Below are 57,671 nucleotides of genomic sequence, written 5' to 3'. Positions count from 1 at the left end.
GAACTGGCTCGCCAGTACTCAGCGGGAAATTTGCAGGCCACCCTGGAAACCCGTCGTCACGATGAGGTGGGACAGTTGATTGTGGCAATCAACGGCATTGGCGACGGGCTGGAACGCATTGTCTCTCAGGTCCGGGAAGCGGCGCAGGAGATCAGCGGGGGCACCGATAACATCGCGCAAAGCAGTGAAAACATCAGTGAACAAATTTCCCGTCAGGCCAGCAGCGTTGAACAGACTTCGGCGGCGATGGAACAGCTGAGTGCAACGGTGGCGCAGAATGCCGCCAATGTTGCTCAAGCCATGTCTCTGGTCGCAGAAGCAGCCACGGCTGTGGAAAAAGGCGGCGAAACCGTCTCCCGTTCGGTGGTGACGATGACCGATATCAAAAACGCTTCGCAGAGCATTGCGTATATTACTCAGGTTATTGAATCCATTGCCTTTCAGACCAACATTCTGGCACTCAACGCTGCGGTGGAAGCCGCACGGGCGGGCGAGCACGGTAAAGGATTTGCGGTGGTGGCAGCAGAAGTCCGCTCGCTGGCACAGCGTAGTGCCCAGGCGGCAAAAGAGATTGATGGCCTGATTGAAAACTCACTGAGTAAAGTGGTGCTGGGGCATGATCTTTCCGGGCAGACCCGCCAGGAGATGGACAATATTGTTGGCCGCATCGAACAGGTGAAAGTGTTGATGAGTGAGATCAACATTGCGTCGAAAGAGCAGTCTGCGGGCATCGGCCAGGTCAATCAGGCAATGACTCAGATTGGTCAGGCCACCCATCAGAGCAGTGAACTGATTACGCAGTCCGAACATACCGCGCAGGAGCTGAGTCGTAAGGGGCAACATCTGGGCCAGCTGGTACGGATTTTTAGCGTAAAAGCGTAACAATCTGCCGGGATAGCGTAGACTTCAGCTATCCCATCACATTGAGACATCAGAATGCAGCGGTTACTCCTTTTACTGGCAATGCTGCTGATGAGCGGCTGTAGCCTGTTCACCGTCACATCTCAGTCACCGCCTGCCGCGACGGCGAAAGCGCAGGAGATCAATCGTGCACAAAGCCTCAATTTACGGCGGACAGGCACCATCAGCGTCAGCGTTCGGGGTTCTCCGGATGATGCGCTGCGGGCCATTGCCGATAAAGCGACGGCGGCGGGTGCGAGTTGGTATCAGGTGCAACTGGTCAGCGAAACCATCATGCCGGGCTACTGGTATTCAACGGCCATTCTTTACGCCCCTGCCGTGGTCAGTAGAAGCACGCACCACCAGAGCCTGACAGAGGACCGTCCATACCGACCTGATACCGGCGAAAGATAAGGTGAGGAGATTATTTAACCTGCCTGTATTTAAATGCATAGCGTTCAATAACATTGATCCCGGAGTCTAATAACAGAGCAAACAGGGTGAGTAACACTGTCCCGGCCAGAATCGTGTTGATATCAAAACTGCCTTCAGCCTGGAGAATTAAATATCCGATACCGCGGTAAGAGCCTAAATACTCCCCAACAACGGCACCGACAAAAGCCAGCCCGATAGCCATATGCAAACTTGAAAATACCCATGATGTAGCCGAGGGGAGGTAAATGGTCATCAACTGTTGACGCCTGTTCGCGCCCAGCATGCGGGCATTATCCAGTAGCACAGGGTTAACGTCACGGACACCGCGCCATACATTAAAAAAGACCACAAAAAACACCAGGGTGACAGAGAACGCCACTTTTGACCAGATACCCAGGCCAAACCACATAGCGAAGATGGGGGCGAGAATGACGCGCGGCAACGAGTTTAATGCTTTGATATAAGGAGAGAAAATGCCTGATAACAGCGGATTAACTCCCAGAAAAAGTCCCGCCGCCATTCCCATCAATGTGCCAATAATAAATGACAGCAGGGTTTCGCTGAGGGTGATAATCAGATGCGGATAAATTTGCGCCGGAAAATGTAATGAATAAAGAACCTGGTCTCCCCAGGCAATCTCCAGAACCCCATCACCTTCTGTAAACCATTGCCAGAGAGTCATCATCACCCGCTGAGGATCGCCAAAGAAAAACGCCAGTTGTGGATCCCGGGATGCGATCTCCCAGATGGCAAGCACACAGAAAAATACTGATAACCTGCCCAGCACAAGTGAGGTCGGTTTTATTGCGGAATTTTTATTGCTCATGTTGGGATAGATTATGTTGGTAACTTTTCAGCACTTCATCACGAAGCACGCTCCAGATATTTTTATGCAATGCAACAAACTCCGGATGAGTACGAATTTCCGTTACATCACGAGGGCGAGGCAAAGGAACTGAAAATTCACTTATTGCGCGAGTGCCCGGTCCGGCCGAAAGGACAATAACCCGATCGGCCAGAGCAATGGCTTCATCAAGATCGTGCGTGATAAAAAGTACCGCACTGCGTTTTTTTTCCCAGAGGGCCAGCAGTTCATTTTCCATTAACTGGCGAGTCTGAATATCCAGTGCAGAAAAGGGCTCATCCATCAGGATAATCTCAGGATTGAGGATCAGGGTTTGCGCCAGCGCCACACGTTTACGCATACCTCCGGATAGTTGCGCAGGATAGTAATCAGCAACCGCACTCAATCCCACACGCGTTAACCAGCATCTGCCCAGCGAATCAGATTCATTTGCCGGCATGCCACGGTAACCTAATCCCAGCACCACATTCTGCAAAACCGTCAGCCAGGGCAGTAACACTTCATCCTGAAACATATACCCTGCGTGCGAATTAATACCCTTCAAGGGTTTATCAAATACCGTTATCTGACCAGAAGAAGGGGCGAGCAAACCGGCACAAAGCTTCAACAGCGTGGATTTGCCACACCCTGTTGGCCCAACCACAGAGACAAACTCACCTGCTGCAATCTTCAGGTGAGTTTCTGCCAGTATCATTCTTTCTGCCGGTGAGCGAGGCTGACCATAACTGTATGAAACGGCATGTAATTGAAGTGCCGTCCCACTGCGATGATCATTTTCGTTCATTGCACTGTGCTCCACTCACGTAACGATTAGTCCATGTCCGTGACAGATCGATATGCTCAGCCTGAACAGAGGGATCGAAGCCAGAAAGTGCATGCAATGCTGTTTTAGTTGCTACCGGAGAGAACAGACCATCCCGCGAAATAGCAGGACGTATATGGGTAAACGCCATTTTATACAGCTCCGCATCCCCAAGAAGATAACTTTCAGGCACCGTTGCCGCCACCTCGTCAGGCGAAGCGGTATTCAGCCAGCATAAGGCTTTCAACATCGCGGATGTTAATGCCTGAATCGTTGCCGGATTATTCTTCAGAAATGACTCTCTGGCGTAGAGCGAACCGGCGGGCACTGGCCCACCAAAAATGGCCTCTGTGCCTGCTATTGTCCGGGTATCAGCGATAAGAGTAATGTCATGACTTTTCTCCAGCAGAGAGATAACGGGTTCGGTATTGGCGATGGCATCGATACGTCCGGAACGTAAAGCATCTACAGCACCCGCACTGGTGCCAACACCAATAAAGGAAACATCAGCTGGTTTCAGCCCCGCCTGAGCAAGAACCAGATTTGCCACCATATTAGTGGAGGATCCCGGGGCGCTAATCCCGATTTTCTTTCCTTTCAGATCGCTAATCTGACGGTAATTCGGCATGGTTTTCCGCGATACCGCCACCACAATTTGCGGTGCCTGGCCGGTCATGATAAACGCGGTGATGTATTGATTTTTACTTTGTAAGGTAATGGTGTGTTCATAAGCACCACTTACCACATCAGCACTTCCGCCAATCAGTGCCTGTAGCGCTTTCCCACCGCCAGCAAAGTCTGCAATATCAACCTGTAAACCCGCCTCTTTGAAATAACCTTTCCGCTCAGCAATCGTCAGCGGCAGGTTGTATAAAACGCTTTTTCCACCGACGGCAATAGTGAGCCGTGGCTTTTCCAGCGGCACAGGAGAAGATACGGCCTGAAGACTGAGCAGCAATAAACCCGCCAGAATCCCCTTCAGCATAAATTTCATAGCTGTTTCCCTTATCTGCTAATGACACGACATAATTCAGCTAAGTAATTTATTGGTTAACCATCTGGTAATCAATAAGAATTGCTTCTGATAATTTACTGTTGACGCGCTCAGTCATGGCGAGGCCACCGATTTTCACTTACGGATTATTTCGACTTTGCAACCAGCTATCTTATTGAATAGTTGATATTTAACTGTGAGCCACACTATGAATGCCGGCAATATTTACCGGCAGGCGGCATGGAGGGAATAGTGTCTGTTTCTGTTAATAATTTCCGATATCAATTAAAGACCGGCCAGCTGACAGCCGCCGGTCCGTCGTCTCAGGCTTTGCGCTGGCGTACTGCCTCGAACAGGCAGATACCGGTAGCAACGGAGACATTCAGCGAGGAGACACTCCCCGCCATCGGAATGCTGATCAGCTCATCGCAGTGTTCACGCGTCAGACGCCGCATCCCCTCACCTTCCGCCCCCATCACCAGTGCCATCGGGCCGGTCATTTTGCTTTGATAAACATCGTGATCGGCCTCGCCCGCTGTACCGACTATCCAGATATTCGCTTTCTGCAACAGCCGCATGGTGCGGGCCAGATTAGTGACGCGGATCAACGGTACATGCTCGGCTGCGCCGCTGGCCACTTTCTTCGCCGTGGCATTTAACTGGGCTGAGCGGTCGCGCGGCACAATAACAGCATGAACGCCTGCCGCATCGGCGCTGCGCAGGCAGGCACCGAGGTTATGTGGGTCGGTGATGCCATCCAGAATCAGCAGGAACGGGGTGTCCAGACTCGCCAGCAGGTCAGGAAGATCGTTCTCCTGATACTGGCGTCCGGCCTTCACCTTCGCAACGATACCCTGATGTACACCGCCTTCCACCTGATTATCCAGCCACTGGCGGCTGGCCAGTTGGATAACAATGCCCTGGGCTTCCAGCGCCTTTATCAACGGCTGCAAACGTCGGTCGTCACGGCCTTTAAGAATAAACACTTCCTGGAAACGCTGTGGATCGCTGTCAAGCAGCGCCTGCACGGCATGAAGTCCAAAAACAATTTCACTCATTAATCACTACTCACCCAATAATTTTGATGCATCAGGCGGAATAAGTTACGCCCCAGACACGTTCTCCAGCCCCGGCGGGCGCGTAATCACTGCTCTTCAGAACGCACCTGAGATCAGGCCGTTGTGTCAGACTTTTTAGCTGCGCGCTTTGAGCGCGTCGCGGCGGCGATTTTACGGCTTTTGTCCGACGGTTTTTTGGCTTTTTTCTCTTTTTTCGCGCCGTTACTCTGCTGTTCTTTAGCGGAACGAAAGGCACTGTCCGGCTCAAAGTTGGCTTTTTTACTCTGGTTGCGGCGACGTTTACCCTGATACTGCCCGCTATCCTTTTTGGCCCGTTCGCGCTCGGTCTTACCTTCTCCACGAGGCTTCCGGGAGCTTGATATCAATGCGAAATCGATTTTGCGTTCATCCATGTGCACCGCATCGACCCGCACTTCTACTGTGTCGCCAAGTCGGTATGTTCTGCCACCCGACTCGCCAATCAGCCGCTGCCCCACCGCATCAAAGCGATAGTAGTCATTATCAAGGGTGGACACATGCACCAGACCATCAATAAACAGATCGGTCAGACGAACAAAGAAGCCAAACCCGGTTACGCTGGAGATGACCCCGGTGAAGGTTTCTCCTACCTGGTCCTGCATAAAATCACACTTCAGCCAGTCAGCCACATCGCGGGTGGCCTCATCAGCCCGGCGTTCGGTCATTGAGCAGTGCTGACCAAATTGCAACATCTGCTGTAAATCATAATGAACGCCGCCGGTTGGCGTGGTATTCCCTTCAAAAGCGCCTTTCTCTTTGGCCAGCAGATACTTGATTGCCCGATGCAACAGCAGGTCAGGATAGCGGCGGATAGGCGAGGTAAAGTGCGCGTAGGAAGCCAGCGCCAGACCAAAGTGCCCACGGTTTTCCGGATCGTACACCGCCTGTTTCATTGACCGCAGCAGCATGGTTTGCAGCATTTCAGCGTCAGGACGGCTGGCGATCTGCGTCAGCAGTTCAGCATAATCCAACGGATGGGGTTTGTTTCCCCCTCCCAACGTCAGCCCCAGTTCATTCAGCACCGAACGGAAACTGCGGATGTTTTCTTCACTGGGGCGGTCATGATCGCGGAACAATGCAGGTTCATTATTCTTCTCAACGTAGCGGGCTGAGGCGATGTTAGCCAGGATCATGCACTCTTCGATCAGCTTGTGCGCATCATTGCGGGAAACCTGCTCGACACGTTCGATTCGGCGGTCAGCGTTAAAGATAAATTTGGCTTCGTCGGTTTCAAACGAAATGCCGCCGCGCTGCTCACGGGCTTTTTCCAGCACCAGGTACATGCGGTGTAGCTCTTCCAGGTCTTTCACCAGTGGCTGATACTGCTTACGCAGCGGTTGATCGCCCTGAAGAATGCTCCAGACTTTGTTATAGGTCAGACGCGCCCAGGAGTTCATCACCGCTTCGTAATGCTTGTACCCCGTCAACTTACCGGTGGCGGAGATGGTCATCTCACAGACCATGCACAAACGATCAACCTGTGGGTTGAGTGAACACAAGCCGTTGGACAATACTTCAGGCAGCATCGGCACTACCTGTGACGGGAAATAAACCGAGGTTCCCCGGTTCACCGCCTCATCGTCCAGTGGCGTGCCGGGACGAACATAGTAGCTGACATCAGCGATAGCCACCCAAAGACGCCAGCCACCCCCACGTTTTCTTTCACAGAATACGGCATCATCAAAATCACGGGCATCTTCGCCATCAATGGTCACCAGCGGCAGATCGCGCAGATCGACCCGCCCGGCTTTGGCTTTTTCCGGTACTTCTTCTTTCAGACCGGCAATCTGATTTTGCAACTCTTCCGGCCAGGCGTGAGGAATATCATGGGTGCGCAACGCCATTTCGACGGCCATCCCGGTGCCCATATTGTCACCCAGCACTTCCACCACTTTACCGACCGCTTTGCTGCGGCGGGTTGGCCGCTGCATCAGCTCCACCACCACCACAAACCCCATCCGGGCACCTTTCAGCTCCTCCTGGGGGATCAAAATATCAAAGCTCAGGCGGCTGTCATCGGGCACCACAAAACCGACGCCCGCTTCGGTAAAGTAACGTCCGACAATCTGGTTGTTACGCGGTTCAAGCACACGCACCACGCGCGCTTCGCGGCGACCTTTACGATCGGCACCCATTGCCTGCGCAAGGATCACGTCACCGTGCATACACATTTTCATCTGCTCGGCGGAGAGGTACAGATCGTCTTTGCTGCCCTCAATACGCAAAAAGCCGAAACCATCGCGATGGCCGATAACTTTGCCACGTAAAAGGTCCAGACGTTCAGGCAGGGCATAGCACTGGCGGCGGGTAAATACCAGCTGTCCGTCACGTTCCATAGCCCGCAGGCGTCGACGCAGCGCTTCAGTCTGCTCTTCACCGGAAATGGACAGCTCAATGGCCAGATCTTCACGGCTGGCCGGTTTTTCGCGTTTATCTAAATGAGCGAGGATAAATTCGCGACTGGGAATGGGATTTTCATATTTTTCTGCTTCCCGTTCCTGAAAAGGATCTTTTGACATAGCGGTTCCTCCGTTGTCATCGATAGCGGATTGAAGGCGCTTCAATCTGCAATAATTGGTAAAGCGGATAATTTTCAGCCACCAAATCGGCCAGCGTGTAATTATCCAGAACGGCGAGAAAACTCTGCACCGCTTCCTGCAAAGCCTTCTTCAGACGACAGGCGGACGTTATATGGCAAAAATCACTGTGGCAGTGGATCAGTTGCAGAGGTTCCAGATTACGTACCACCTGACCGATGACAATTTCACTGGCAGGTTTGCCCAACCGGATCCCCCCCTTTTTTCCCCGCACCGTCGCCACATAACCTGTCCGACTAAGCTGATTAATAATTTTGACCATATGATGACGTGACACGCCATAAGCAGCCGTCACCTCGGTAATGCTGGTCATTTTACCATCGGGGAGAGCAGCGAGAAAAATCAACGCACGCAGACCATAATCAGTGAAACTTGTTAGCTGCACAGTTACCTCAAAAGGCCGATCGTCAACAGGTCGGACACGGTCATAATCCGCTCAAAAATGAGTATGTTATAAATGATGATAAACCAGCCTGCTGATTCGAGGTCATTTTATTTAAGCAAGGGGCAAGAAAGTGAGTCTGGGCAGGAACATCTTCAGAAGATAAGGCCGGAAAATATCCGGCCTCAGAGAACGCATCAGGCATCAAAGGGATCACGCAGGATCATCGTTTCACTGCGGTCCGGGCCGGTGGAGATAATATCCACGGGCACGCCGGTAACTTCCTCAACACGTTTGATATAATCAAGCGCGGCCTGCGGCAGACCGTCACGGGTTTTCACACCGAAGGTGTTTTCACTCCAGCCGGGCAGGGTTTCGTACACCGGCTCAATACCTTCCCAGCCTTCTGCTGCCAGCGGAGTAGTCGTGACTTCGCGACCATCCGGCATGCGGTAGGCTACGCAAATTTTCACTTCTTTCAGGCCATCCAGCACGTCCAGCTTGGTCATACAGAAACCAGAAAGGGAGTTAATCTGCACAGCGCGACGCACGGCTACTGCATCCAGCCAGCCTGTACGGCGACGGCGGCCCGTGGTGGCCCCAAACTCATTCCCCTTCGCACAGAGAAATTCTCCGGTTTCATCAAACAGCTCTGTGGGGAACGGACCCGCACCGACGCGAGTGGAATAGGCTTTCACAATGCCCAGCACGTAGTCAACATAGCGAGGACCAATGCCAGAACCCGTTGCCACACCACCTGCGGTAGTATTAGATGAAGTCACGTAAGGATAGGTGCCGTGATCAATATCCAGCAGCGTACCTTGTGCGCCTTCAAACATGATCAGGTCGCCGTTTTTACGGGCATTGTCCAGCAGTTCAGAAACGTCAACCACCATGCCGGTCAGGATATCAGCAACCGCCATCATATCCGCCAGCACTTTGTCGTAATCAACCGCTTCTTCTTTGTAGTAATGAACTAACTGGAAGTTATGGTATTCCATCACTTCTTTCAGCTTGGCGGCGAAATTGTCTTTATTAAACAGATCGCCAACGCGCAGGCCACGACGAGCGACTTTATCTTCATAAGCCGGTCCAATACCACGCCCCGTGGTGCCAATCGCTTTAGCACCCCTGGCTTTTTCACGTGCCACATCCAGCGCCACGTGATATTCCAGAATCAGCGGGCAGGCCTCAGAGATAAACAGACGCTCGCGTACAGGGAAACCACGATCTTCCAGGCCTTTCATCTCTTTCATTAACGCGGCAGGAGAAAGCACCACACCGTTGCCGATGATGCTGGTGACGTTTTCACGCAGAATGCCAGAGGGAATTAAGTGGAGGACGGTTTTCTCACCGTTGATGACTAGCGTATGGCCAGCGTTATGGCCACCCTGATAGCGTACTACATACTTCGCACGTTCCGTCAGGAGGTCAACTATCTTACCTTTACCTTCGTCACCCCATTGGGTGCCCAGTACGACAACGTTCTTACCCATTTGTCAAAATCACCGATTGCTTAAAAATGGATTCTACCATCGTAAAAAACGTCTTTCAGCTGTTTTAGCATACGATTGCGTACTTTTTTACCGGTCGTCGGCCACACAATTATCTGCTCAGCTACCACCGTGACGCACGCTAACCATGTAGTAGATGACAGCACCTGCTACCACCAGTCCACCCCCAAAGCGACGCAGAAGCGCATCCGGTAACTGCGCCATTGAGAGAATCATTCGCCGCCAGATCCGTGGAGATAACAGCGGCCCAAGGCCTTCCAAAACCAGCACCAGGGCCAGCGCCATCAGAATAGTTGTGTTCATTGTGCATTCAGGGTCTGGTAAAAAGAGCCGTAGTATGCCACGGCTTTTCAGCGTTCTGCCGGAAAAATGAAAGAATTATTCACCCGCTGACTGCTTTAATATCGCACCGTTGTCCTGTACTGGCAGATCGCCGGGGCATCGCTTACCCGCCGGATGTCAGACCCTCCACAAGCGACAACAGTCAGTGCCGCGATTAAAAAGTATTGCCGGATGGCTTAAAAGCGCACTTCTGCCTTCATCCACCAGGAGCTGGCGCTACTGGCTGTCGGACTGTTGCGGCCCAAAGCGGAATAAAAACGTGATGACGGAGCAAACCAGCCAGCGATGGCCTCCAACCTGACCTGCGGATGTGGCCGCCAGCCCAACACCAGATCCAGTGCCGATCCCAGTTTTTTGGTCGTCATGCGGTCATATTTTGCGTCCAGGTCGGTGGTATTGCTGACCAACGCCGCAAGGCTGTGCTGTCGGTAATAGTGGTAGATCAGATCGGCAGAGAGATCTTTTGCCAGATTGACGCCTGCGCCGGCCGTCAGAATGTGGATATTGGTGAGTTCCGGATCGAGCGTTTCGCCGTAGATTTTATATTTAACCAGGCCGCCCTGTGTCGCCTCGTTTCCCTGTAAGCCGGTCTGACGATAACGTCTGCTGCTGTCATCACCGCCGCCACTTCCCCATGCATAGCCCAGCGTCAGGCGGGGTTGCAGAGGAAGGGTTTCCAGCCTGAAGGTCGCGCCCGCATCCACTGCATAACCGCGCAAATCCTGCTGCTCCTGTTGTCCCCTGACTGTGCCGACCTCCAGCCAGTGATTGAAAGGGCCACGCGGCGGTGACCAGGATCGCAGACCCGCATTAAGCTGGCGCTGATTTTTGGCCGAAGACCTGTCGTGCTGCCAGACCAGATAGCCCCCCACTCGCCAGCCATCGCTGATTTCATAACGGGAAAGCAGAGTCATAAGATTGGTGCTGTCGCCCCGCGTACTGCTGTCGAGAAGATTACGCTGCCAGTAGTTGACACGACCGAGGCCCACTTCAGTTTCCAACGCATCGCCGATGCGGGCATACAGACCATCTATATTTTCATCAAACAGCCACTCCCGTTCATCGCGCAGCAGCCAGCGTCCCAGCCGTACCCGGCCACCCGGCACCAGCGACTTATCCAGTTGCAGCCATGCCTGATTGAAGTTGAGGGTGTCCGTCGTGGTGGTACTACTGCCAGTCTGGCGTTTTTTCTTTTGGATAAACTCGATCTCACTAAAAAAAGAGAGCGGCCGATCCCGAAAACCAATTACATTCAGACGCAGGGTTGGCTCAACTTCAATTTTGTTGGTTTTCTTGTCGCCATAGCGAAGTTTGCTGTTGCGCAGTTGTCTTGCCTCAAAAATGGCGCGCAGATGAGCGCTGACAGATGTCGCCTCATCCTTTGCCGCACGTTCATGCCGTCGGACATAGCCAGAGGACGTCTCGCTGACTGCACCAGCCTCCGGCAGCAGCAGTAAAAGGGAGAGTGGAAAAAGCGCACCGTACTTTTTCATTTTCATTTTACCTGCTCCCTGTCGCGCAATAACCGACGAAGCTTCTCCTCGCACAGTGTCAGCAATCGTCCTGTGCTGTTCAGCCTTTCTGGAAACAGCAGGCTGATGGCAATAAGGCGGGCCAGCGCCAGAGTGGTGTGGACAGCAATATTTTGCCCCTCAGGTCGGCCGGAAACCTCCTGCCAGCCAGAGATAAATGCCTGCTGGTGCTGTAGCAGCGCATTTTCATCGCCGGTTTCACGCAGCGCCTGCTCCTGCACATGGGCAAGATAATTGCCGACATCCAGAGCCAACGGCCCGTATGTTGAAAGGTCAAAATCGATAACGACAATCTGGTCTGTGGGGCGATCGGCCAGCAGCAGTTGAGCCGGATAAAAATCACGATGAATAAAACCCTCTGCTGACGGAATCATTAACTGTGCCAGCTGTTCACATCCCCTTGCGACGGCAAGGATCCTGTCTGCCCACTCCGGCCGCTGTTCAGCCGTTGTCCTGAGCCGCTGGCACAGCACCCGAAGCTCATCGTCCATCGTCCAGCGCGTTGCCGATACAGCCTGAAGGGCAGCGCGGCTTTGCTGTATCGTCGCCAGCGCTTTACCACTGAGGTAACCCAGATGTCCCATATCCGGACCACCAGATGAGAGCAGCTCCGTCATCCGCTGACCGGCAATTTTCTGCTGTAACCAAAGCGAGAAATCAGCCATCACCGCCCGAGGTTGCGGTACGGCAACGGTCGCCGTGTGATCAAAGCCGTCGAGCCATAGTGCCTGCTGCACCCGGAATCCATGAGGCTGATAGCCCTTGTGGCGATATTTAGCCACCACCGAAAAGGCGTGTTCAGCTGCGGGATCGTACCAGTGATACTCCAGCACGGCCCGGCGACCAGGCTTATAAGATAAGGCTTCAACAGCCAGCAGCGTTGCCCCGGCGGATAAGCCAAGTGCATTCTGTAGCACACCGGCCATCTTCGCCCTGTCCAGCAGTGGCTGCACAGGTTGATCAACCGACAGCATCAGCTGCTGTGCCCGGCGTATCAGGGCAACGATTTGACCATGCCAGCCCGCCGAACGTTTACGAAACGGCTCAACCGCAAGTTGCAACAAAGCCAGGGCAACGTGGTCATTCAGATGCGGGGATATCACGCCCTGCTGCTGACGGTATCCCTGATGAAAAGCCGCCAGGATCTGGCGAACCCCCTCCGGGCTGAGCGTCTGTTCAATGACCTGAAGTTCCAGCCGGGCCTGAAAAGAGGCCAGATCGGCCGCTGGATTGCCCGGACGGGAGCGATCCCAGTCGATCAACTGTAACCGCCCATCCGTTTTGCGCCGGACAATCTGGTCCACAGAAAAATCGCCATGGATGATCACCGGATGAAAAGTATCATCCCTCATCCGCTCGCTGAGCGTACTCAACAGCGATGAGAGCAGCGCTTCCTGGTGCGGGGCAACCATGCGCAACGTATTGAGTACCCGCCAGACGTCGCCGATATCATCATGCACCCTCGTTTTACTGCTGTGCGATTGCTCACGCAGATGCAGATCAGCCAGCTGTTGCCCAATCGCAAAAGCTGCCCCTTCGGGTAAGTGCCCCCCCTGCTCAGGACACAATGTTTCACCTTCAATCCATTCGGTGATTAACAGGCGATAGTCACAGGGTGCCGACAGCAGCCTGATTTCACCCGTGGCATTGCCCAGCTTATTTCCTTCCAGCATCGCTTCATATCGGCTGGCGCTGGCAAAACGTAGCACAGCGCGAGGCTGCCCATCGCTGCTCAGCAGGGCCAACAGCCGTCGTTCAGGTTTGTAGCGTAATATTTTTAGCGTAATGTCTGCGCTGGCGGAAAGCCCTGGCAACCAGCGATGAAACAGCGCATCACGTCGGGATGAATCACTCAGTAGCCAGAGATGCGGCAGGCCGCGATCGTGCTGAGGGTAAGTCAGGATAATCGCGAATTCAGCCAGTGCCACCGGTGCCTGCGGGTGCTGGCCAGTAACCAGCGCCTGCCGTTTTGGATGCTGCCAGGAAACGCGAAAGCGCTCAGCCGTCAGCGCCTTGGCAAACAGGTAGTTGCCGCTCCCGTCAGCAAATTGCAGACGCAGACAGGCAACGCAACTGTTGGCTGGCTTATAACGCAGATATTCTGTTGTCAGTACCTCAAGCGTGGCGAACTGCGGCAGCTCACGCAGTTTCTCCAGCAGCAGATGCCTGTCGAGTAACGCGGCCAGCCCCGGTAATGTCTTATCGCGGCTGACAATCTCAGCGTCCCTGTCCTGTAACATTGATTCTTTCCTTAATTAAATGGCTATCTGCCGAAGTGCATCGGACTGTTGCAAAGCCCACAGCTCGGCATAGCGCCCACCACTTGCCAGCAGCTGCGCATGTGCTCCCAGTTCCATGACCTGACCTTCATCAATCACCATAATGCGCTGAGCACGGGCAGCAAATGCGAGATTATGGGTAACGATCAGCGTTGTCCGGTCAACCATCAGTTGGCTGAGCGCGGCGATAAGATGATGCTCGCTTTCACTGTCCAGCCCGGTGGCCGGCTCATCAAACAGCAGAACAGGCGCAGATCGGATGGCTGCGCGGGCCAGAGAAATACGTTGACGTTGCCCACCGGACAGCAAGTTTCCCCGCTCACTCAGAATCGTATCGTAGCCGTCTGGCTGCCTGAGGATAAATTCGTGCGCCCTCGCCAGCCTGGCGGCGGCGTAAATCTGTTCGTCCGTAACGGCTTCAGTGGTCGCCAGCGCGATGTTTTCACGGATGCTTAGCCCAAACAGCAAATTGTCCTGCGGAACATAGCTGATGCTTTGCCGGACGCTTTTTATCGTGCAGTGACGCAGATCCTTACCATCGATGGTTATGCGTCCTTCCTGGGGATCATACAGCCGCAGCAGCAGACTGAGCAGCGTAGACTTTCCCGTGCCGGAAGGCCCAACGATGGCAAGCGACTCGCCTGAACGCAGATAAAAACTGATCTGGTGCAGGGTATTCTGTCCGGAACGGCTGGCGGACGGGTAGCCAAAACTGACCCTCTCAAAGCAGATGTTGCCCTCCACGCGCTGAAGCGCTGTGGCATCCTCTCTGTCAATTATTTCAGGCTTCTCTTCCAGCAGCGCGACCACACGTTCACCGGCAGCCAGCGCTTTTGACAGCCGCCCGGCGTACCGGGCGTATTCACGTACCGGCCGGAAGGAGTTTTTCAGATAGGAGACAGAGATCAGCAGATCGCCAGCCGACATCCCCCCTTTGAGAACGTTGGTTGCGCCGTAAAACAGCACAATGGCGGTGGCAACAGCAATAATCAGATCGACCTTACGCTCAAGACCGGCCAGCAGGCGGCGGGACCTTACGTTTTGCTGCATGCTTTTACCATCATCACTGGCAAAGCTTCTGGCGGCAACGGCTTCCAGCGAAAGCGCCTGCACCACGCCGATGGCACCGAGAAACTCTGCCGTACTGGCAGCCAGCGCGCCCTCACGTTTGCGCTGATCGCGACTGACCTTGTGAACTTTACCGCTGGTTTGTCGGGTGATCCAGATAATCAGTGGCATCAGCAACAGCGACAACAGCGTCATTTGCAGGTTGATGTACAGCATCATGGCGAACATCCCAATCAGGATCAGCATGTTCGCCAACAGCGGCACCAGCGCCGTAATGATTGCCTCGCGAAGCATACCGATGTCATTCACCAGCCGGGTAGTAAGGTCGCCGGTCTTTGCCTGTTGATGAAAGGTCAGTGAGAGTCGTTGCAAATGGTTGAACAGTTCCTGCCGCACGCCACTAATCACCCGACTTCCGGCGACCGCCAGACCGATGGTGCTGAGATAGCTCAATCCTGCCTTGACTGCGGCAATGACCACCACACAGGCGGCACAAAGCAGCAGAAGGTTCTCAAGGCTCATCTCGGGCAGCAACGCATCCAGCTTACTTTCAATTCGGCTGCCATGCTGATTGAGAAGATCGTCAATAATAAATGCTAATGGCCACGGCTCCAGCAGACGCATCCCTGTCGAGAGCAACAGCGCAATGAGTGCCTGAATAATTAAGCCGCGTTGCTGACGAAGCCACGGCGAAAAACGGCGGGCCACCCGCAACCAGGGATGGGATTTCATCATGCCTTCCTGCCCGTGTTCAGCCCGACCAGTCGTAAAATCTCATCGACCACCGCCAGCCAACTGTGGCAATGAAGCACATGTTGGCTGGCCGCCTCGCCCAGCCGTTTACGCCAGGCGGGATCGTCCACCAGCTGCTGCAATGTTCTGGCCAGTTCAGCCGGTTTATCCGGTGCAACCAGTAACCCGGTTTCGTCGTGGCTTATCACTTCGGCAAGATGCCCCACGCGCGAGGCCACAACCGGTAGCCCGGATGCCATATACTCGTATATCTTCAACGGTGAGAAGTAGAACCCCGCCAGCTCGGGATAAGGTGCAACGGCAATATCCATCAGGGCAAGCCATTGCGGCACACCGGCAGGTTCCACACGGCCCGTGAAGATAACGTCGGCCAGCAGGCGAGTGTCTGCAACCTGTTCACTCAGCCGCGCTTTTTCCGGCCCATCACCCACAATCAGCAGCCGGGTATGGGGACGCTGCGAATGGAGCTGTGCAAACGCCGCTATCAGCGTATCCACCCCATGCCAGGGTTTCAGCGTGCCCAGAAAGCCAATCACCACCGCGTCCTGCGGGACGCTGCTCAGCGACTGGCGAACCGCAGGGGTAAAGCGCTGAGAATCAACACCATTCGCGATCACATGGATGTTTTCTGCTGAAGGAAAAAAGTCATTCAGGTACGCTTTTACCCCGGGTGATACCGCGATAATCACTGCTGCGCTTACCATTAACCGGCGTAATACCTGACTGGCTTTCTCTTCGGCGACCATCTGACGGTAGTTGCGCTGCTCTTCAATTAATGGGGCATTCACTTCCAGAACCGTCTTCCAGCCCTGACGGCTGGCATACTCCAGCGCGGCATAACTCCACAGGGAATAACGCTCATAAACCAGATCGAATGGCCCCCGCTGTTGCAGTGCCTCAGCCAGCTGCTGGTTGCTTTCCAACGCGACTCTGGCGCGAAGCTGCGCATCCTTTCCGGGAATAGCTGGCAGTGAACAGAGCTGGACAGAGCGCAGGTCAGGTGGCGGATTGCCACCAAACCGGCTGGCAAACAGAACCACGCTGGCCCCTTTTTTTACCAGCGCACGCAGTACTTCCTGAACGTGAACCGAGGCCCCTTTACAACCAAACACCGGAATACCGGCATCGGCACAGACGTATGCTATGCGCATAGTAAATTCCTTTTTAACCGTGGCTGGCGGACGCTTGTGGCTCCTGAGCAAACAGGGCCCTTAATTCGGCGGTATTACGGTCCACGTCATACTCCCTGACAATTTTTTCCCTTGCCTGACGTGAAAGTTTTTCCCTGATATCCGCGTCCAGCAACAGGCAGGTTATCGCCTGCGCCAGCTCATCAATATTATCCGGCGCTACGCACAACCCCGTTTGCCGATCGCAGACCAGTTCAGGGATACCGGCCACGCGAGTGGAGATAACCGGCGTGCCCAGCGCCATCGCCTCGACCAGAATGGTCGGCAAACCATCGCGGTCGCCATCCTCACTCACGATACAGGGAGCAACGACCACGGCGGCACCTTGTATCGCCTCCGCCACCCGATCACGCGAAATCGCGCCGGTCAGGCTAACCTGCGACTCCAGCCCGGCACGCGCAATGCTATCAGCCAGCGGTTCGCGCAATGGCCCGTCACCGATTAGCGTGCAGTGAAACGCGATACCCCTTGTTTTCATCAGTCGCAGCGCATCGACCAGTAATAAAAAACCTTTTTTAGCCACCAGGCGGCCAGCTGCAACGATTTCTGGCGGACGCTGGTAAGGCGATCGCCACGGAAATTGCGCCAGTGCCAGACCATTGTAAATACGTCGGATTTTTTGCCGGGCAGCGCCGTGCTGCTCACACAGCCAGCGCAGATTGTAGTCAGAGACGGTAACCACGTGGCGGGCATCACGCAGCTTAAGCGCCAGTTGGATATCCTGCGGATAGTGGAAGTAAATGTCTTTTGCATGCGCGGTCAGAGTCCAGCTTATGCCGCTGAATTTTGCCGCCAGCCGGGCAACCGTCGCAGCCTGAGTGGCAAAATGCGCATGCAGATGGGTGATTTTTCTTTGCTGTATCAACAGTGCTAACTCAATGCCCTGCGCCAGTTCGTGCACGTCGTGGTTTTTTTCATCTCTCAGCTTTTCAGTAAAACCCGTCAGGCTGGTCAGCGCATCGCTGAGCAACAGCCAGAAAGCGTCCACATTGCGCTGTTTATCCCGCAGGCGAATCAGCGGGGAGCATACTTTGCCAATATCCGCCTGAAACCAGGTTTCCATTACCGGTCCAAGAGCAAAAATATCCACCTGCATCCCTGCCCGTTCATGAGCCAGAATTTCGTTAACCACAAAAGTCTCCGAAAAACGGGGATAACGCTTTAAAACATATCCCACCCGCAACGGCGTTACCTTCATGACACACGCTCCTTGGTTGTTACTCTGTCCGCAAGGATGCTACGCACGCTTTCGCCGATATAATCCAGCCCGCCAAAATCGAGGAGTTCACGCGGATCGGCAAAGTGATGCTGCCGTGCCAGCCAGCGGCTCAATAGACCGACCGTCAGTTGGTGGGGATGGATGCAGTCAATCAGGCCCCGTTGAGCCAGCCGCTCAGCTCTGATCCACTGCTCCTGTCGGGGATCGATCCGGGGTACAATCAGCGCATTCTTGTTGAGGGTAAGAATCTCTATCACCGTGTTGTATCCTCCCATCGCCACCACGGCACGGGCATCACGCAGTAAACTCAGCGGTTCTGCAACGAACTCCAGCATTTTCATATGGGGACGTTGCACAACCAGCTGGCTCAGCGCCTTTCTTTGCGCTGGAGGCATCATTGACCCCGTGACCAGGATGCCCCGGACGCCGACGGGAAATTCTGCCCTGGCGAAAGTTTCAGCAAGGTGGAAACCATCCTGACCGCCGCCCACCAGACAAAGTAAATAAGGAGAAGAATGAGAAGAGGGGCTGTATGCGGTCACTCGATGACGATTTGAAGCATCAAGGTAACCCGTGAAGGCTATTTTTTGCCTGAAGGATAAAGCCGAAAAATATTCCTTACGCAAATCATACAGTGTCTTATCGCTGTAAACCCAAATTGTGGAATAAAACAAATTAATAGCTGAAGTATTATCCTGTTTACTCCACTGTTTTTTTACTGCTTCAGGACTGTCAATAATATCCCTTAGTCCTAAAACCATATGCGTTTTCTTTTTAGTTAGCAGCGGAAGACTAAGATCTAATTCACGCATCGCCCCACGAGGAACATTATCCACCACCATCATATCCGGGGAGAAGGCATTCAACGCTGCATAAATTAATTGCGAACGCAATCGAACCAGCGACTTAACATCTTTTCCTAATGAACGGGGTAAATACTTTCCTTCTGACGTCTTAATATAAGAGGGGAGAATGAGAGAGTCTGCTCCGGCGGGAAGCGCAAAGCTTCCCGCTTCCCGTACCCCTGAGATCAGCAAGACCTCAGCATCGGGGCAAGCTTTGAGAACAGTCTGACTGAGCAACATATTTCGACGAATATGCCCAAAGCCCATAGTATCGTGCGAATAAAATACGCAGCGAGGTGGCCGTTTTCTCCTGCCGGAAACATCCATTTCCCATCATCCTTTTTTTGATGAAACAATCCTTGTATTACCGCAGGCACCGCAATATTTTCAATCTGATAATAATGCCCTTCATTATTACCAACGGCATTCAGCTTGCTGAAATAATCGCACAGCAATTAATTACCTGTAATTAATCCAGAAAGAACATTAGAGAAGAAGAGGCTACACAAACCATCCGTCAGCGTCAATGGCAAAAATACCCAAATATATGCAGGGAATTATTAAATATGTCTGACACGATATTTAATAATTTTCAGTAAAGCACCTGGAATAAAAAATTTAGTCAGAAATAAACAAAAAAAACCGGGAATATAACTATTCCCGGTTTATGTTAATGCCAACTTAATCAGTGACCGTTAGCACTGCTGGCAGGCGATTTCATAAAGCGGAAGAAATCACTGTCCGGGCTCAGCACCATGACATCCTGATTATTTCTGAAGCTGTTTTCATAGGCTCGTAAGCTACGAATAAAGGCATAAAAGTCCGGATCCTGGCTGAAAGCATCAGCAAACAGTTTAGCGGCTTCCGCATCCCCCTCACCACGGGTGATCAGGGCCGTACGCTGAGCTTCTGCCAGCGTGCGCGTCACTTCGTAATCAGCGGTAGCCCGCAGTTTTTCGGCCTCTTCCTGTCCCTGAGAACGCTGGCTACGGGCAACAGCCTCACGTTCGGCGCGCATACGGTTGTAGATCGCATCAGACACTTCGGTAGGTAGGTTGATCTGCTTGATGCGCACATCCATCACCTGAATCCCCAGCGCCGCCATACTGTTTGGATTAATTGCTGGCTCTTTGCTGGTGGTCTCACGCTCCACACGAGCCGCCACTGAAGCGATAGCATCATCCGCTGCCGGGGTGGCAATCTCGTCATCCTGACCGGCACTTCCGGTATTCAGCGCATCCCGAACGTCCGTCGTCAGCCGTCCACGGGAATCTGTAACGATATCTTTTACATCCAGACGCCCGATTTCAGAACGCAGACGGTCACTGAATTTGCGTTTTAACAGCACTTCAGCCTGAGAAACATCGCCACCGCCAGTAGCCAGGTAGTAACGGCTGAAGTCGCTAATGCGCCACTTGATGTAGGAATCAACGATCAGGTCTTTTTTCTCTTTGGTGACAAAACGGTCCGCCTGGTTGTCCATGGTCTGAATACGTGCATCCAGCGACTTCACCGACTCGAGGAATGGAATCTTGAAATGCAGACCCGGTTCATAGACCAGTGGCTTGTTCTCGCTGTCACGCAGGACCTTGCCAAAACGCATCACGATGCCACGCTGGCCTTCCTGCACAACAAACAGTGACGCGTAGAGCACCACCAGTACAACAATCAGCACTATGATTAATGGCTTACGCATCGCTTACTCTCCCCCTGCGCGCTGGGTATCGTTGCGCTGAGCATTTGCCCTGCGCTGATCCATGAAACTGGCCGAACCGGTTGATGAGCTGTTGTTACTACTGACATCACCGTTACTGGTAGCCGGAGGCAGGCGAAGCAGACTGTTACTGCCGCCATCCTGTGCCGTGCTGGTTTTTACACCACCCTGACCGCGCATCAGTTGATCCAGCGGTAATACCATCAGGTTACTACCCTTGTCATTGACCAGCACTTTACGGGTATGGCTGAGCACGCTCTCCATAGTTTCAATGTACAGACGTTCGCGAGTGATTTGTGGCGCAGATTTATACTCCGGCAGAATCCGTGCAAAGCGATCCACTTCCCCCTGAGCTTCCAGCACCGTGCGGGTTTTGTACGCCCTCGCCTCTTCCAGAATACGTTGCGCCTGACCATTCGCACGTGGTTGTACTTCATTAGCGTAAGCTTCGGCCTCACGCACGTACTGTTCCCGATTTTCACGTGCGGCGATAGCATCGTCGAACGCGGCCTTCACCTCTTCAGGTGGACGGGCTGCCTGGAAGTTAACGTCCAACAGGGTGATCCCCATATCGTAAGGACGAATCGTTTCCTCCAGCTCACGCTGAGTATCACTGCGCACCACCGTACGACCCTCAGTCAGGATACGATCCATGGTTGAGCGACCAATTACCCCGCGCAGGGCACTGTCGGTAGCCTGGCGCAGACTGTCATCAGCACTGGTCACCGCGAACAGATATCGCTCAGGATTCGTTACGCGGTACTGCACGTTCATCTCAACCCGCACGACGTTTTCATCTGAAGTCAACATGGTGCCTGAGGCAGCCAGTTCACGAACGGCTTCGACATTGACCGCACGGACCTCATCGATAAAAGTCGGTTTCCAGTTAAGCCCTGGCTCGACCAGATGGCTGAACTTACCAAAGCGCGTTACCACTCCGCGCTCCGCCTCTTTAATGGTATAAAAGCCGCTCCCTGCCCAAATCACCACGGCAGCGACCACCACAATACCTATGGCCCGACTACCAAATCCCGGAGTTTTCTGCCCGCCGCTTTTACCGCCGCCAAAACCACCCAGCTTTTTGCTCAGCTTGCGAAAGATATCATCCAAATCAGGTGGCCCTTTGTCACGACCTCCTTTGTTTCCCCCAGAGTTGCCGCCTTGATTATTGCTGCTTCCCCACGGGTCGCGGTCCTGTCCGTTATTACCGGGCTGATTCCACGCCATGTTTGTGCTCCATTATTAGTGTGTGCGGTGTCGTCCCAAAGCCGGGACAGGCATCAGGCCAAATCGCTAAACAATGTAATTCACCAGCCCTGGCTCCTGTTTACACAGTCGCCGCCAGTCGACAACAGGCATACGCACAGCCAACCCCACGCTGCCATCATCCTCATTCCACTCTTTTTCGATCGCCTGCAACTGATAAAAACGGCTGCGCAGCCGCCCTGCCTCTGGCGGCAAACGTAATGCATATTCGGCAATTTCCCCCGCCAGTCGCTCGGTCAGCGCCTGGAACAACAGCGGAACGCCCTCGCCCGTTTGCGCGGACAGCCAAACGCGAACGGGCAGATTCTCTTCGTTACGATCAATTCTGGGAACAAAGTTCTCCAGCATGTCGATTTTGTTCATTATTTGCAGCGTGGGGATCTCATCAGATTCAATCTCTGTCAGAACGTCCTCCACCGCCGCGATATTCTCATCAATGCGCAGGTCTGCCGCATCAATCACATGCAACAACAGCGTTGCCTGCCGGGTTTCCTGCAAGGTGGCCTTGAATGCTGCAACCAGGTCATGGGGCAGATGGCGAATAAAGCCTACCGTATCAGCCAGCACCACTTCCCCGACATCTGCGACGTCGATTCTGCGAAGGGTCGGGTCCAGGGTGGCAAACAGCTGATCGGCAGCATAAACCTCTGCTGAGGTCAGACAGTTAAACAGGGTGGATTTACCGGCGTTGGTATAACCAACCAGCGAGATTGTTGGCACGTCCGCTTTGTTACGGGCCTGTCTGCCCTGATCACGCTGTTTTTCTACCCGCTCAAGGCGGGAAAGGATTAGGGTAATACGATTGCGCAACAGGCGACGGTCGGTTTCAAGCTGGGTTTCACCCGGCCCACGCAGACCAATACCCCCTTTCTGGCGCTCAAGGTGAGTCCATCCGCGAACCAGTCGCGTGGCCAGATGGCGAAGCTGAGCCAGCTCTACCTGCAATTTACCTTCATGAGTTCGCGCCCGTTGGGCAAAGATATCGAGAATAAGCCCAGTGCGGTCGATAACACGGCATTCGCACAGTGCTTCCAGATTACGTTCCTGGGCCGGGCTGAGGGCATGATCAAACAGCACCACTGACGCGCCGCTGCTTTTTACTGCCTCAGCAATCTCAACAGCCTTTCCTTCACCGACAAAATATTTGGGATGGGGGGCTTTACGGCTGCCTGTCACCACCCTCAGCGCATCCACGCCCGCAGAAGACACCAGGGTTTCGAATTCCTGAAGATCTTCCATATCTTTGTCCTGGGAAAAGTAGATGTGAACCAGTACGGCCTGCTCACCAGCATCATAACGGTCAAACAAACTTATAACCTCTCAGAACCTTGTTATATCTGCTACGCGATGGCCACACTACGTTGAATCAGAGTCAAAATGCGCGTTAAACGACGTCTTAAGAGCATCATCTTAGCCACGTCAGAATGATGGGCCAGATCGAGCGAAAAGAAGATTGCCATGACGGAGCCAGGAAAACCTGCGGGACCCGTCCTGAAAACAGTGTTTACTCTGCGTCTTCACCGTCTTGCTGAGGCTGAGAAGAAGCCCCCTGATTACTGCCACCGTGATGATAGTTATTGCTTCCGCCACCCGCGTTGTTACTGTGATGGGAAACCGGACGGGACGGAACAACGGTAGAGATAGCATGTTTGTACACCATCTGGCTCACCGTGTTCTTCAATAAAATAACAAATTGATCAAACGACTCGATCTGGCCCTGTAGTTTGATACCGTTTACCAAATAAATCGAAACCGGAACACGTTCACGACGCAGTGCGTTCAAGAACGGATCTTGCAATGATTGCCCCTTAGCCATTCTATCTTTTCCTTATATGCTTGTTGTTTACTACTTAAGGGCCTTCGCCCTGAAAAACTGCGTAAAAATTTGCGCACGATAACGTACCAATTGTACACAATCACCCAGGCTTCGCACTAAGAACCTGTAACACATCAGCCAGCGCGGCATCAGGATGTTCGCTGTCCAACCAGTGGACACCCTCCCAACCACGAAGCCAGGTCATCTGACGCTTAGCCAGTTGCCGGGTCGCACAAATTCCCCGATAAACCATTTCATCGTAATCGATTTCGCCTGACAGATATGACCACATCTGACGATAACCAACACAACGAATGGAAGGCATATCCGTATGCAAATCACCCCGTGCGAACAGCTCACGAGCTTCTGTTTCAAACCCTGACGCTAACATCTGCTGAAAACGCGACTCAATACGCTGATGAATGAGCTCACGTTGCCGGGGAGCAATCGCAAACTGGACAACATCGTATGGCAAAGCCTCACCGGACGTTTTAGTCAGCTCCGTTAAAGTTTTACCCGAAATAAAAAAAACTTCCAGTGCTCGCGAGAGTCTCTGGGGATCATTCGGATGAATACGATTTCCAGCCGTGGGATCTATGCCACATAACTGACGGTGAAGGGCATCCCACCCCTTCTCACTTGCCATTTGCTCTATATGCTGGCGCACTTGCGGATCTGCCTGGGGCAACGGCGACAATCCTTCCAGCAGCGCTTTGTAATAGAGCATGGTGCCACCAACAAGCAACGGAATACGCCCACTTTGGGTAATGTCAGCCATTTCTGCCAGCGCATCCCGACGAAACTCTGCTGCCGAATACACTTCAGCAGGGTCACGGATGTCCAGCAAACGATGAGGTGCCAACCGCAGCTCCTGCGCAGAAGGTTTGGCTGTACCGACATCCATTCCCCGATAAATCAGCGCTGAATCAACACTAATCAACTCAACCGGCAACTGCTGACGCAAAGCTATTGCCAGCGCTGTTTTACCGGAGGCCGTTGGCCCCATCAAAAAAATGGCCTTTGGGCGGCCAGCCTTACCAGTTTCACTCATGCTTCAGGGCGTTCATCGCCAGTTCAATATCAACGTGTTGTACTAAGCCAGAAGGTGGCGATGTAACCAGTTGTGGGCAAAGCCTTTCGACTTCAGCCAGCAATGCTATCGCCTGCGAGTGATTCCAGTGCGGTTGTTCGACTACCGAATGCCGTGCTAACCATTGCACCATCTGGCTCGCCGATACATCCTGTTGTCGGGCGAGATAGCCTAACAGGTCTGCAATCAAGTTTTGTAAATTTTGTTGTCGCAATGGTAAAGGTACAGCGCGCAGCGTGACGTGTTGCCCGTCAGGCAACAGTTCAATCCCCATCTGAATCAACAGGGATGAGTAGCGTTCAAGCGCATCACGTTCTGCTTTATCTGCCCTGATTCGTACCGGGATGAGCAACGGCTGCGCTTTTAATCCCTCTTTACCGGGATCCAGCTGCGCCTGCTTCAGCCAGCGATCGGCCACTATTAACGAGATCAGCGCCAGACTCCCCTTCGTCTCCACCAGCGCATAACTTTCCCTCATCACTGCCAGCACCCGTCCAAAGCTCTGGCTGTGGCCACTTAACGGAGCCTGTACGGCATCGGATGAAACAGGATGATTCTTTGCTAAGGCACTGTGGCTTTCCGCAGGTTGCGGTTGGGTTTGCAGCAATTGCTGATATGCCGCCCCCTCCCTTTTTTGATACGCCGGTTCCTGTCGTGGCCAACTGCCGGATGCCGTTTTGGTTCCTGTCTTAGCCTGCCACTGAGCTGGCGTGCTCTCTCTGACCTCATGAGTTTCCGGCGGGGCAGTGGAGGCAAAGTGATTTGTTCCGGCAGCCTGACGATTTTCTGGCTGCCAGCGCCCGGCGGGTGCTTCAACCGCAGGCAGGACTTCAGCCCCGGTATGCTGAAGAACGCTGCTCACCCCCTGATAAATGAAATCATGCACCAGCCTGGATTGGTGAAAGCGCACTTCATGCTTGGCCGGATGCACGTTGACATCGACCTGATGGGGATCAATTTGCAGGTAGAGAACATAGGCAGGTTGATGCTCATCGCCCAGCTTATCCTGATAAGCCTGGCGAATAGCATGGTTGATCAGTCGGTCACGCATCATCCGGCCATTGACATAGCAATATTGCAGGTCGGTGATACTCCTGGAACCAGCAGGATCGGCCACCCAGCCGTGTAGCGCCAGGTCACCATGCTGCCACTCAATCGTCAGCGCGTGGTTGAGAAATGCCGTGCCACAAATCGAACCCAGTCGTCGCTCGCGCTGACTGTTTTCAGTTACGCCACGGTACTGCCGCACCAGCTTACCGTTATGACTGAGTGAGAAGGCCACATCAAAGCGCGCCAGTGCAATGCGCCGAATGATTTCGTCGATATGCGTAAATTCGGTCTTTTCAGTACGCATAAATTTACGACGGGCGGGGGTGTTGTAGAACAGGTCCAGCACTTCCAGCGTACTGCCGGGCGGATGGGCGGCAGGCCTGATGCTCACCTCCATATTGCGTCCTTCCGCATAGGCCTGCCATGCTTCAGCTTGCGCTGTGGTCCGCGAAGTCAGCGTCAGGCGGGATACAGAACTGATACTGGCTAACGCTTCGCCCCGAAAACCGAGACTCATAATGGCTTCCAGATCGTCGAGCGTGGCGATTTTACTGGTGGCGTGGCGAGCCAGCGCCATCGCCAGCTCATCTTTTCCAATACCACAGCCGTTATCACGGATGCGGATCAGTTTTGCGCCACCTTTTTCAATTTCAATATCAATCCGGGTCGCTCCGGCATCCAGGCTGTTTTCAACCAGCTCTTTCACCACCGACGCCGGACGTTCAACCACTTCACCCGCCGCTATCTGGTTAGCCAGTTGGGGAGGTAACACCTGAATCGGCATAATGAAATTCCTTGCTGTTCAATAATGAGACAGAGAATCGGTCATTCCGTATATCAATGGCAGCCAGATCCCACCCGATTACGAGGCCGGAATAATCAACGTCTGCCCCAGCATAACGTTCTGCGACTTCATATTATTTGCCTGCTGAATCGCCTTTGGGCTGACGCCCTAATGCGCCGCGATCGCCGTTAGCGAATCCCCTCGAACCACTTTATGCCTGACAGGTTTTTTCGCCTGCGACACACTGGCAGCTTTGGATATGCTGCTACCCGCAGGTACTTTCAACCGCTGGCCCACCCAGACCACATCATTTTTCAACGTATTCATGCCACGCAACGTTGCGGTACTGACGCCATAATGGGCCGCAATTCCCGACAACCTTTCCCCGCGTTTTACCACATGGCGGCTAACCACCCCAGAATATTGCGTGTTCACCGGAGCAGGGTTAGTTTCAACGTTAACCACCGCTGCGGACTGCAACGGCCGGTTTTCCTCCTTTGGGACAGATTGCAGCGGATGCGCCAGGAAGTAGTTACGGAGTCCTTTATAAATCGACTCGGCAATCTTCTGCTGGTAAGCGCTACTGCCGAGCAGTCGCTCCTCCGAAGGGTTACTGATAAAACCGGTTTCCACCAGCAATGAAGAGATATCCGGCGAACGCAATACGCCCAGACTGGCGTGTTCTGGTCGGCGCTTGTGCAGTGCACCAACACGCTGAAGCTGGGCAATGACTTTTACCGCCACATCATAACCAACCCGCTGGGAGTGGCCGAACTGCAAATCGAGTACCGCCTGGCTGAGGTAAGGATCCGCCTGACTGTTCGCCAGCAAGTCACCCGCACCACCTAACAGCTCTGACTGCTTCTCATGCTGTTCCAGCCACCCCGCCATTTCGCTGTTAGCGCGGCGGTTGGATAATACCCATACCGATGCACCGGAAGCGCTTCGGTTAGGGGCAGCATCGGCATGAATTGACACCAGCAGATTAGCATTTTGTTTACGTGCCACATCAGAACGGCCCATCACAGAGATGAAATAGTCACCATCACGGGTCATCACGCCTTTAAACATGGGGTCGTCATTCAGCAGCGCCTTAAGTTTACGGGCAATGGCAATAGTGACATTTTTCTCCTTCAGGCCACCGGCCCCAATCGCGCCAGGGTCCTGCCCGCCATGGCCGGCATCAATAGCCACGATAACCACATCATTGGCCGAACGAGCGCTCCGTCCCGATGCCACAACGCGATCGCCGCTGGTCACTGCGGTGACAGGATTACCCTTGAAAGGATTTTCCGCAGGCGCAGAGGATGCCGGACGGGAAACAGAGCTGACTTCAGCCGGCGCTGATGTAGCTTTTACTGGCTGGGTCCCACTAATGGTGAATACGACGTTATAACTACTGCCCTGGCGCTGTGTCACCGCTCGGGTTTTAGCAGGCTGAGTCAGCTCAAATACCAGGCGAATACTCTGATTATCTTTAGGCTGGCTTGAACGGATGCGTTTAACAATGTTCTCGCCACTGAACGTCAGCGGCAAGCCCTTCACAACGCCACTTTGACGAATGTCCAGCACAACCCGATTTGGGTTATGCAACGGGAAAAAACCATATACCGGCTGACCATTGAAACTGAGGGTTACCATTGCCTGGTTGTTGCCGTTTGCCACCTTAATATCAGCAAGATTTGCCGCCAGACTCGAAAAAGTCGCCAGTATCAGTACCAGTAAAAAACCAAACTTCATCCGCAACATCATTAACAGCCCTTTTCCATCACAACCTGTCGCATCATCATTTCACCCACTGCTGAACAGGCTTTCAACTCGGCCTGGCGTGCCCGATTGTGGTAGCTAAGGTGCAGTTCGATATCGGGCGTGGGCAACATTCCGGCTCCCTGCTGCGGCCATTCAATCAGGCAAAGGCTGTCGTCGGCGAAATAGTCGCGAATCCCCATATACTCCAGTTCCTCCGGGGAAGCCAGACGATAAAGATCGAAATGATATACCCGATGTTGAGGAAGGTTATAAGGTTCCACCAGTGTATAAGTCGGGCTTTTTACATTTCCCTGATGCCCAAGTGCTTGCAGAAAACCACGGCTGAAAGTAGTTTTTCCGGCACCAAGATCGCCATAGAGATAAAGCGTTACGCCACCTTTACTGACGCGGGCGAGGCTGGCCCCTAAAGCGAGAGTGGCGGCCTCATCGGGCAATGTCATTACGCAGGTATTCATTATTTTTGATTCAACGTCTCTGGATTGACAAACAGATACAGTTCGGAAAACAGATCGCTGGCAATCATGCCTCGCTGACCCGTCCGTTTTGACACTTCTTCCGCCGCAGCACCGTGAACGACACATCCGGCACAGGCGGCATCATACAGTGAGAGTTTTTGCCCGATCAGGCTGCCGATAATACCGGAGAGAACGTCCCTCATGCCACCCGCAGCCATCCCGGCATTCCCCACATCGGCAAAAGCCAGTTGTCCCGCCTCACTGGCAATCAGTGTCCCGGCCCCCTTCAGTACCACCACACCGCCATAACGTTTCGTCAGGCTACGTGCAGAAAGTAAGCGATCACTCTCAATTTCACTGATACTGAGGTTAAGCAGCCTGGCCGCTTCACCCGGATGTGGCGTAATGATGCGATTTTGACGTTTATCGGGACTGATTGCCAGCAGGTTGAGCGCATCAGCATCCCAAAGCATGGGTTTCTGAGAGTTTTCTACCTTTTTCAGGGCATTTTTCCCCCATTCACCCTGCCCAAGGCCGGGGCCAATGACGATAACATCAGCCCATTCCAGAGCCTCTTCAATAGCCGGGTTGCTCAGTTCATGCACCATCAACTCTGGACGTGCCGTCATTAGCGGTGCAATATTTTGTTTGTGAGTGAGCACTCGCACTAAACCCGCACCTGCACGCAATGCAGCCTCACCGGCCAGACGTATCGCGCCCGCAGTCCCGTGATCGCCACCGATAATCACCAGTTTACCGTTGTCGCCTTTATGTGAGGTCGGCCTGCGTGGCGAAAGCCAGTGGGGCAGAGATGAAGCGTCATAACGGGCGAACGGCGCGATCTGGGCCGCCAGCCAGCGCTCCAGATTCAGCGCATGGTAGTGCAGCCTGCCAACATAATCGCGGGCTTTACCGGTTAGCAGACCCGCTTTCAGGGCGATGAAAGTCAGGGTATGTGCAGCTGTGATGACATCGCCTGGTGCCGTTCCGTCAGCCGCGCTCAATCCTGAGGGGATATCCACAGAAAAAACGTGGGCGAGATGCGCATTGGCCTGCTTAATCAACTGCTGATACGCTCCCTGAGGGGCCTTATTCAGACCGGTTCCCAGCAGCGCATCAACGATCACCTCAACTTTTTCCGGCCAGATAACAGAGGGACCGTGAATTACCCCACCCGCCGCCAGCCAGGCATCACGCGCACGCTGCGCATCTTCAGGCAATGGTTTGCTCCCTTCACAGGCAATCAGCGTAACATTCATCCCAGCGGCCGAAGCAAGACGGGCGATAACAAAACCATCTCCGCCGTTGTTACCGTGCCCGCTGAGAACCAACCAGTGCTGACTGTCCGGCCACAGGCTACGGATATGGCTGAAAGCCGCCTCGCCCGCACGCTGCATCAGCTCATACAACGTCAGCCCAAGCGCATCAGCAGCATCTCGCTCCAGTTGCGCTATCGCCTCTACAGGCCAGACGGAATAGGGTAAACTTAGTGGGTTATTGTGCTGGCTCAGGTTATTCATGTCGCATCCTCTCGATCTTCATCAACTTGCCCGAAATATTAAACAGTGGGGGCAACAGCTTGGCTTTCAGCAGGTAGGTATCTGTGATACCGACTTAAGCCTGGAAGAACCGCGTCTACAGGCCTGGCTGGAAAAGCAATATCATGGTGAGATGGCCTGGATGGCACGACATGGCATGATGCGCGCCCGCCCTCATGAACTGCAACCCGGTACGCTGCGGGTGATTAGCGTAAGGATGAATTATCTTCCAGCCAAAGCCGCTTTTGCACGTACCTTAAAAAATCCTCAGCTTGGCTATGTCAGCCGTTATGCGCTTGGCCGTGATTACCACAAAGTATTACGCAATCGCCTGAAAAAGCTTGGGGATCTGATTCGTGAACACTGTGAAAACGCAGAGTTCCGCCCTTTTGTCGATTCAGCACCCGTCATGGAAAGGCCACTGGCAGTGAAAGCCGGACTTGGCTGGACCGGTAAACATTCGCTGGTCCTTAACCGGGAAGCGGGATCCTGGTTTTTTCTTGGTGAACTGTTAATCAACCTGCCGCTGCCTGTCGATACCCCCCAGCAGGAGCAGTGTGGGCGTTGCGTCGCCTGTATCACTACCTGCCCGACCGGAGCCATCGTCGAGCCTTACGTTATTGATGCCCGGCGCTGTATTTCCTATCTGACAATTGAGTTGGAGGGGAGTATTCCGCAAGAGTTCCGGCCGCTGATTGGCAATCGTATTTACGGCTGCGATGACTGCCAGCTGATCTGTCCCTGGAACCGCTATGGGCAACTGACCGATGAGGATGACTTCAGCCCGCGAGCCATGCTGCATTCTCCGCCGTTAACCGAGTTGTTCGCCTGGGACGAAGCAACCTTTTTACGCGTCACAGAAGGTTCTGCTATCCGCCGCATCGGGCATCTTCGCTGGTTACGTAACGTCGCAGTGGCGCTGGGAAATGCTCCCTGGTCGGTTGAGAATATTGCGGTTCTTAACAGCAGACTCGGTGAAAACGCAATGCTGGATGAGCATATCCTCTGGGCGCTGGCGCGCCAGAAAGCGGCTCGTGCTGAAAATGCGATTGAAATGCAAAGTGGACAACAAAAACGGCTGGTCAGGGCAATTGAAAAAGGCTTAACAAGAGATGCCTGACGCGTTTCTACCCTTGTCATCATCAGGCGCTACCGTTTTCCACACGCTGTGCATAAAAATAAAAAGTTGTTGTCATTCAATCGTCACAGAAAGTACAAGCGATCTGAGCGACAATTTGAAATATTATTTAATTATTTAAAAACAACGAATTGCATTGCATTCGTAAGAAAATATGTATGCAGAAAATAAGCTTTACAGTAACCCGCTCTGTGGATAACTCTGTTGAAGAATGTCTGTAAGCGTTAAAATTTCAGGCGGCATTGTTGCTCAAGGCAACGATTACAAAAGGGAGAGTTTAAAAACTGGAGCGGGAAACGAGACTCGAACTCGCGACCCCGACCTTGGCAAGGTCGTGCTCTACCAACTGAGCTATTCCCGCTTAATATCAGATGTGCTGACATATCATACAGATTGGCGGCTGAATCAGTTTATCTTGTTGATAAACAACAACTTTAATTAAATCCAACCCTGCAAGATGGTGTGCATTATGGACTAATACTCATGCCTTAGCAACCTCTTCATACAAGAAAGATTGCGGCACAATCCCGGCGCTTGTTTTATAGCCTTTACACTAATTTTGTGCTGCTCTTTTGCCACTAACAGCACATCCAACACCTGTCAGCAAAACTGACAGATTCATCACCTGAAAAATCTGAAGATTGGCAACCTGTCGGATGAAAACAGCCAGTCGACTGTCAGATAAAATGGTTGGCAGCTTTTACAACTGTATTACTGGTGCTGGATAGTGCAGATGAATATATAAAGAAAAAATCTGGAGCGGGAAACGAGACTCGAACTCGCGACCCCGACCTTGGCAAGGTCGTGCTCTACCAACTGAGCTATTCCCGCAAAGAAAGGCGTGTAACGTTGCTATTTATTTTCGAATGAAATTTGATATAACCTGTTGATTTATATCTCTTTGCAGTTCTGTAGCAGCGGAACGGGTGGCATTATGGACTTATTGCCTGGTATTGACAAGTTTTTTCTTTCATTGGGGCAATTTCAAACTGAAACAGAATCCGGTTATCAGGTACACTCCTGAAAAAAACAAAAAAATGCGCCCTGATCCCAGAGCGCATGAAAGACAGAGTTGAACCCTCAATCACATCATAAAAAAAAATTATTCAATAATCTGGTTATCCATCAATGTTTTCCAGTTACTGGCAGAACCGCTTTCATTTGCTGGCTGCCCGGATGAGCCATCAGAGGAGAATGCCTTATCCTGTGCTGGAGAATTCCCCGCTGCCTTCGTGCTACCTGACGTATTTAATCCCGGGCGAGAAGCACTACCAGTACCACCAACGATCGGTTTCACCTCTGGAACCGTGGGCCATTTCTTCGCTGCACTACCGCCGCCGGTAGAAGACGCCTGATCAGCCCCCCCACCTGCCGCTGTATCCACCCCACCAGCCATGCCTGTTGCAGCTCCGGTCGCATTCCCTTTCACTGCTCCATTTGCGGCAGGTGAATTACCAGCTGGTTTGGTGTTGCCCGCGTAATTTCCGCTGGTTGATGAAGAACTGCCCGGTCCTCCAACGATAGGTTTAGCCGGTTGGACGGTAGGCCACTTCTTACCACCAGTGTTACCAGCCTCGGAAGTGCCGGTTGAACTTTCAGACACCGTGGGTTTTTGCGGTGCGTTGGCATCACTACTTCCTGGCTTCTGAGTAGCATTTTGTGTACTGTCCGTTACCGTTGGCTTCTGTGGTGTTTTTCCATCGCTACTGCCCGGTTTCTGGGTCGCATTTTGTGTGCTGTCCGTTACCGATGGCTTCTGTGGTGCTTTTCCATCGCTACTGCCCGGTTTCTGGGTCGCATTTTGTGCGCTGTCCGTTACCGATGGCTTCTGTGGTGTTTTTCCATCGCTACTGCCCGGTTTCTGGGTCGCATTTTGTGTGCTGTCCGTTACCGATGGCTTTTGTGGTCTGCCAGCATCACCAGAAGCAGGCTTATTGCCGGAACCACTACCGCCGCTATCAGGTACCGTGGAATTATTTTTGTTTTTCTTCTTCACTGGAGCACCAACGGTAAAGGAAATATTATTACCTGCCGTTACCTCATCTTTAGTTACCTCCGACATATTGTCGGTGTCAGTATTGATATTCCCATTAACTTTATTGTTTGAAACGTCAATATTGATAGTACTCTTCTGTGTTTCCTTATAATCAATCGTATCTTCAGTATTGTAGTAAGCATTGGCATACACATTACCTTTGACGGAACCCCCCCCCCACCACCGGCAGAAACGCCGCCAGAGTCTACGCTGTCCTTAATATCAGTCACATTAATACTTCCAGCAACATCCATTGATCCTGACTGACTGTCGGAAATAATATGAGAGCCGGCGAGATCCACATTCCCTCCAACTTTAATGTTTACATCCTCAGTACTGTGAATACCCGATTGCTGCTTAGTCAGTTGGCTATCATAGTTTGAGTGACTTTTGCCATACCCCGCTTCAGCATTAGGAAGTATGCCGCTGGTGCTCACTGATATTCCTGCTGATGCATTGACATTATAACCCTGAGAGCTTTCATGGTAGGTATCCTGAACTGAATTAATAGCCAGATCGCCACCAACATCCACATCAGTTTTATTCGCCGAAATATTTGCACCCGACATTGTCATGTCGCCTTTTACCTTAACATTGACATTGGTGGCATTCATTTCAGAACTAGTGTGCGTTTTAGCATTAATTTCAGAATTGGATTCATCTCTGGAGTAAGTGTAGGATGAACCTACACCCGCCCCTGTGGGTGCTGCGCCTGCGCTAAATGATAAATTGGCGCTCTGAGATACCGAGCCTGAAGATGCTGAGTATGTACTTTCCGCTGAACTTAAAGAAAAATCCCCACCCACATCGACATTGATATTACTTGCATCAATCGCAACACCTTTCAAAGTTGTATCATTTTGAGAAGTGATATTTATTGTGCCACCTGAAATTTTATTAATGTTATCAGACTCGCTCACGGAGGAACTATGGGTTGTTGTAGATGACCAACCGATATTTACTGAACCTGCTAACCAGTCATTAAATACCAGATTAGAAACATCACCCGCTGCCGATGCAGCCGTTTGAACGCCGTTAATTTGCTTGCCAGACTGCGCTTGCTCAGCCAGATCCATATTTTTAGAGAGGATATCGAGTGGTGTGCTGCTCACCTCACCTTTAATACCAACAAATGTGGTTGTTACTTCCTCGGTTTTTTTATCAATATCCTTATATTTGGTTGAAATAATATTATCCGCAGAAAGATTCGCCGTTGCCTCATCACCCACAGAAAGATCCATACCACCAATATCAAGTGTATTTCCTGCATTAACAGAGGCGCCATTTGCAAAGTTGAAATTGGCATTTTTGTTCGTTATCGAACTTTCCGTGGTTATTGTTTCAGTAGTTTTGAGTCCGGCTTCAAAACTCGCCGCTGACGGAATTTGTGCTGCACCGGTTTTTTTAGGAGCAGAAGCCGTTTTATCCAGATCAGAGGAATTACTGGAATATCCACTGTTATCATTATATTGATCATATTTTTCCTGGCCCGTATCTGTTGTTGCAGCACTGCTGTCCTGCGCTGCCGTTTCCCGCCCGAGTGAGTCCAGGGTACTGACAGAATCGCCACCACTTGCACCGGGAACCTGATATTTGTACCCAAAAGTCAGTTCAGATTCGGTGACGCGCTTTTCGGAATGACTGACGTCCTGCGACGCTTTTATAATTACATCGTTACCTGCATTGATACTGCTGGCATCAGCCGTATAATCGCCGCCACTAAACACCACATCCTGCGCAGCATTGACAATAAAAGCCCCACCGGCATTTACCGAACTGGTTTTTGAAGTGGCGTTGGCAGACGTAGTTTCTTCGGTGCGGTATGACATGAAACCTGTAGCATCATGTTGGTGGCTATAAGCTGATGAGGTCTCATGAATGTCGTTGAAATTAACACTCCCTTCAGTTGCACTAAGCATCACCGCATCGCCTGCTGTTAATCCAACCGCTGTAATATCAATATCTTTGGCCGTCATCTGTATTGAGCCGCCGGCAGTAATGCCATCATCATAAGCGCCAACAGACTGATTACCCGAATCATCACGCCCGACGCTGGCAATAAGATTAATTGCCCCCTCTTTAGCAGAGAGAATGACATGCTCATCAGCAGAAATACTGCTGCCGCTATTATTTATGTTGCCCGAATTACTGGTTACCGCCACGCTTCCACCCGCAGAAATACCCGAATTCATACCACTACTGATATTATTAACATCATTTTCTGCCGTTAAAACAGCGTGATTACCTGCCTTAATTACAGCATTAACATTGTTGATTTCTGTTGCATCAACAATGACATTGGCACCGGCACTAACAATGGCAGAGCCGGTTTCACTGGCAACTTTGATCTCTTCAATGGTGCTACTGGCCAGATAAATTCTGGGAACCAGTACTTCAACCCCCTCAACAGACTCGGTGACAAACCAGACAATATCCTGAGTTAATCCTGCCATTTGCTCTTCAGTTAATGCCTTGCCAATAACAAAATCACTTGAGGCAGCCTGTTCAGCAGCGTTATCGAAAAACATTTTGACCGTATCGGCACCGTCCACGTTGTATTTGACACTAAAATAGGTACCAACGGACTCGTTGACCTGACGACGAATCAGCTCAGAAATAAAGTAGTTATCACCAATGACCACAACGGGCTGTTCACTGTTATAACCAACTGCATCAAAGAAATACTGTGAGCCATAGAATTGACTCTGATCGATCATTTCTATGCGAGTTTCATAAACAGGAATAACTGTATTGGGACTTTTTGCCGATGTTGATATGCTGGAAAGCTCTCCGGTGTTATTTCCTGCATTAGTATCTGGACTAATTAATGAAGCGATATAATCGATAAAATCTTGAGATTTCTGGAAAAGTGAATTAATTTCCAGCAATTCAGCGATACCAGGAAGGGTACTGATTCCCATTGATATTTCTGCAATCTGTTTTCTCTTGAATTTAACTTCATATGACTGTTCGATAGTTGATACTGTTTCATCTCCAACGGTAACATCAACAGTTTGATTCTCAGTAATACCGTCAGCAAGCTCTGTATCCAGACCATTATTAAAGCTACCGTCCTTATGTACAAAGTTGCCTCCGGCAACAATGCTGGATTTCTCAGCAGGCAGAAAATATATTTTCTTCGATTTTAATTTAGCATTAGAGATTGTCGAATAACCGGGTTCACTGTTGTAATCACCTAAATCTTCGTTCCACACAGGGGTACTGATCAAGGTTTTTTCAGAAGCAGTGAGAGCCGTCCACCTGTCAACTAATACCGAATAGTCATCAGCTTTCCAGCTTTCGCCGAAAAGCTTATTCATTGTTGAATTTAAAAGAGTATGTGTATTAGCCAGTGCCCTGATGGCGTTAACGTACTTATATTTTTCACCACTAATTGAACCATCACCAAAAACAACACACAGCATGTCATACATCGAGGTAAATAAACGTGTAGAATCGACTATTTTCCCGATAAATGGGCTATAGTAATAAGTTAATTTAATATCAGATTTTGTTGTCAGGTAATCATAAAGTGTTATCTCAAGAAATTTAGGTGAGTTGTAAAGATCACCACGAACATACATGCTGCCACTCGACTGGATCAGCCCACCCTCATTACGAGTTTCACCCGGATTTTCAGCGTCCTGATTGATATAAAGGTTGGCGCCTGAAGATATTTCAGCACGTGTGTCAAGAGCAATGTCTGAAGTCAGACCCGGGATAGTAATAGTAATACGGTGGTATTTTTTCCACGTAACCCCATCACCTTCATTAATAATATCTGTACCCGTCTCGCTGGCACTGTAATCCCACTCATCACCTTTGTAGGTGCTCTGATTATAAATTTTATTGGCGTCCAGCCACATATGACTTTCAGAACGAATCACACCCGCCTGGTTGTGAATAGTATCCGCACTGATTGCTATTTGCCCCTGACTAAGGATGTTACCTTTCACTTTATTAAGAAGAGTATCAGTTGCATTAATAACGATATTATTCATGGCAAAAATCAGTGCATTGGTGGAGTTTATAATATTTTCGGCAACAAGATAAACATTTTCAAGGCTGACAACTGCCTTATTATTGGTAATAGATTTAGCGTCAATTGCTACTGAACCTTTTGACTCAATGGTTTTATCAATAGTCACATCGCCAGTGGTCTTTATAGAAAGCTTCCCGCCCGCACTGGCACCAATCACATTGTGATCGGCATTATTGAAATCGCCCTGTAAATCAAGGGCAAGCAGACGGTTAGCCCAGATATAGCCATCGTTACTGTTATCCAGTGCGCTGGTTTTTAGTGTAAGATATCCAGCGTTATAAATACGCCCTTCTGTATTGTCGATACTGTCAGAGGTAATTGTGCTGACACCATTACTACTGGAAGATGAGATTTGGCCTTTATTAATCAGAGATTTTGCACTGATATCATAGCTTGCGCCATCTATGACACCATTATCATTTAACAGCGAATCTGTGGTAACAGATAAGGTACTTTCAGAAGCGATAATGGCTTCATCACTGATACTAATCTTATCGGCATTAATTTTAAAATCAGCATCTGCAATAATTTGCGATCCATATCCACTGCTGATAAGATTTTCGACATCCAGTTCAATTTTATTTGCAGTTATGTAAGTCGCAGCATCATCCAGGACTTCCAAAACATCGTCAAATGAAAGAATGTTTTTGAAGTCTTTAACATCAGAAACTTTTATAGTGTCGTCGGCAATCAGCCACGCATAGTCGCTATTAATAAAACTTGATATTTTTGATATGATAACATTTAGTGCAAAAATCTGTGCATACTGACCTTTGTTTATAAAGCTATCAAGACTGTTAATAACCAAATCAAGTCCAGAAATTATTTTCGCAGCGTTATCCAGTGTTTTAATTTCACTAAGAGTAATTCCACCTTCAGAATAGAGATAGCTTTCATCACTATTTTCAACCGTAGTGGTATTGGTGATGGTTATCATATCCTGAGCTGAAATGATGGAGTTTGATATATTTTTCAGATTTTTTATGGTGTTAAGCAGAACTGTACCATAGATCGATGAAATAGTTGCAGAATTTTTATTTTCAAGTAGATTAACAGAGTTAAATTCAACATTACCGGAAGCAGAAATGGTTCCGGTATCATTTTGAAGAGAGTCGACATTTACAACATTGATATTACCATAAGATGATACGGCACCACTGTTAGCTAACTCACTGACATCGCTTCTTTTCAGTGCATTATTTGCGATAATTTTCGCATCAGCTCCATCATTCGCAAGTTTATCAACCTTACTTAAGGTAACGTTATTTCCCTGGATCCTACCATTGATATTCTCAATTTTCTCAACACCAGAAATAGCAATATCACTGTTAGAAACAATGGAAGAGTCAGTATTTTCCAGCGATTTAATGTCGTTAGCATTAATATTCCCCGTCAGGCTCTGTATAAATGCACCACCGCTATTTTTAATTTTCAGTGTATCTTTATCTGTTCCTTTTATTTCCATGTCCTTGCCAGCAGAAATAACAGCTCCGCTGCCATTGTTTACAAGTTCGTTATCAAGAGTAAGGGTAAGATCACCTTCAGAAATGACTTTACTGTTATTCGTCAGATTCTTTGATTTAATATTCAATGAATCAGTAGTACCTATTGTACCTTGATTAGTTAATGAACCTATGGTGGTAATATCAGCAGTCTTTGAACGGACAGATCCACTGTTAACAACATCAGTATCACCCGTTACCCGTATAGAAACATTTCCTTTCTCAGCAACCACATCCCCTTGATTTAGCAGAGAAGAGCTGACTATATTAACATCATCTGCATATATTCTTCCTCCGTTTTCCAGGTCACTGGCAAGAACAGCATCCAGGGCCCTGGATGCATAAATATTCCCTGCATTTATCAGTTTTTGGCCTTCAAGTGTAATGGAGTTACCCGCCTGAAGTGTACCGCTATTATCAAGCTGGTTCTGCATATTCAGCGACAAGTCACCCTCTTTTGTGACGACCACACCACTGTTTTTCAGATTGTCCGCACTTAACGAAATACTATCGTCAGCGTAAAGACTTCCCTCATTTACCAGGCTGTCAGAGAGTGCCATATCAACACGCTCACCAGCATATATTTTTCCTTTATTTTCAATCCCCTGAGATTTAAGCGCCATAGTGCCAGCGGACTGTAGATCACCACTGTTAACCGTCTTATTTTTCACTTTTAACGATAAATCACCTTATCTGGTGATGATTATACCGCTATTGGTCAGATCATCAGTGTTCACACTCAGACTACCAGCGTACATGCTGCCACTATTTTCCAGAGTACCCAGCGTGAGTTTCATTCCATCAGTAGTATTGATAATTCCGGCATTTTTTAGCCGTCCTGCATTGAGTTGCACAGAACCATTTGCCTGAACCAGACCATTGTTAATAAGAGAATCGGTCAGGTTGAAAATCAAATTACCTTTACTGGTAGCAATGGTTGACTGGTTATTTTCTACAACACCAGCATTTATCGCAATATCACCACTGGTGCTGACCAGACTGGCATCAGAATAAACTGTCGCATTACTGATAACCGCCGTTCCAACTTTAACGAGATATTTTCCATTACTGATTGTTACTACTGCATTTTGAATCTTATTACCACTGCTATCGACGGCATAGAGTGAACCTTTAATCTGATAACGACCGGCGACGTTGATTTCAATTCCGGGAATGGCTTCCGTGGTGTGACTGGTACTTTTTGCCATTAATACTGCCGCGCTTTGCAACAGAGAAGCGGCATTGATACGAAGCTGACCAGTTTCAGCAATAACATTGGCATTCAGCTCCATATCCGCCAGAGCCGTGAGGATCACATCCCCCTGAGCACCAATTCCGCCTGTGCCGGCCTCAGTATTATTATTCAGATAAATACTTCTTCCTTTAACAGTAACGTTTTCTGTTTTGCTGTTGAGGCTGGCAAGGCGAATTTCACCATCCGCAGTAATTTCAATACCATTGTTGCCAACGATGCTGCCAGTGTGTGTTACACCAGCACCACTTTCTGTACTGATTAACTGAATTTTATTCCCAAACATGGATCCCAGATTGCTGCCACTGATTGCGACCTGAGGAGTACCTTCGCCGGTGTTGCTTCGCACCTGGTGCCTGCGTGACTGGGTATCATAGTCATTAAGACCGGTCACCACTTTCACATCGGCATTCCCAGAAATTTCTCCGGTCAGGCTGGCACTTCGGCTAACAATATCAAAATAACTCAGGCCATCGGTGTTAATACCACGACCTTCTACGGAGATATTTCCTTTTTCAACCGCCAGCTGCACATTTCCGTTCTGGTCAAGATTAGCCCGTCCCGTACTTAGTGTCAGATTATTAGCATTAATCGTGGAGACACCATTAACTGTAATACCATTTTCATTTGCAATAATCAGATCGGCACTGCGGCCAAAAACTTCCATTGCACCGTTCAGATGGCTGCCTCCAGCTCCGGTGACTTCACTTAAAATAACCTTTGCCTCATTGCTCAATTGGCTATTTTTCATCGTAAAACCACCAATACTGCTGACACCATCCTGCATACTATTATTAAAAATAACGCCATTACTCCCCACATTAAACTGATTATATTTATTGTGTGAGACACCGCTGGCATTAGGATCATTGATATTAATGAGAGGGGTACCATTGGCCGCAGAAGCAATACCAGGGCGACGAGAAGCACTCTCATCGACAATAATTTCCGCGACAGATGTGACTGGCATAATACTGGCCATTGCTAATACCAGAGGCGAAACCCGAATCGAATAACGTTTAATACGTCGATGAGTCCATCTTTTCTTATTTTTCATAATAAATTCTCCTGGTGGAAAGATTAGAAACCAACATCTTAATTAAAATAAATCGTTTGATTATCGACCTTGCGGTTACTAAGAGAAGCGGGTTTCTTTACAGGCCAGGCCGATGTCAATGCCCCAGAAAAATCCTTACCATTCATTTTAAAACCAACTGCTGCACCACTCATATAATCACGTTCGCAATTATTCGCAGCTCCGGGGCAATTTCGTCTGGCCATACCTATATCAAAACCGGTGAAAGGGGCTATCTGATTAACACGAGCATATTGTATAATTAGCGGCAATTTTATTGTATTAGATACCCACATAGCTCGCTCAGCGGAGACAACATCGTCTTTAAATCCCCTGATTGTAAATTCATCACCAATGTTATATCTGGCATCACTTACCAGTACATCATTGCTATACTGGAAGCCACTATTAATTTCATAATCAACACTCAGTCGGCCAGATTGAGAGCTCGCTAAACGCTTACTCCAGCTCAACATTCCATTATATTTTTTATAGTCGAGATCAAACCCCGCAAGATCACGATCCTCTTTCCAGGCAGAATTGAACCAGGGTACACCAGCAGTCATACTTAAATCAAAATAAGCCCAACCACCTGCCATACCGCCTACCCATGTCATACCCGTATTAAGACTACTGAAGTCTTTACTTGAGATAGCAATTGGAAAGCCAAATATATTATTTTCATTACTTCTTTTTTCAGCCTTAACATATCCAGTAAATTTACCATTGGCATTACGGTATAATGTTCTGCTTACTTTTAATGAAAGCCGTTCAGACTTTCCATCGCTGCCATAGCCCCCAAAATTACCGCCGATCACTTTATTGTATTTTGATTTATAGTAACTGGTGTCAAATGACCAATAGCCAAGCGGAATACTCATAGAAATACTTCTGGCAGACTGATTGTCTGTATCTGCGTTAAGATCATTATAGGAATAGTAATATCCAATAGTATCATTAAGACCCAGAATATTGCGTAAAGATGTGTTCAGATAGTATTGATGCCAACCTGCCGCCCGGGATCCGGAATTATTTATACCAGCATGGAGTGAGAGAGGAAAAATACTCTCTCCCTGATGATTAATTAGTGAATAGCCGCTGGTTTCCGTAGGCATTATTTGCAGGTTATCGCCGGGTGAAACACGCAGAAGGTTGTCCAGTCCCTGATCAATATCACTGATCGTCAGTCGCCTACCGGTGGCAAACGGCATTGCACTAAACAGCCTGGTTTTTTCACGCCAGCCAGGCTCTTCACCATTATGTAAAAAACCGGAGATACTTCCCCACAGAACTTTAAGAATCAGTTTTTCGGAACGCAATGAACCCGGAACTATGGTGACCTGCGTCGTGACATAACCGCGACTGATATAGAAATTGGTTAACTCCCTCACCAAATTGAGAATTTCCTGTTCTCCCATATCAGTATTCAGATAAGTATCAATGATGGCATTGCGCTCAGATGAAAACTCATATTTATCGTCATCCTCAATCAGGATTTCTTTGATTTTAAATTGATGACGACTTTCTTTATCTGAAGGATTCAGCAAAGCATCACGCGCTGTGTTGTCCTGTTGTATACGCTGTTCACGCATCTTTTCATTCCTTATTGTTTCCTGCTGGCTTTGTCTTTCCAGTCGATCAAGGTCGCGCTGGGGCAAAGATCTTCCAGTTAACGGTTCTGCTGCATTTACATTCCCCATCGAGGAAAAAACAACCGATAAAATAATATAAAATATATTTTTTTCATTTTATTAAAATCTCAATAAAAATTAATTTATTGTCAGAGTGTAAATTATATTTGCTGATACCGTTCCAGCGGTCACATTCTCTCTTGAGCTATCCTCAAAATACATTTCACCCGCGTAGGTGACAGTACGCTTTCCGGTAAATGCCGTAGAACTACCAAAGTTACCAGCAGTGTTTAAGGCTTTTTCTATATAGCGTACAACGTTTTTCTGATAAAGTTTAATGTATGCATTTTTGGCATCTCCGGAGTTTTCAATAACGCCACTACTCATTCCCCACGCATTTTTACCTTCGAAGGTGATTTTTGCAGATGAGGATACCGGACAATCCAATGTTATTGTGAAATCCTTTTTATCTCCCTGAAATCCAGATTTTTTTATATCGGATAATGAATAACTACCTAAATCTATACTATTAGTGCTGGCATAAATGGAACAGGAGGATACATTGACCGTAACCAAACCAAGATTCACTGTAAGTAAAGTTAAGGTATTTTGTGGTTCGCTATCAGGAGAAACCGCAACGGTAAAGAGCCCACCGGAAGAGATAATGCCACCCGTGACATTTCCCGTCTGTACGAATTCCACCAATATATAATCTGCCGGTTCAATACAACTACCCTGACAGGAATATGATCCAGGAACCCAGGCATTATCGGCTCTGTTTTCAGGCCATTTGACACGAATACCAATACCCGGAAGAGCAGTATTGTAAACATTACTTAACGAGGACTTTGACATCTCCGAACGTGAATAGGAAGATATCCACGATGATCGAACTCCACTGCCACAATTATATCCAATTTGTGAAACATGTATTCGACTTGAATATAAAACAGTTCCCACGGTTCCTTTTTCTGATGGCGACAGCGTCAGCGCTGGTATATTAATGTTAAGTGCCGGACTGGTCAGAACACAACTGGCACCGGCTGTAAAAGATGCAACTCCTGAGATAATTACAATTATATAAAGCGACACCTGCATGATTTTCTTAAAATTCATTTCAGAATACCTTATCTTTTTTTGCACTGAACACTAACCGTTGATGCACCTTCCCTGGCCCGTATTTTGGTGCGTTTTAGTTCTTCAGGCGTGATTTGACAGACTATTTTTCTTTTATCTTCCTGCCACCTTACTTCCATATATTGAGAATCTGAGAACAGAGAAAGAATCGTAACTCCCCCCTGACCTGAAGTACCTGAAATGTTATTTTTCTGATCATAAATTCGGGAACCAAAAGGTATCCACTCATCACTGTCTGTCTTTATCCTGGCAATAACACTACTGCTGTTTTTATTTTTATTATCGAATTTTATTTTAACAACCGCCCCAGATGTTGGTACCACCTCAACGCTATCTTCATCAGTATCAAAGCTAACAGGCGCACCTTTGACATCCAGATTCAATGTATTAACTTCATATGGTCTTAAATTACCCAATACGCCAAAACCATTGGATCCAATACGAGAATTTCTGTTCCCCATAATACTTGCTCCTTCGGCATCCTTAGCTTCAATAAGCGCAAGAGTTTCTCCAAGATAGGGCGAAAAGTGTGCACCATCGCTATGAAATAAAACGCCACCACTGATAGATCCTGCTACAGATGAATTTATTTTCGACTGACTGTAACTAATGCTTCTCTGTAAAGAATTATTTGTTTTAGCTACATTAATTCCGAAATTGGGATCATTACGACTTGAATGACTGAAGTAGGTATTAAAGCTTGTTGAAGAATCTTCCTCTTGTGTACTGCCGCTTAGAGAGGTTCGAAACGTTGCACTATCATTGGCGTAACTTGCTGTTGCCCGGAGACGAGGCCTTGACGATTTTTTAAAACCAAAAGGCATAGAAACATTTAATATATATGCAGTATCTTCTTTTCCCTGCAATGTTAATGTTTTGTTAAAATTAATACTGTAATTTACTGCACCATAACTATTTTTATAACTAAGAAGATAAGATGATCTGTTATTATTTTTTCCAGTGCTGTTATTTTTTTCCCACCAGCCACTTATTGCCAGCTGCCCCCAGTTCTCTGGAATATCCTGAGTGACGGCGATTTCCAGCCTGTTTCTGTAACGCTCCATACGCCAGTCATTGCTGATGAGTTGCCTGGCGCTGGTTTGCAAAGCCTCATCCAGAGTATAAAAATTATCTCCGGTCAGATAGTAACTGGCAACGTTGAAGTTAGTATGGGTTTCGCTGATTAATTTACTGTAACTCAGCTTTAAACGAGAATTATTCTTTAAAGATCTTTCTTTCTCTGTTTTCAATGCAGCTGGCACCGCAGAGTAGGTCACACCTGCACTTATTGCCCCTAAAATAGTGTTGACCGCCATACCACCATTTAGCGCGCTGTAATTTTTGTCTGACGTAGTTTGTAATCCACCATACGCGGTAATGCTATTGCTTAATCCGTATTGCAATGTGGATTCAAATAATGTTGGTGTAGACGCTAAACCAATACGTCGTACCTCACCCGTCGCAACTGAATATCTGAAATAACCTTTGCGTAGCAATTGGGGAATGCTGCTGTAAGGTATCTGGAAAGTCCTGATGACACCGTTACTTTCTGTCACCGTAACATCTAAATTTCCTCCATAGCCTAGCGCTGTCATATTGCTGATATTGAACTCGCCAGGTGGGACATTTTGCTCATAAATAACGTTTTCCCCCTGTTTCACCGTTACCACTGCATTGCTGTATGCGATGCCACGGACCTCAGGGGCATAACCTTTTACCGTCCAGGGTAGCATCCGCTCGTCACTTCTCAGGATCCCGCCACGCAGTGATGTGGTATCAAAAAACTCCCCGGTTGTACTAAGATCTCCTAAAGACAACTCGGATAACAGTGGAGTCACCGCCCGCTCAGCATAAGCCTGCAAATGTTGAATACTCTGGCCCTGCTGGCTTCCTGCCACCAGTGAATCGTAGGTGTGGAAGCGCCATGCACCAAGCCGCAGTGTCGTCAGCAGATTTCCATAAAGCATTGAGCTGTTTTGCTGCTTACGGATGCTTGTATTACTCGCACTTAGCGAATAGCTGGCACTCAGTGCATTGATCCCGTCATCCCAACGGGAAGGATCAATGTATCCTTCAGGTTGTTCATGCAAATATATTTGCGGTATGGTTAACGTTAGTTGCTCATTTTCATAATCATATTTTGCCGATGAACCTGGTATGCTGCCGGCTAAATCGAGACACTGCTGATCCTTCCAGCCAGCAGGCATTTTATTATTATTTATCGCGATTTTTTTCATGATTTTTTGTGAAATACATGGTATGACTTTCCCTTCTTTCATCACAAATTCAACCTGCTGGACTTTTAAATTTTTACCATTAAGAAAAACTTCTAATATATAGCGACCAGGCTTAATGCCGGTTTCATTTTCAAGCCAGGAGAGATCAATATCTTTGTTGAAGGCTGTCAGAAATCCCGTATTAAATTTCACTTTACGATTTGTTGAATTTCCCTTACTTTCGACATGTTGTACACCTTGTTCAGCCCAGGCAGCCTGAGAAAAAGGAAAAGATAATAAAACCAACTTAGTCAATAATGCTAAGGCGGAGATTTTTTCCCATAGTCATTATGCTTATTTTTTATAATATCCAGTAACAAAGGCACCAAGATCAGTTATATATCTGTAACTCATTTCTACATTACTACTACTTACAGCTTTGAAGACAAATTCCTTAGAAGAGTAGGGGTCGACCATACTTCCGGCTAAGTTTGCTACTTCTTTATCTCCAGCTTTCAGCGATAAATTTGCAAAAGAAACATGATACGGTTCGTTGTTAGTCACTTTGTAGATATAGTCTCCACCAGACCTCGTCTCTGACCAAACCAGTCTTGTGGCTGATTCCTCGGGCGATCCTTTCAGGCCAACCGGCCGGTAAAATAATTTTATTCTTGTTCTGAACGCAATATTTAATTTGTTGGCATTTTCGGTTTCTGACACATCAGAAGGTACATCAAGGACGTTAATCCAGAAAACACTCTCGCGATCCTGAGGTAAAGATAATTTCGCATTGTCTACAGTTAATATTCTGAAAACTTTTTTCCTTTGTGCATTAACACGCGAGACAGGTGGTGTTATGGTGAATGGAATATCACCTTTTATCTCCACACTATCGTCATTTTTATCTGCCAGCCACAGTTGAAGTAGAGACGGCGTCTTTCCGGTATTTTTTATAACAAAAGACTGTTCATTCTCTTCTGCATTTAAAATGACCCTGGTTGCCATGATTTGTATGGCTGAAAATGATGTTGCCGGATAAATGATAGCCAGCAGAAGCGTTATCGTTCTTAACATAATTATTCCTTTACTAATAAAAACCAGTCATGTGCTGAGTAAATGGTAAAACTACCCTCTCCCTCCGTTGTCGTTTAATTAAACGGGGACACAGGTCCCCTGGGTATAAAATTAAAATACGACTAACCAGTATTGGTTATTGATAGGTAACGGAATAGACCAAATCGCTGGCAACTTTACCTGCCGTTGCCGCACCGCCCACAGAAGCATATTGTGCCCAGTACTGGAAACTGGCGGTATTGTCTTTAATTGTTACTGGCTGATGGCTGGTATTTTGCAAGGATAAGTTCAGCGCTGAAGCGTCCTTGTTAAGGATACGGATATAAACATTGCCTGCACCACCACCGGTGGTCGCCACTGTATTCTTCAGAAAACCCGTTGTGGAATCTATGTTAGTACTTTGTGCCCTTTCAAAAACCACGTTGGCAATTTTATCATTGGTACAGTTGTCCCCTGAGAGATTGATATAAAATTTTGTATCTCCCGCATATTTATTAGCTGCATTGAGTGCTGTTGTACTCACTGTTGGCAGCGTCACCGTGAAATCAGCGCCCTGATTGAGCTGAGTATCATCGCCCCCGGAAATAACGCAGGTCGTGTCTGAAATGTTGCCAGTAAAAGATATCGTTCCATCGTTAGCGGTAGCCGCAGAGGAGGAGAACCCGGCAATCAATGTTAAAATAACTACTTTTTTAAAATTTAACAGATTCATATACATATCCTATATATGTTTAATATTTTTAGTCAAACAAGGTTTGATGAGATATTCTCAATGAGAAATTGCAACTTTATTTACAACATGGTTAACATAAAATGCTGCAAAAAACATTCAATCATAAATATCTGGTGTTAATCCATAAAATAGGTCTAATTCCACTCAAAAGATTACTTAGCCTGAGCACAGCAATCACTTAGTCGATAAAAAAAAACTTAATATTGCATAATTTACTTCTCAACTCCCTTCATCATCATAAAGCGACCGCTAAAGAGAAAACTTAATTAAGCACTTTCAACTTAACTTTAGCGTAAATTTGTCGATAATAACTAACGTCATCAGTAATGCACTCGAGACCCAACATCGTGCTGCTACGTTACAAATGGCACAATAAGGTTGAGACACATCAGGCCTCCTTAATATGTACCAGTTTTTTTTGGAACCTTTGGGTTAGCTTCTTTAAGGATGTTTAACACTATGGAAAATAGTAAAATTACCAGGTATTGCATTAACAATATTGTCGATTTTATTCCAGATAAAAACCGACTCATCAATTGTGAAACCAGAGAAGAAAATACTTTATACAGTACGGCATCTCGGTGTCTTCTGTTACTCATCATCAATGCCGGTAAGGTCGTTTGTCATAAATCATTGTATGAAGCAGGATGGGAGAGTCTGGGAAAAGAAGTTACGCCAAATACACTTTATCAAACGATTTCAGAACTGCGTAAACAGTTAAAAAATGCTGGCTTCAGACAAAATATTATCCAGACGCGCCCCCGGCAGGGATGGACAATCAGCAATGAAATTTCAATAACTGAGAGACCGGAATCATTTTTGCTGGAAAATACACTGTCAGGCCCAGCTAATCCTGAAAACGGCATCAAAAAACTATGTAAAAACTTAGTAAAGTTCTTAACTCAGTAAATCCCGTGCCTGCACAATATCAATGAATACCCCTCTTTATTCTCTTCAGAATAAAGAGGGGTATTCAGTCATTTTTTTGCACAACTAACATCTTTTATTAATAAAAGTGACGTGAGATGAAATAATTTTTACATTGATTTTCGTGCCAGGTTAAATTCGCAAAACGCCTTTTCCGTGTATAAAAAGGTAAAATAACGTTTTTCGCTGCTGACAGAGCAACGGCCAACCAAAATAAAAAATGGGAGCCATGTGATATTAAAAAAATTGATCATCACAAGTCTGTATGGAGGTCGGATACACTGATTAACTGACTGGGGGTTCAACGAAGGAAATTGCTTAACATGCCGATAATCAACAGGGCCATTGATTAATCAGAATATGGTTTATCAATTAAAGAGTAACCAGGAATAGTGAAAGCATGATGGCAATGACAGCATCTTTAACAGAGAAGAGTGGAACATAATGGAGGAAAAACTGGAGCGGGAAACGAGACTCGAACTCGCGACCCCGACCTTGGCAAGGTCGTGCTCTACCAACTGAGCTATTCCCGCTTGGTACGACGCTTAGAAAAGCGTGTCGTTATGGGGTGCGCATTATACGAAAAAATCATTCCCCTGCAACACCGCAAGTAAATTTTTATCCTGAATTAGTTTCGTTTGCTGTTTAAATCAGCAAAATGCTGCCATTTTCAGCACTTTGCCGCAAATTCTGGCAAATCGTACCATTTGATCAACTACGACTGAATAAAATGCTCGCGGTAGTAAGCCAGTTCAGCTACCGATTCACGAATATCATCCATAGCCTGATGTGTGCCCTGCTTTTTAAAGCCTGCCAGGATTTCCGGCTTCCAGCGGCGGGCCAGCTCTTTCAGGGTGCTGACATCCAGATAGCGATAATGGAACCAGGCCTCCAGCTCCGGCATATATTTAAACAGAAAACGGCGATCCTGCCCGATGCTGTTACCACAGATTGGTGAGCTGTTCGCTGGCACCCATTGCTTCAGAAATTCAATTGTCGCCAGCTCAGCGGCACGATCATCATATTCACTGGCCTTCACCCGTGCGACCAGTCCACTGTTGGTGTGAGTTTTCACATTCCACTCATCCATCAACGCCAGCTGTGAATCAGACTGGTGTACCGCAAAAACCGGTCCTTCCGCCAGAATATTCAGGTCGGCATCAGTCACCAGCGTGGCAATCTCAATAATGCGATCCCTTTCCGGATCCAGCCCGGTCATTTCAAGGTCAATCCAAATCAAATTACTGGCATTTGCAGTCATAGAGTCTCTCGCCGTGGCTTATATCATCAAACGTTAGCGTGTATCATAAACGTTTTGCCCTGTCAGGGCGAAGTCTGACAAGCCGTGTGAGGAAGAGTGAGTAAAAACAAACTGTCCAAAGGTCAGCAACGCCGTGTCAGTGCCAACCACGAGCGCCGCCTGAAACAGCGAAACGATAAGCCTGAACCCGATGACAGCCTGTTTGGCGATGCGCAGGATGGCGTGGTCATTAGCCGCTTTGGCATGCATGCCGATGTGGAGGATAACAATGGCGTCAATCACCGCTGTAATATTCGCCGCACTATCCGCTCACTGGTAACCGGCGACCGCGTGCGCTGGCGTCCGGGTTTGCAGGAGGGCACCACGGCAAAGGGCATCGTCGAAGCGGTTCATGAACGCAGCTCTGTTCTGACTCGTCCGGACTTTTACGACGGCGTAAAACCCATTGCGGCCAATATCGATCAGATTGTGATTGTCTCCGCAATCCTGCCTGAGCTGTCGCTCAACATTATTGATCGCTATCTGGTGGCAAGTGAGACGCTGGATATCAGGCCGCTGCTGGTGCTGAACAAAATTGACCTGCTTGATGCAGAAGGCCGCCAGTTTGTGGATGAGCAAATGGCTATCTATCGCAAGATTGGTTATCGCGTACTGATGGTGTCAAGCCAACAAAAAAATGGTCTGCAGGATCTGGAAGAAGCGCTGACGGGCAATGTCAGCATTTTTGCAGGCCAGTCTGGCGTCGGTAAATCCAGTCTGCTCAACGCCCTGTTGGGTCTGGAACCAGGCACCAACGAGATTCTGACTAATGAAGTGTCGGATGTCTCAGGTCTGGGCCAGCACACCACCACGGCCTCCCGCCTCTATCATTTTCCTCATGGTGGCGATGTGATTGACTCTCCGGGAGTGCGTGAGTTTGGTTTATGGCATCTGGAGCCGGAACAAATTACCCGTGGATTTGTCGAATTCCGGGAGTTCGCCGGTCACTGCAAATTCCGCGACTGCAAACATGATACCGACCCTGGCTGCGCCATCCGTGAAGCCGTTGAGCGCGGTGATATCGATGAGTCGCGTTTTGATAATTACCACCGCATTCTGGAAAGCATGTCAGAGATGCAGCTCAAGACGCGGCGCAGTTTTGCAGAAAACAGTGATTAAAAACAGGCCTGTTCGGTTCGCTGCACAGCCATAGCCCGAATGCACCGGCGCTGTTACAATCCGCACCCTTATATCTTTGCATGCTTACCAAGCCAGGAGGCTATTGTGTTGGATCGTCTGAAACTTGGACTGAATTCTGTTCTGCCCAAAAAAGGCCTTACTGAACTGGCCGGATGGGGCGCAAGCAAGCGCGGCGGCTGGTTAACGAAAGCCGTAATTGATATTTTCGTCTGGTTTTACAAGGTGGATATGAACGAGGCGCAAAAGCCCGACACCGCCAGCTACCGTACGTTCAATGATTTTTTTGTCCGCCCGCTACGCGACGACGTGCGTCCGATAGAAACCGATCCCAACCTGCTGGTACAGCCGGCAGATGGCGCAATCAGTCAGCTTGGTAAAATTGCTGGCGATCAACTGTTCCAGGCGAAAGGCCATACTTACTCACTGGAAGCACTGCTGGCGGGTAATGCAGCCATCAGCGAGCTGTTTCGCGACGGTGAATTTGTCACCACCTATCTCGCGCCGCGTGATTATCACCGCGTACACATGCCCTGCAACGGTATCCTGCGCGAAATGATCTACGTACCTGGCGATCTCTATTCGGTCAATCCGCTGACCGCGCAGAATATTCCAAATCTGTTCGCCCGCAATGAGCGTGTTATCTGCCTGTTTGATACCGAATTTGGTCCGATGGCACAAATTCTGGTGGGCGCCACTATTGTAGGCAGCATCGAAACTGTCTGGGCTGGCACGGTGACGCCGCCGCGTGAAGGCATAATCAAACGCTGTAGCTGGCCTGGTGCAGAAGAAGAAGGTTCGGTTGTACTGCTGAAAGGCCAGGAAATGGGGCGTTTCAAACTGGGTTCAACGGTGATCAATCTCTTCGCGCCGGGTAAAGTGAAGCTGGCAGAGCATCTGGCAGCAGAGAGTAAAACGCGTTGTGGTCAGACCCTGGCAACCGGGGTACACAAGGAGCAGGCATCAAGCGTCCTGCACCACCCGTAGCAGAGCCACCATGTTACGTCTGATACTGGTTATGTTATTGGGCTGGGCACTGTACCAGCCCGTCTGTGCCGCCGCCGTCCCCACCGCAGCACAGCTCAAACAGACGCTTGAAGAAACACAAGCCAATAAAAACACGCCAAATCAGGCGGAAATTGTAGAAAGCTTACAGTCAGCACTCAACTGGCTGGATGAACTGCAAAAATCGCAGGCCAACGCCAGTGATTATCAGCAAATCATCGACAACTTCCCCAAACTGTCTCGCGAACTACGGCAGCAGATAACCGCCCTGACCGACAGCCCAAAAACGGTGCGCAGCACGATGACCGCCTCTGAACTGGATCAGGAGATCCTTCAGGTAAGCAGTCAGCTGCTGGAAGAGGGACGATTGTCGCAGCAGGAACAGGACCACGTCAGGGATATCAACGATTCTCTGGCGCAGTTGCCTCAACAACAGACTGAAGCCAGGCGTGCGCTTAACGAGATTCAACGGCGACTTCAGGGACAACCACCCGCCGCGACCCCACTGGCGCAAGCGCAACTTGCTGCCCGTCAGGCGGAGTCGGCAGCCAGAAAGGCGCGGGTGGATGAGCTGGAACTGGCACAGCTTTCGGCTAACAACCGCCAGGAACTGGCACGTATGCGCAGCGAGTATCATCAGCAACGAGCCAGCCAGCTGGACAGCGGATTACAGGAGCTACGCAACCAACTTAACAGCCGCCGTCAGCAGGAAGCCGAGCAGGCTCTGGAGAAAACCGAGCAGCTGGCAGAAAACAGCGGTGACCTGCCTGAAAATATCAGCAGACAGTTTCGCATCAACCGCGAGTTGTCCGAAGCGCTGAACCAACAGGCTCAGCAGATGAGTCTGGTGGTTTCACAGCAGCGCACGGCGGTAAATCAGATCATGCAGGTCCGCCAGGCGCTGGATACCCTTCGCGAGCAGTCACAGTGGCTGGGCGTTTCTAATGTGCTGGGTGAGGCGCTGCGTGCCCAGGTCGCCCGGCTACCGGAAATGCCCAAGTCGCAGCAGTTGGACAGTGAAATGGGCCAGCTGCGCGTGCAACGTCTGCATTATGAAGATCTGCTGGAACGGCAGCAGCAGCTGCTGATGGCCAGACAGGATGACGGTACTCCGCTAACCAGCGATCAACGCAGGATCCTCACCGCGCAGATCAAAACCCAGCGCGAGCTGCTCGGATCGCTCCTCTCCGGCAGCGACAATCTGATCCTCGAAGTGACCAAGCTGAAAGTGTCGAATGGTCAGTTACAGGATGCCTTGCGCGAGGTGCGGGAAGCCACCCACCGCTACCTGTTCTGGACGGCAGATGTCAGCCCATTGAGTCTCAGCTTTCCACTGGATGTGATGCGCGATCTGAAAACCCTGCTGTCATTGGATACCCTTGGGCAGCTGGGTGGCGCGCTGGTGATGATGTCTACCAGCCAGGAAACCATATTGCCAATCCTTGGCGCTCTGTTGCTGGTCGGCTTCAGTCTCAGTTCACGTCGCCACTATCGTGACTTCCTTAACCGCTCAGCCAGTAAAGTTGGTAAGGTCACTCAGGATAAATTTGCGCTGACCCTGCGCACCGTGTTCTGGTCAATTCTGGTGGCCCTTCCCCTGCCGGTGCTGTGGATGGCATTGGGCTACGGTCTGCAACACGCCTGGCCTTACCCGATTGCCGTCGCGATCGGCGACGGCGTGACGGCTACCGTGCCTCTGCTGTGGGCCTTTATGATCAGTGCCGGATTCGCCCGCCAGAAGGGATTGTTTATTGTTCATTTCCGCTGGCAGCAAAACCGGGTTGCCAGAGCGATGCGTTTTTACAGCCTGTGCGTCGGCTTTGTCGTGCCGCTGATTATGTTGCTGATTAGCTTTGATAATCTGGAAGACCGGCAGTTCTCCGCTACGCTGGGCAGACTCTGCTTTATTCTCATTTGTTGCGCACTGAGTCTGGTCACTATCAGCCTGAAACGCGCCGGTATCCCGCTGTACCTCGATAAAGAGGGTAATGGTCAGAACTTTATCAGTAATGTGCTGTGGAATTTGTTGATTGGCATACCGCTGATTGCCGCACTGGCATCCTGTACTGGTTACCTTGCAACCGCACAGGCACTGCTGGCAAGACTGGAAACCTCGGTCGCCATCTGGTTTCTGTTGCTGGTGATTTATCACATCATTCGCCGCTGGATGCTTATCCAACGGCGACGAATCGCCTTTGACAGGGCGCGAACACGTCGGGCAGATATTCTTGCTCAACGCGCCAGGGGCGAAGAGGATGTTATCGCCGCCCAGCATAACTCTGATGTGCCGGATATGGATGAGCCGGTTGTCGATCTGGATACCATCAGCGCCCAGTCGCTGCGCCTGGTTCGCTCAATCCTGACGCTGATTGCGCTGGTGTCAGTTATCGTTCTGTGGTCAGAAATTCACTCCGCCTTCGGCTTTCTGGAGAATATTAATCTGTGGGATGTCAGCACTACCGTACAGGGCGTGGAGAGTCTGCAACCCATCACGCTCGGCTCAGTGCTGATCGCCATTCTGGTGCTGATCATCACCACCCAGTTGGTGAGAAATATGCCCGCCCTGCTTGAGCTGGCTCTGCTGCAACACCTTAATCTGACCCCCGGCACCGGCTATGCCATCACCACCGTCACCAAATATCTGCTGATCCTGTTCGGTGGTCTGATGGGCTTCTCAATGATCGGCATCGACTGGTCGAAGCTGCAATGGCTGGTCGCCGCACTGGGTGTCGGGCTGGGCTTTGGTTTGCAGGAGATTTTCGCCAACTTTATTTCCGGCCTGATTATTCTGTTTGAGAAACCCATTCGCATCGGCGATACCGTGACCATCCGCGATCTGACCGGCAGCATCACACGTATCAATACCCGTGCCACCACCATTACCGACTGGGACCGTAAAGAGATTATTGTGCCGAACAAGGCCTTTATCACCGAACAGTTTATTAACTGGTCCCTTTCTGACTCGGTCACCAGGGTGGTGCTGACCATTCCGGCTGCGGCGGAGGCTGACAGCGAAGAAGTCACCAGGGTGTTGCTGACCGCTGCAGAACGTTGCCAGTATGTGCTGGATGTCCCGCAGCCGGAGGCCTGGCTGGTTGATTTACAACAGGGAATTCAGTTATTCGAATTGCGCATTCATGCCGCAGAAATGGGACACCGTATGCCACTGCGCCACGATCTGCATCAGTTGATACTGCGCGGCTATCAGGAACAGGGTCTGGAAATGCCGTTCCCACCGTTTCAGGTAAGAATGGAAACAATCGGCCGCAAAGTAGCAACTAACCCGGCAGCACCTGCTGCCCGAACTTATCGCTCGGGTGGGTTGTAAGGCGGCTGGCTCAGGGAGAGCATTATCCCTGAGCGGCTCACCATCAACAGCGATCGACTGAAAACGCGATCACCTCACTGAGCTGTGACGCTTTCAGTGCCAGCATCACCATGCGATCCACCCCCAGCGCCACACCGGAGCACTCCGGCATACCATGCGCCAGGGCGTCAAGCAGATAGCTGTCAATCGGCTGCTGAGGCAGACCACGAGCGGCGCGTTTGCGGTTATCCTGCTCAAAACGCTGGCGCTGTTCGCGGCTGTCGGTCAGTTCACGAAAACCATTGGCTAATTCCATTCCCCTGAAATAGACCTCAAAACGCTGAGCTACCCGATGATCTTCCGTACTGATCTCCGCCAGGGCCGCCTGAGTTGCCGGAAAGTGATAAACGAAGGCCGGCTTTTCTTTACCAATCTGTGGTTCAACCCCGATGACAAACAGTAGTTGCAGCAGGGTATCGCGATCTTCTTCCCGGTTAGCCAGGTCGCCCACACCCAGCCTGTCGGCTACCTCGCGCAGCTGGGCCTTATCGGCCGACAGCGGATCAATCTCCAGATGACGGATAAACGCCTGCTGATAGGAAAGCGTTTCCGCCGGGGCACATTCCAGCACCTGCTGAAGCAGATCGTCCACTTCATTCATTAACCGGTACATATCGTAATGCGGCCGATACCATTCCAGCATGGTGAATTCGGGATTGTGATGGCGTCCGGCTTCTTCATTACGAAAACTGCGACACAGCTGGAAAATGGGGCCACTGCCCGCAGCCAGCAGACGCTTCATATGGTATTCCGGGCTGGTCATCAGATAGAGATCCAGGCCGTCAGCGGCTCCCGGACCAACAAAGCGCGTCTGAAAAGGAAACAGATGGATATCGGTCACAGTCGCCTGGCTCATCGCCGGGGTTTCTACTTCCAGCACCCCACGATCGGCAAAAAAGCGCCGTATTTCAGCGATAATTGCCGCCCGTTTTAATAAATTGGCGATGGGCGCGCTCGGCAACCAACTGGCCGTATCGCTCATAGTTTCTACTCCTCATTTAGCAGGGTGAAGCAGTCTACCCGAGCAGGCAGCGACAAACAAATCTGTGTGGATAAATTAAGCATCGTCGTTTATCGCCTGCGCAGCAAGCGACGCGCTGCGGTAAAAAACGCAGGAACGATCGTATTTTTGACGCTTATTTCGCACGCAAATACCTGAACACATCAAGTTTGCAGTTAACCGGCAGTCTTATACTGTCCACCCCGGAAACAGGGGGCTTTCCCCTCATCCTCTATTCTGACAGGAAGAACATCGTGCAAACTTATACTGCCGATCTGGTGATTGTCGGCGCTGGCGGGGCGGGACTCCGCGCAGCTATCGCCGCGGCTGAAGCAAACCCAACCCTGGCTATTGCTCTGGTTTCCAAAGTTTATCCTATGCGCAGCCACACCGTAGCGGCAGAAGGCGGTTCTGCTGCGGTCACCCAGGATCATGACAGTTTTGATCTGCACTTTCAGGATACGGTTTCAGGAGGTGACTGGCTTTGTGAGCAGGATGTGGTGGACTATTTTGTCGAACACTGCCCGCAGGAGATGGCTCAGCTGGAAATATGGGGCTGCCCCTGGAGTCGTCGCCCGGATGGGTCGGTTAACGTACGCCGTTTTGGCGGTATGAAGATCGAACGAACCTGGTTCGCCGCCGACAAAACCGGCTTTCACATGCTGCACACGCTGTTCCAGACCTCGCTGAAATATCCACAAATCACCCGCTTTGATGAGCATTTTGTCCTCGACCTGTTGGTGGATGAGGGGCAGGCTCGCGGGCTGGTAGCGATGAATATGATGGAGGGAACCCTGCTGCAG

At 49.9% G+C, this 57,671-nt stretch carries 39 protein-coding genes, 3 tRNA genes and 1 pseudogene (2 of these 43 cut by a window edge); 8 read left to right on the top strand and 35 right to left on the bottom strand.

The genetic code is table 11. The features are described 5' to 3' along the window. Nucleotides 1–882, top strand: partial view of a methyl-accepting chemotaxis protein gene (locus AC3RPL_RS25010; RefSeq protein WP_490741951.1) — the final stretch only. The gene continues 1,053 nt to the left of window position 1, outside the view; only the last 882 of its 1,935 coding nucleotides appear in the window; the start codon falls outside the window, past its left edge; its stop codon occupies nt 880–882. A gap of 54 nt (nt 883–936) precedes the next feature. Beyond that, entirely contained in the window at nt 937–1,314 is a 378-nt protein-coding gene (bsmA, locus tag AC3RPL_RS25005) for a biofilm peroxide resistance protein BsmA (protein ID WP_490741950.1), read from the top strand. 10 nt (nt 1,315–1,324) lie between these two features. On the opposite strand, the gene AC3RPL_RS25000 is transcribed toward bsmA, so the two are convergent. The 23 genes and pseudogenes from AC3RPL_RS25000 to nnr form a co-directional block, all read right to left on the bottom strand. Beyond that, complete coding sequence (locus AC3RPL_RS25000) at nt 1,325–2,092, bottom strand: ABC transporter permease (protein WP_261653521.1); 768 nt, start codon at nt 2,090–2,092, stop codon at nt 1,325–1,327. Between the two features lie 58 nt (nt 2,093–2,150). Then, complete coding sequence (locus tag AC3RPL_RS24995; RefSeq protein WP_490741949.1) at nt 2,151–2,984, bottom strand: ABC transporter ATP-binding protein; 834 nt, start codon at nt 2,982–2,984, stop codon at nt 2,151–2,153. Then, on the bottom strand, nt 2,971–3,996 hold the full coding sequence (locus AC3RPL_RS24990; RefSeq protein ID WP_490741948.1) for an ABC transporter substrate-binding protein: 1,026 nt from the start codon (nt 3,994–3,996) through the stop codon (nt 2,971–2,973). Before AC3RPL_RS24990 ends, AC3RPL_RS24995 begins: the two co-directional genes overlap by 14 nt. A 323-nt stretch (nt 3,997–4,319) precedes the next feature. Then, on the bottom strand, nt 4,320–5,054 hold the full coding sequence (rlmB, locus tag AC3RPL_RS24985) for a 23S rRNA (guanosine(2251)-2'-O)-methyltransferase RlmB (RefSeq protein ID WP_490741947.1): 735 nt from the start codon (nt 5,052–5,054) through the stop codon (nt 4,320–4,322). A 113-nt stretch (nt 5,055–5,167) separates the two neighbouring features. Next, on the bottom strand, nt 5,168–7,612 hold the full coding sequence (rnr, locus tag AC3RPL_RS24980) for a ribonuclease R (protein ID WP_490741946.1): 2,445 nt from the start codon (nt 7,610–7,612) through the stop codon (nt 5,168–5,170). 16 nt (nt 7,613–7,628) lie between these two features. Continuing rightward, nucleotides 7,629–8,075, bottom strand: a complete 447-nt coding sequence (gene nsrR / locus AC3RPL_RS24975; RefSeq protein ID WP_490741945.1) for a nitric oxide-sensing transcriptional repressor NsrR — start codon at nt 8,073–8,075, stop codon at nt 7,629–7,631. Between the two features lie 194 nt (nt 8,076–8,269). Continuing rightward, nucleotides 8,270–9,568, bottom strand: coding sequence for an adenylosuccinate synthase (locus AC3RPL_RS24970; protein ID WP_490741944.1), 1,299 nt, complete (start codon nt 9,566–9,568; stop codon nt 8,270–8,272). A 117-nt stretch (nt 9,569–9,685) separates the two neighbouring features. Next, on the bottom strand, nt 9,686–9,889 hold the full coding sequence (locus tag AC3RPL_RS24965) for a DUF2065 domain-containing protein (protein ID WP_034939900.1): 204 nt from the start codon (nt 9,887–9,889) through the stop codon (nt 9,686–9,688). 215 nt (nt 9,890–10,104) lie between these two features. Next, nucleotides 10,105–11,427 carry an alginate export family protein gene (locus AC3RPL_RS24960; protein ID WP_490741943.1) on the bottom strand — a complete coding sequence of 441 codons (1,323 nt, stop codon included), beginning with the start codon at nt 11,425–11,427 and terminating at the stop codon, nt 10,105–10,107. Further along, on the bottom strand, nt 11,424–13,700 hold the full coding sequence (locus AC3RPL_RS24955; RefSeq protein WP_490741942.1) for a phosphotransferase family protein: 2,277 nt from the start codon (nt 13,698–13,700) through the stop codon (nt 11,424–11,426). The genes AC3RPL_RS24960 and AC3RPL_RS24955 overlap by 4 nt, the downstream gene beginning before the upstream one ends. A gap of 15 nt (nt 13,701–13,715) precedes the next feature. Further along, entirely contained in the window at nt 13,716–15,542 is a 1,827-nt protein-coding gene (locus AC3RPL_RS24950; protein ID WP_490741941.1) for an ABC transporter ATP-binding protein, read from the bottom strand. Beyond that, entirely contained in the window at nt 15,539–16,711 is a 1,173-nt protein-coding gene (locus tag AC3RPL_RS24945) for a glycosyltransferase family 4 protein (RefSeq protein WP_490741940.1), read from the bottom strand. Before AC3RPL_RS24945 ends, AC3RPL_RS24950 begins: the two co-directional genes overlap by 4 nt. 13 nt (nt 16,712–16,724) lie before the next feature. After that, the gene (locus AC3RPL_RS24940) at nt 16,725–17,948 is read right to left on the bottom strand and encodes a glycosyltransferase family 4 protein (RefSeq protein WP_490741939.1); all 1,224 of its coding nucleotides are present in this window, start codon (nt 17,946–17,948) and stop codon (nt 16,725–16,727) included. Further along, nucleotides 17,945–19,141: a glycosyltransferase family protein gene (locus AC3RPL_RS24935; RefSeq protein WP_490741938.1), complete on the bottom strand. Its 1,197-nt coding sequence runs from the start codon at nt 19,139–19,141 to the stop codon at nt 17,945–17,947. The genes AC3RPL_RS24940 and AC3RPL_RS24935 overlap by 4 nt, the downstream gene beginning before the upstream one ends. A 358-nt stretch (nt 19,142–19,499) precedes the next feature. Next, nucleotides 19,500–20,510, bottom strand: coding sequence for a protease modulator HflC (hflC, locus tag AC3RPL_RS24930; protein ID WP_261642397.1), 1,011 nt, complete (start codon nt 20,508–20,510; stop codon nt 19,500–19,502). A gap of 3 nt (nt 20,511–20,513) precedes the next feature. Then, nucleotides 20,514–21,755: an FtsH protease activity modulator HflK gene (gene hflK, locus AC3RPL_RS24925; RefSeq protein ID WP_490741937.1), complete on the bottom strand. Its 1,242-nt coding sequence runs from the start codon at nt 21,753–21,755 to the stop codon at nt 20,514–20,516. 66 nt (nt 21,756–21,821) lie between these two features. After that, nucleotides 21,822–23,102: a ribosome rescue GTPase HflX gene (hflX, locus tag AC3RPL_RS24920; protein ID WP_034939917.1), complete on the bottom strand. Its 1,281-nt coding sequence runs from the start codon at nt 23,100–23,102 to the stop codon at nt 21,822–21,824. 196 nt (nt 23,103–23,298) lie between these two features. Next, complete coding sequence (hfq, locus tag AC3RPL_RS24915) at nt 23,299–23,610, bottom strand: RNA chaperone Hfq (protein WP_034939922.1); 312 nt, start codon at nt 23,608–23,610, stop codon at nt 23,299–23,301. Nucleotides 23,611–23,710: 100 nt separating this feature from the next. Next, nucleotides 23,711–24,661 (bottom strand): tRNA (adenosine(37)-N6)-dimethylallyltransferase MiaA, encoded by a 951-nt coding sequence (gene miaA / locus AC3RPL_RS24910; protein WP_490741936.1) that lies wholly within the window; start codon nt 24,659–24,661, stop codon nt 23,711–23,713. Further along, nucleotides 24,654–26,534: a DNA mismatch repair endonuclease MutL gene (gene mutL / locus AC3RPL_RS24905; protein ID WP_490741935.1), complete on the bottom strand. Its 1,881-nt coding sequence runs from the start codon at nt 26,532–26,534 to the stop codon at nt 24,654–24,656. The genes miaA and mutL overlap by 8 nt, the downstream gene beginning before the upstream one ends. Nucleotides 26,535–26,612: 78 nt before the next feature. Beyond that, nucleotides 26,613–28,286 (bottom strand): annotated as a pseudogene (gene amiB / locus AC3RPL_RS24900) (N-acetylmuramoyl-L-alanine amidase AmiB). After that, the gene (gene tsaE, locus AC3RPL_RS24895; RefSeq protein WP_490741934.1) at nt 28,286–28,759 is read right to left on the bottom strand and encodes a tRNA (adenosine(37)-N6)-threonylcarbamoyltransferase complex ATPase subunit type 1 TsaE; all 474 of its coding nucleotides are present in this window, start codon (nt 28,757–28,759) and stop codon (nt 28,286–28,288) included. The pseudogene amiB and the gene tsaE overlap by 1 nt, the downstream one beginning before the upstream one ends. Beyond that, nucleotides 28,759–30,279, bottom strand: coding sequence for a bifunctional ADP-dependent NAD(P)H-hydrate dehydratase/NAD(P)H-hydrate epimerase (nnr, locus tag AC3RPL_RS24890; protein WP_490741933.1), 1,521 nt, complete (start codon nt 30,277–30,279; stop codon nt 28,759–28,761). The genes tsaE and nnr overlap by 1 nt, the downstream gene beginning before the upstream one ends. On the opposite strand from nnr, the gene queG reads away from it, so the two are divergent. Further along, the gene (gene queG, locus AC3RPL_RS24885) at nt 30,278–31,417 is read left to right on the top strand and encodes a tRNA epoxyqueuosine(34) reductase QueG (RefSeq protein ID WP_367168071.1); all 1,140 of its coding nucleotides are present in this window, start codon (nt 30,278–30,280) and stop codon (nt 31,415–31,417) included. The two genes, nnr and queG, sit on opposite strands and share 2 nt — an antisense overlap. 303 nt (nt 31,418–31,720) lie before the next feature. On the opposite strand, the gene AC3RPL_RS24880 is transcribed toward queG, so the two are convergent. The 9 genes from AC3RPL_RS24880 to AC3RPL_RS24840 all read right to left on the bottom strand — a co-directional run bounded on the left by AC3RPL_RS24880 (nt 31,721) and on the right by AC3RPL_RS24840 (nt 48,111). Further along, nucleotides 31,721–31,796, bottom strand: a tRNA-Gly gene (locus tag AC3RPL_RS24880). 394 nt (nt 31,797–32,190) lie between these two features. Then, a tRNA-Gly gene (locus AC3RPL_RS24875) sits at nt 32,191–32,266 on the bottom strand. Nucleotides 32,267–33,484: 1,218 nt separating this feature from the next. Further along, complete coding sequence (locus AC3RPL_RS24870) at nt 33,485–39,685, bottom strand: hemagglutinin repeat-containing protein (RefSeq protein WP_490741932.1); 6,201 nt, start codon at nt 39,683–39,685, stop codon at nt 33,485–33,487. Nucleotides 39,686–39,703: 18 nt separating this feature from the next. Then, nucleotides 39,704–41,323, bottom strand: a complete 1,620-nt coding sequence (locus tag AC3RPL_RS24865) for a two-partner secretion domain-containing protein (RefSeq protein ID WP_490741931.1) — start codon at nt 41,321–41,323, stop codon at nt 39,704–39,706. Nucleotides 41,324–41,361: 38 nt separating this feature from the next. After that, a complete protein-coding gene (locus AC3RPL_RS24860) occupies nt 41,362–42,933 on the bottom strand; it encodes a ShlB/FhaC/HecB family hemolysin secretion/activation protein (RefSeq protein ID WP_490741930.1) in 1,572 nt (523 codons plus the stop codon). Between the two features lie 177 nt (nt 42,934–43,110). Beyond that, nucleotides 43,111–44,088 carry a fimbrial protein gene (locus tag AC3RPL_RS24855; protein ID WP_490741929.1) on the bottom strand — a complete coding sequence of 326 codons (978 nt, stop codon included), beginning with the start codon at nt 44,086–44,088 and terminating at the stop codon, nt 43,111–43,113. An 11-nt stretch (nt 44,089–44,099) separates the two neighbouring features. Then, a complete protein-coding gene (locus AC3RPL_RS24850) occupies nt 44,100–46,640 on the bottom strand; it encodes a fimbria/pilus outer membrane usher protein (RefSeq protein WP_490741928.1) in 2,541 nt (846 codons plus the stop codon). A gap of 39 nt (nt 46,641–46,679) precedes the next feature. Continuing rightward, nucleotides 46,680–47,399, bottom strand: coding sequence for a fimbrial biogenesis chaperone (locus tag AC3RPL_RS24845; RefSeq protein WP_490741927.1), 720 nt, complete (start codon nt 47,397–47,399; stop codon nt 46,680–46,682). A 136-nt stretch (nt 47,400–47,535) separates the two neighbouring features. Further along, on the bottom strand, nt 47,536–48,111 hold the full coding sequence (locus tag AC3RPL_RS24840) for a fimbrial protein (RefSeq protein WP_490741926.1): 576 nt from the start codon (nt 48,109–48,111) through the stop codon (nt 47,536–47,538). 480 nt (nt 48,112–48,591) lie between these two features. Between AC3RPL_RS24840 and AC3RPL_RS24835 the strand changes: the two genes are divergently transcribed. Next, nucleotides 48,592–49,041 carry a winged helix-turn-helix domain-containing protein gene (locus AC3RPL_RS24835; protein ID WP_490741925.1) on the top strand — a complete coding sequence of 150 codons (450 nt, stop codon included), beginning with the start codon at nt 48,592–48,594 and terminating at the stop codon, nt 49,039–49,041. Nucleotides 49,042–49,516: 475 nt separating this feature from the next. On the opposite strand, the gene AC3RPL_RS24830 is transcribed toward AC3RPL_RS24835, so the two are convergent. Beyond that, a tRNA-Gly gene (locus AC3RPL_RS24830) sits at nt 49,517–49,592 on the bottom strand. 182 nt (nt 49,593–49,774) lie between these two features. Next, nucleotides 49,775–50,320: an oligoribonuclease gene (gene orn / locus AC3RPL_RS24825; RefSeq protein WP_034939938.1), complete on the bottom strand. Its 546-nt coding sequence runs from the start codon at nt 50,318–50,320 to the stop codon at nt 49,775–49,777. A gap of 96 nt (nt 50,321–50,416) precedes the next feature. Here orn and rsgA point away from each other — a divergent pair, with 96 nt between their 5' ends. From rsgA to mscM, 3 genes are all read left to right on the top strand, one after another. Beyond that, nucleotides 50,417–51,478, top strand: a complete 1,062-nt coding sequence (rsgA, locus tag AC3RPL_RS24820; protein ID WP_034939940.1) for a small ribosomal subunit biogenesis GTPase RsgA — start codon at nt 50,417–50,419, stop codon at nt 51,476–51,478. A gap of 105 nt (nt 51,479–51,583) precedes the next feature. Further along, entirely contained in the window at nt 51,584–52,483 is a 900-nt protein-coding gene (gene asd, locus AC3RPL_RS24815) for an archaetidylserine decarboxylase (RefSeq protein ID WP_490741924.1), read from the top strand. A 10-nt stretch (nt 52,484–52,493) separates the two neighbouring features. After that, the gene (gene mscM, locus AC3RPL_RS24810) at nt 52,494–55,829 is read left to right on the top strand and encodes a miniconductance mechanosensitive channel MscM (protein ID WP_490741923.1); all 3,336 of its coding nucleotides are present in this window, start codon (nt 52,494–52,496) and stop codon (nt 55,827–55,829) included. Between the two features lie 43 nt (nt 55,830–55,872). Here mscM and epmA read toward each other — a convergent pair whose 3' ends face one another. Beyond that, nucleotides 55,873–56,850, bottom strand: coding sequence for an elongation factor P--(R)-beta-lysine ligase (gene epmA, locus AC3RPL_RS24805; protein WP_034939947.1), 978 nt, complete (start codon nt 56,848–56,850; stop codon nt 55,873–55,875). Nucleotides 56,851–57,122: 272 nt separating this feature from the next. Between epmA and frdA the strand changes: the two genes are divergently transcribed. Continuing rightward, nucleotides 57,123–57,671, top strand: the 5' portion of a protein-coding gene (frdA, locus tag AC3RPL_RS24800; RefSeq protein ID WP_490741922.1) for a fumarate reductase (quinol) flavoprotein subunit. 1,236 nt of this gene lie beyond the right edge of the window; 549 of the gene's 1,785 nt are visible here — the first part of the coding sequence; it begins with the start codon at nt 57,123–57,125; the stop codon falls past the right edge of the window.

Source organism: Erwinia papayae (assembly GCF_058241465.1).
This window is presented reverse-complemented; position numbering and strand designations above follow the sequence as displayed.

Excerpts from the sequence above, each read along its gene's own strand:
- bsmA (WP_490741950.1), top strand. The coding sequence starts at position 937 with ATGCAGCGGTTACTCCTTTTACTGGCAATGCTGCTGATGAGCGGCTGT.
- AC3RPL_RS24995 (WP_490741949.1), bottom strand. The coding sequence starts at position 2,984 with ATGAACGAAAATGATCATCGCAGTGGGACGGCACTTCAATTACATGCC.
- AC3RPL_RS24990 (WP_490741948.1), bottom strand. The coding sequence starts at position 3,996 with ATGAAATTTATGCTGAAGGGGATTCTGGCGGGTTTATTGCTGCTCAGT.
- rlmB (WP_490741947.1), bottom strand. The coding sequence starts at position 5,054 with ATGAGTGAAATTGTTTTTGGACTTCATGCCGTGCAGGCGCTGCTTGAC.
- rnr (WP_490741946.1), bottom strand. The coding sequence starts at position 7,612 with ATGTCAAAAGATCCTTTTCAGGAACGGGAAGCAGAAAAATATGAAAAT.
- AC3RPL_RS24970 (WP_490741944.1), bottom strand. The coding sequence starts at position 9,568 with ATGGGTAAGAACGTTGTCGTACTGGGCACCCAATGGGGTGACGAAGGT.
- AC3RPL_RS24965 (WP_034939900.1), bottom strand. The coding sequence starts at position 9,889 with ATGAACACAACTATTCTGATGGCGCTGGCCCTGGTGCTGGTTTTGGAA.
- AC3RPL_RS24960 (WP_490741943.1), bottom strand. The coding sequence starts at position 11,427 with ATGAAAATGAAAAAGTACGGTGCGCTTTTTCCACTCTCCCTTTTACTG.
- AC3RPL_RS24955 (WP_490741942.1), bottom strand. The coding sequence starts at position 13,700 with ATGTTACAGGACAGGGACGCTGAGATTGTCAGCCGCGATAAGACATTA.
- AC3RPL_RS24950 (WP_490741941.1), bottom strand. The coding sequence starts at position 15,542 with ATGATGAAATCCCATCCCTGGTTGCGGGTGGCCCGCCGTTTTTCGCCG.
- AC3RPL_RS24945 (WP_490741940.1), bottom strand. The coding sequence starts at position 16,711 with ATGCGCATAGCATACGTCTGTGCCGATGCCGGTATTCCGGTGTTTGGT.
- AC3RPL_RS24940 (WP_490741939.1), bottom strand. The coding sequence starts at position 17,948 with ATGAAGGTAACGCCGTTGCGGGTGGGATATGTTTTAAAGCGTTATCCC.
- AC3RPL_RS24935 (WP_490741938.1), bottom strand. The coding sequence starts at position 19,141 with ATGGATGTTTCCGGCAGGAGAAAACGGCCACCTCGCTGCGTATTTTAT.
- hflC (WP_261642397.1), bottom strand. The coding sequence starts at position 20,510 with ATGCGTAAGCCATTAATCATAGTGCTGATTGTTGTACTGGTGGTGCTC.
- hflK (WP_490741937.1), bottom strand. The coding sequence starts at position 21,755 with ATGGCGTGGAATCAGCCCGGTAATAACGGACAGGACCGCGACCCGTGG.
- hfq (WP_034939922.1), bottom strand. The coding sequence starts at position 23,610 with ATGGCTAAGGGGCAATCATTGCAAGATCCGTTCTTGAACGCACTGCGT.
- miaA (WP_490741936.1), bottom strand. The coding sequence starts at position 24,661 with ATGAGTGAAACTGGTAAGGCTGGCCGCCCAAAGGCCATTTTTTTGATG.
- mutL (WP_490741935.1), bottom strand. The coding sequence starts at position 26,534 with ATGCCGATTCAGGTGTTACCTCCCCAACTGGCTAACCAGATAGCGGCG.
- tsaE (WP_490741934.1), bottom strand. The coding sequence starts at position 28,759 with ATGAATACCTGCGTAATGACATTGCCCGATGAGGCCGCCACTCTCGCT.
- queG (WP_367168071.1), top strand. The coding sequence starts at position 30,278 with ATGTCGCATCCTCTCGATCTTCATCAACTTGCCCGAAATATTAAACAG.
- nnr (WP_490741933.1), bottom strand. The coding sequence starts at position 30,279 with ATGAATAACCTGAGCCAGCACAATAACCCACTAAGTTTACCCTATTCC.
- AC3RPL_RS24865 (WP_490741931.1), bottom strand. The coding sequence starts at position 41,323 with ATGAAAAATAAGAAAAGATGGACTCATCGACGTATTAAACGTTATTCG.
- AC3RPL_RS24860 (WP_490741930.1), bottom strand. The coding sequence starts at position 42,933 with ATGCGTGAACAGCGTATACAACAGGACAACACAGCGCGTGATGCTTTG.
- AC3RPL_RS24855 (WP_490741929.1), bottom strand. The coding sequence starts at position 44,088 with ATGAATTTTAAGAAAATCATGCAGGTGTCGCTTTATATAATTGTAATT.
- AC3RPL_RS24845 (WP_490741927.1), bottom strand. The coding sequence starts at position 47,399 with ATGTTAAGAACGATAACGCTTCTGCTGGCTATCATTTATCCGGCAACA.
- AC3RPL_RS24840 (WP_490741926.1), bottom strand. The coding sequence starts at position 48,111 with ATGAATCTGTTAAATTTTAAAAAAGTAGTTATTTTAACATTGATTGCC.
- AC3RPL_RS24835 (WP_490741925.1), top strand. The coding sequence starts at position 48,592 with ATGGAAAATAGTAAAATTACCAGGTATTGCATTAACAATATTGTCGAT.
- orn (WP_034939938.1), bottom strand. The coding sequence starts at position 50,320 with ATGACTGCAAATGCCAGTAATTTGATTTGGATTGACCTTGAAATGACC.
- mscM (WP_490741923.1), top strand. The coding sequence starts at position 52,494 with ATGTTACGTCTGATACTGGTTATGTTATTGGGCTGGGCACTGTACCAG.
- epmA (WP_034939947.1), bottom strand. The coding sequence starts at position 56,850 with ATGAGCGATACGGCCAGTTGGTTGCCGAGCGCGCCCATCGCCAATTTA.